Here is a 57,671-nt window from a genome sequence, read left to right on the forward strand (position 1 = left end):
GGCACTTTAGGACCTACAAAATCCCGCTCGACAGCAATTCAGTATTGCTCGGTCGGTGTTGTTCGGGGCCGACGCATGCTTCCTTTTGTCCCTTGTTTTCCCGCGGTTTCTGACGATAGCGCTCTACAACGAAATCGACGAAGCTGCGCAAAGCAATCGCCATGTATGGTTGGCCGGAATACAGTAGCCACACGGTACGTTCGTCGCCGCAGAGCGTCGCGTCGTCGAGCAGCGCACGCAAACTGCCGTTGGCCAGTTCGTTCCGCACGAACGAACGTGATAAGCGCGCGATGCCGAGTCCCGCCTGCACCGCCCGCTTGACGACCTGAGGACTTTGTATGTTCATGATCGGCTGCACGATGACGCGCTGTGTGCCGTGGGTGTCGCGAAACTCCCAGTAACGGCTGGGCGCATCCGACGCGACGAGCACGTCGTGCGAGACCAGTTCGCCCGGCGTGCACGGCGCAGGGCAACGCGCCAGATAGTCCGGACTGGCAACGATCACGTCGTGTGTTTGCGCGAGCGGCCGGCACACCAGCGATGAATCACGCAGACGACGTTCCGTACTGAAACAGACGTCGAACTCGCTGGCCGCTACGTCGCTCATATTGTCGAACACGGTCAGGTCGAAACTCATGCGGGGTTCCTGGGCGCGATAAGCGGCCAGCACATCCGGCAGATCCGTGGTGGCGTACAGCGACGACGCCGCGATCCGCAACGAACCAGCCGGCTGTCCCATTGCGGAGGCAATACATTCGTCCATGTCATCGAGCTGCCTGAGTAACTCGATGCAGCGCTTCCAATACAATTGGCCCGTCCCCGTCAACGATACACGCCGAGTAGTCCGGTTGACCAGCCGAACGCCCAGGTGTTCCTCGAGCGTCGCGACACTGCGCGTGACCACCGAATTGGAAATGCCCAATTGCTTGGCGGCTTCAGCAAAATTCAGGTACTCCGCGACTTTGGCGAAGATGCGTATCGACGCCAACTGGTTCATCGTGTTCTCCGGCGCACACCGGATGACGGGCTTTGGGCGCAATACGGCGGTGTGGAGGGGTGAGAAACCATAGGTGGGCACTCCATATGCTGAACGTCGAGCTCCACGCGAGGGCAGGAACCGCATCGCTACGTGCGCGCCTGACCGCTGGAGGTTAGTTCTCAGCATAGCCGCCACGTCGTTACCCAAAGCCGTCTGGCAGATTACAGGATTGTTATTTTCCGGGATTAGATTTATTTAAGGTAGTCTTAATTTTTAAGTCAGAATGGAATCCGGCTCACCTATTTTTTTGGGCTTCGTCGTCAGATACTTTTTTTGGCTTTTTGCGAGGTGAAGTCGGTATCGAAGTTCTCACATGGGTGTCGAACCGGTTCGTAGCTTTCACGATGATTAGAGCATGCGACCGTTACCTACGCTTAATTTAGACGAGCAATTGCTACCCGGCCCATTATCGCCTATCGCGATCTCGACGCCATGAAAGCGCGCGATCGCGGCGACGAGACACAGGCCGAGGCCGCGTCTCACCGTTGCCTGCGCTGCGTTCCCGACACTGCGATAGAATGGCCTCAATACCGCCGCGCGTTCACCGGGTTCGATGCCGGGCCCAGCTCTGACAGAGCGGCTTCGCGCTTCAGCGCACACTGAACACCTGCAGTCCCGCCATCGCCGCGTCGGGGCCCTTCGTATGAACGACATAGAGCCGTTGGAGCGATGGAATGTAGGCCGAGGTCTTCCCGCCGAGCGTGTCCAGATGCTGTTTGACCGCGTATTGCTCCGGCCCAACAGGGTCGACGACATCCAGACCGGTCGAACCGGTGATGTACAGGTGATGATGGGCCGAGTCGACAGTCATGTCATCCGACGTGTTGACGATGTCGAGCGACTGAATGATCGAGCCGTCGCTCGCATTTATCACGAACAGCTTGCCGGGGTCGCGCGAACCGATAAACAGGCGCCCGCTCTTCGGGTCGAAGGCCATGGCCGAATTTCGGCTCGGGCCCGGAACATGCCAGGTGGCCGTCAGTTTGTGCGTACGCAAATCGATCACGCCGACTTCGTTTTTGTCGCGCATGTTTACGAACAGGCGGTGCGTCGCCGGATCGATGACCATGGCTTTCAGTTGACCGGCGGGCACGTCGATCCGGCCCATCACGGAATACTTGGTAAGCGAAATCAGACTGATGTAGGAATGATCCTGATGTGACTGCGCACCGCCGTTGCCGATATAGAAGATGCCGTTTTTACGGTCCGCAGTACCGGAGTCGGGTTGGGGGGCGAGCGCGATGGTTTTCCTGACCTTGAAGCGCGTCGTGTCGACTACCTGGAGGGCCGCACCGCCCGCGTCGGCTATCAGCAGTTCCTTGCCTCCATTTGCCAGCAGAATCTTGTGCGGCGCTTTCGCAACCGTCCTGATACTCGCGATGTGCGCACCATCGGGCAGGCTGAACGCTTCGATGGACCCATATGTCTCGGCCGACACGTAAAGACGCGAGCGGGACAGATCGACTGCGAAATGATCGAAGTCGCCGCCGGTCACTTTCGGCAACGGAGTGACGGAAACGAGCGCGAGTGGAGCTGTGGCGGGTTGTGCTGCGAATGCAGTCGATGCCATGCAAAGGCCGGCGGCGACCAGCAGGCGGAAGCGAATCTTCATGAGCTTGCTCGCAAAAAAGAATCCGGAGAGTTGAAACATTGTTTGGTGACCGCGGTTGTGTGTCTCGTGAAGCTGCGGGATCACATTCGACTACAGATTGGACGTCACTTCTCCCCTACTCGTCTCTGATGACATATCCGACCCTCCGCACCGTTTCGATCGTATCCGCGCCGAGCTTCCTGCGAAGGTTCGAGATGTGAACCTGAATCGCATTGCTCTCTACTTCCTCTTTCCATCCATAGATGCAATCTTCGAGCGTCGACGACGACTGAGGTATGCCGCGATAGGCAATAAGCTGAAGCAGGATTGCCCACTCGCGTCCCGATATCGTGACCGGTACACCTGCGCATGTCACGGCTCGGGACGCCGTGTCGATAAGCAGTTCGCGGTGCCGGATCTGATCCGTACTGCGCCCCTGAGAACGACGTACCAACGCGCGACATCGAGCGACCAGTTCGCGCGAGTCGAAGGGCTTGTTCAGATGATCGTCGGCGCCGGCCTCGAGGGCGCGTACACAATCGACGGAGCTGTCACTTTCCTTGAAGGTGAAGACCGGCACCACACGATTGATGCGACGCAGCCAGACAAGAAGATCGAGACTCGACCCGCGAGGCAACATCATGTTCATGACGATCAGCGCATATCGCGCGGTGGTGAGTGCGAGTTGCGCCTCGCGATCGTACTTGACGCGGTCGACGGCATAGCCTTGGGCGCGCAGAATCGACGACAGTCGCCTCGCATCCCGCTCGACCGATTCGGCAAGAAGAATACGCATGGTCAGCTGGATAAAACGAGTGAATCGGGCGAGCGCAGCGAAGGTTGGCTAAAGGCGAGCGAAATGGGTCCTCCGAGTCCGCGAGTGGATCGACAATTCAAATGTCGCGTAGCGATTGTGCACCACCACACTTTATTCACGCGCTGACCGCCAGATTACATTTTTGTCATGTTTGTCGGCTGAAGCGTAGCGTTGCTAACTAACCAAGAGAATGCAGCGGATGTAGCGCGTGATCGAAGAGAACCGCCTGCGCACGGTCATCGCATCAGGCGTCTTGTCCAGCCGACGTTGAACTGCCTCCAGTACCGACTCATGCTCCCATCGACTTATCCGTCGTTGGCCGCTGGGAGTGCACTGTTACCTTATTTGGCGTTGCTAACAGGCGATGCTCCAGTATCGATGTAGCTGCATCCCGTGTTCCTCGCTGGTGTATCGGTAAATTGTCCGTTCTCCAGCTGGACATTGGTATTCGTCGTCCCGTGCAATACAGATGAAGACTGCCTTATCGAATCGGCCCTGGTATCTTGCGCCTGATGTTGCGGGCTTCGGCAGCATGACCGCAATCCCCGCATCCGCACACTCCTTGATCTGAGGCCCACTGTAGTAGCCACGATCGGCGACGCCCCGCAGTCTGGTCCTACCCATAGCATCGTGCGCAGCTTTAGCTATCGGACTGAGCTGTGCCCGGTCACTGCCAGAGGTTGTGAACCGCCCCCGGGATTGAACTGACCCCCAAGAGTTGGACACGACCTTGGAGGTTCCGTGAGGAAATTCGATGTAAGGTTTAAGGGGAAAGTGGTTCGCGAGTACCTCGCTGGCAAAGGGGGCTATAAGCTCCTTGCCAGGAAATTCGGTGTTGCGGAAAGCATGGTGAGGCGATGGGTCGCGGCATATCGTCACCATGGTAACGCCGGGCTTATCCGGCAGCGTTGTGCTTACACCCTTGAGTTCAAGCTTGAGGTGTTGCACCGGGGCGTGGTCGAGAACCTTTCCCGTCGAGAGCTGGCTGCCATTTACAAAGAGGTGGCGCCGTTGGTTCGGACAGTCAGATCGAGTTTATAAGTGGAAGCGCCGGGGTCATCAAGCTGCCGATTTGATCGCCGGCAGCGTCGCGAAGTATGCCTCATCCGGCGTCTGATCGGACAGACGTGAATGGGGCCGTTTCTGGTTGTAAAGGTTCAGGTAATCGCCGATGGAGCAGCGTGCATGGCTGACTGATTCATAGGCTTTCAGATACACCTCTTCATATTTCACGCTGCGCCACACGCGTTGGACGAATACGTTGTCGCGCCAGGCGCCTTTGCCATCCATGGACAGGCGGATGCCCCTGCCGAGCACGGCGTCGGTGAACGCTGTCGCGGTGAACTGGCTGCCCTGGTCGGTGTTGACGATCTCAGGTTGCCCGTATTTCGCGAACGCTTCTTCCAACGCCTCGACAGCGTGCATCGCCTCCATCGTAATCGCCACGCGGTGGGCCAGTACCTTTCGACTGACCCAGTCCACCACGGCGGTCAGATATACGAAGCCGCGCGCCATCGGGATATAGCTCGTATCCAGTGCCCAGACCTGGTTTGCCCGATTGATCGTCATGCCCCGCAACAGATAAGGCCAGATCTTGTGCTTCGCATGACGGCGGCTTGTGTTCGGCTTGCAGTACAGCGCCTCAATGCCCATGCGCTTCATCAGAGTGCCGACGTGTTTGCGTCCGACCCTGATAGCTTCACGCTTGAGCAGGCGAACCAACATTCGCGCACCGGCAAACGGGAACTCCGACGTGACAACCGCCCGACTGGCCGCGGCGATTCGACCAGGAGACCGTTGGCAAGACGGCTTGCACGCGGTCTCAGGCTCCGTTCACTGCATCCTTGAACGCCTTTCCCGCGGTGAACATTATGTCAAATTAGATTGCGCCCAGTACTCGCTCTTCCATTCTTCATGGTGGTCGTTGTCCTTGCCTTGGTTCAGGAATGATTGCCGTCTACCAGATCGAGGTCATCAATCCGCGCGAGCGCAACGGTCGCGTCTTCGATGAAATCGTAGGCAACATCAAAAGCATCCACGCAGACTGATTCGCAACCGGAGTACGGAAGTGGCTTCGGAATAATCGCAAATCGAACCGCTGCAGCTTCTGCCTTCGGCCGTATCCACAAGCTAGACTCCAGCCCCGGCTTTGGCGCGCTCTCCTTCCAGCGCGAGCATTGCGGCAGAGGCTATCGCATGAATTCAACTGGAATTCGCGCCCCAGCGTCTCTCATTCACGTAATAGCAATGCGGCCAGGCCACCCGAGAGCTCGGCATTGGGCTTTGCCGGCAGCTTCGCGAAACTGCCGGTCTGCGCGCGAGCCGTGGCGAGCCGGGTCAACGCCTGCGCCTGGCACACTCCGCTCGATACACCATCGACCACCGGCACCGGCAGCCGGTCCGCCACGCTGCGCGCCAATCCCGCTAGCGGCGCGCCGGCTAGAATCAGCACGTCAGCGCCATCTTCCTCCACCGCACGATGGCTCAGTTCGATCAGGTGCGCGCCATGATCTTCCTGAATGGTACCGGGATCGCGAAGCGGCTGGTCGAGATGACGGATGCCCGCCAGCCGGCCGAGCATGCCGTAACGGTCCACGCATTCGCGATACCAGGCCGTGATGCGCCGCGAAATCGCAATGATGCCGATCCGCTGACCGAGTTGGGCGGCGGTCATCAGCGCCGCTTCGGTCATGCCGACAACCGGCACGTCCAGCACTTCGCGCAACTCAAGCAGGCCGGGGTCGCCGAACGCCGCGACCAGCAGCGCGTCGTATTCGCCCTTGCGTTCGCCCGCGATGTTCGCCACCGCGTGCGCGCCCAGCAGCGCCTCGAAACGGGTTTCAATGTAGGCGACGCCGCTCGCCGCCGTCGCCATCTCGATCTGTGTATCGGCTAAAGCGACACGGCGCGCTTCGGCTTCAATTAGATCGGTGACGCTCGACGAGATGTTCGGGTTGACGATCAGTAGTTTCATCACGGTTCCGGTCAGGCGCAATCGCGCAATTGCTATGTTTAAAAGCGAAGGCGATGCGCGCTCATCCGAAGATGGCATTCAGATCGACCTCGGTGTCTTCAGGCAACGACAGATCAAGCGTCGCCTCGATGTGATCGAGATGTCCGACCGCTGCCGCGATCGCCGCCTCCAGTTCGCCCTTTTCCATCAGTCCGACGATTTCCGTGTGTTCATGGTTCGGGCAGGCCGGCACGTTCGGTGAATCGAACAGCAAGATGATGAGGCAGGTCAGCGAAGCGAGTTCGCGCATCAGTTTGGTGAGCGGCGGGCTTGCCACCATCTCGGCGATCAGTAGATGAAATTCACCGGAGAGGCGAATCACCGCGTGCTTGTCACCCTTCTCGCGCGCGGCGCGCTCCTTGGCGACGTGCGCATGGAGTCGCCGGAAATCTTCAGCGCTGCCACGTTCGACCAGGCTGCGGACTAGCGCCGGCTCCAGAATGCGCCGGGCCTGGAAGATATGACGCGCGTCCTGCACCGACGGACTAGCGATGAACGCCCCGCGATTCGGGATGGTGGTGACGATGCCTTCGTGCGTGAGCCGCGCCAGCACCTTGCGGATTCGCGTGCGGTTCACCTTGAACACGGCGGCGAGCTTTTCCTCGACGAGTTTGGTGCCCGGAATCAGCCGGTGCTCCATCACGGCGGTCAGGATGCGCTCATAGATCGTATCGGAGTTGTCTTCCGCGTCCAGGATCCGGGCGGCCGGCCGCGCCTTACGCGGGCGGAGGGATTCTTTGTGAATTAGCACGCCAGGTTTCCTCAACTGACCAAAGTGATTTTGTGACAGCACAATTCTATATTGTGACAAAAATAAATGGAATTGCGCGAACTTGCACCATCGGCGCACATCGGCACCGCTTGCATATCCCAAAAGGCACCCGAACGGTGCCGGGTGTGGGGCGTAGCAAAACACCGGCCCCGCCGGCCGACGGACGGTACGGATTGCGCCAATTGCCTCGCAGTACTCATAGCGCGGACACATACGGACTCGAGCCATGCACAAGAATACCGCTCAAAGCCGCGGGAGACGTCCTGACAGTCTATTGGCACGTCTGTTGCTTTGTTTGTCACAAACGTAGTTCATTTTGTGACAACAAGGGAGCTTCTCTGATGCGATTTATCCGCCCGTCTCTCGCCGCCCTGAAGCGCGCCGCCCGCGTGCTGCTCGCGCCCCTCGTGGTCGCCGCCGCGCTCACGCCGACGTTCGGCCACGCCAAGGATGCCGATCCGATCAATCTGGGCTACGCCAAGTGCGCGCACTGCACGCCATTGTCGCTGACACCGCAGTACGCCACCGGCGTCAAACTCACGACGACCTCGTTCAACACGGCCAACGACGTGCTGACCGCGTTGCTCTCGAAGAGCATCGACGTCGCGCAGGTCACCTATCTGCACTATGTCACGGCGCTCGACAAGGGCTTCAAGATGGTCGCCATCTCCGGCCAGATCAATGGCGGTTCGCAGGTGCTGATCGCCAACAACTTGCCGGTGCAGCCGGGCGACTGGGACGGCCTGAAGAAACTCATCATGCAATACAAGAAGGACGGCAAGCCGTTCCGCGTGGCGGCCTCGCGCGGCAACGCGCAGGACATTCACATGCGCGGCGCGTTCCTCACGCACGGCATCGACATCAACAAGGATGTGCAGTTCGTCAACATTCCGAACCCGTCGGACCACGTCCAGGCGTTGCGCCGTGGCGAAGTCGAGCTGATCACTTCGGTCGAGCCGTTCGCCACCCAGATCCGCGAGGTCAAGGCGGCCAAGTTCTTCGCGTTTCCGTATGACCAGGCGGCGGGCAAGCTGACCAACCTGATCGTCACGCGCCCGGATGTCATCGAGAGCAATCCGCAAGGCGTGCTGGAAACCGTGCGCTCGATCGTCAAGGTGGACGACATGATGGCCGCCAACAAGCCGCTGTTCGTCGATACGATCCAGAAAGTGACGGGCCTCGACAAGAACATCGCCGCCGGCGCGGTCGACAATCTCTATCCGGACTACAAGATGTATCGCGCCTCCGCTGTATCGATCGCAAAAATGATGCACGACCTGAAGTACGTGAATTCGGATGTCAGCGATGCCGTGCAGAAGAACCTCGACTACAGCTTCCTCGAGAAGGTAACCGGCAAACCCAAGACCGAACTCGGTTACTGATCCGGACCGCGCCATGTCAACCCTGTTTTCCTCGCGTTTCTACAAGCGGATCGAGCGCGGCATCGTGCCGGTGCTGCTGCTGGCCGGCTGGGAGGCGTTCTCCCGCTCGGGCATCCTGCCGGCCGCGCTGCTGCCGGCGCCGTCGCAGGTCGTGCTCGCCTGGGCCGACTGGATTTTCAGCACCGACGGCAACACACAGACCTACTCCGGCCACTGGCTCTTCGATATCGCGGCCAGTTCCGCGCGCGTGTTCGCGGGCTTTGGGATCGCCACGGTGCTGGGCGTCGCCGTTGGCATGGCGATCGGCTGGTCGCGCTCGATCGAATCGCTGGTCGAGCCGACACTGCAGACGTTGCGCCCCGTACCGCCCGTCTCGTGGATTCCGCTCGCGATCATCTGGTTCGGCATCGCCAACAAGCCGGCGATCTTTCTCGTCTTCATGGGGTCGTTCTTCCCGGTGCTGCTTAGCACGATTCACGGCGTGAAGACCTGCGACCGCAACCTGCTGCGCGCCGGCGCGATGACGGGCGGCACGTCGTCGATGTTGCTGCGTCACATCGTATTTCCTGCTGCATTGCCGAGCATCTTCTCGGGGCTGCGCATTGCGATTGGTTCCGCATGGATGCTGACGGTGACAGCCGAGATGGTCGCGGTGAAGAGCGGCGTGGGCTACGTACTGTGGGATTCATATTACTTCCTGCGCTACGACATCGTGATCGCGTCGATGGTGAGCATCGGTCTGCTCGGCTTCCTGAGCGACTACATGATCAAGCGCATCGCCGGGCGCATTCTGCGCTGGCAACGCGGTTCCACTCTGCAAGCAAGGGAAGGTTGACAGCATGGCCCTCATCACAATCGATAGCGTCTCGCGCACGTTCGAAGACACCAAGCGCAAACAGGTGGTCACCGCGCTCGAGAACGTGAGCCTCAAGGTCGAGCGCAACGACTTTCTTTGTCTGCTTGGCCCGAGCGGCTGCGGCAAGTCCACGCTGCTGAACATGATCGCTGGCTTCGACAATCCTTCGTCGGGCACGGTGAGCGTCGGTGGCTCGATCGTCAGCGCGCCGGGCGCGGACCGCGGCGTGGTGTTCCAGCAGGCCAACCTGATGCCGTGGCTGCCGGTGTGGGAGAACGTCGCGTTTCATCTGAAGATGCGCAACGTCGCCAAACCGGAACGCCGCGAGCGGGCGCAGCGCTTCATCGAGATGGTCGGTCTCAAGGGTTTCGAAAATCATTTCCCGAGCGAGCTCTCCGGCGGTATGAACCAGCGCGTGGGCATTGCGCGCGCGCTGCTGATGAACCCGGAAGTGATTCTGATGGACGAGCCGTTCGGCGCGCTCGACGAGCAGACCAAGATGGACATGCATGCCGAGCTGATCCGCATCTGGCGCGAGAGTCGCAGCACGATCGTGTTCGTCACGCACGGTATCGACGAATCGCTTGCGCTCGGCACGCATGTCGCGGTGATGTCGGCGCGTCCGGGCCGCATTCGCGAACTGTTGCCGATCGAACTCGACCGGCCGCGCGATCCGACCAGCACCGAATTCAACGACTACAAGCGCCATATCCTCTCGCTGCTGCGCCCGGAAGCGGTGACGGAGCTTGCCTGAGATGACCACGTTCATCACGGGCAGCAGCGGTTTCGTCGGTCTCGCGCTTGTCGAGCGCCTGCTCGCCGCCGGCGAGACGGTCATCGGCTTCGACCGTAGCGCGCCGCGCGCGCAAGCGTTGCAGGCATTTGCCGCGCTGCCGGGCCGTTTCGTTGCGCTGACCGGCGACGTGCGCGATGGCAACGCGTTGCGAGAGGCAATGCGCACGCATCGGCCGTCGCGGCTCGTCACGCTGGCCGCGATCACCGCGGATGCGCAGCGCGAACGGCAAATGCCGCAGACCATCTTCGAGGTTAACGTCGGCGGTGTGCTCGCCGCCATTGCCGCGGCCGCCGATGCGGGTGTCGAACGCATTCTGCATGGCAGTTCCGGCTCGGCGTACGGACTGAGCGGTCGCGCGCCGCACCAGCTCGTCGAAGACATCACGCCGCTACTGCCTGAAGGCCTCTACGGCATCTCCAAACGCGCCGCCGAAGAAGCTGCATTACGTCTTTCCGCGTTGCACGGCGTGCCGCTCGTGATCGGACGGCTCGGCACGTGCTTCGGCCCATGGGAAGCCGACTCGGGCGTGCGCGACACCTTGAGTGCGCCGCTGCAGGTGCTCTCGAAAGCGCGCCGGGGCGAAACCGCCGTGCTGCCACGCGCCGGCCGCCGCGACTGGCTCTACGTGCGCGATGCGGTCTCGGCACTGCTTGCCTTGCTCGAAGCGCCGCACCTGTCTCGCTCCGTCTACAACCTCGCCGCGGGTTTCGAGTGGAGCGTCGCCGACCTGTGCGAACGGCTCGCGCGGCGTTATCCCGCGTTCACGTGGCGCATTGCGCAGCATGACGAGGCGCCGAATATTGATTACTTCGCCGATTACGACCGCGCGTCGATGGACAACACGCGGCTGGTCGCCGATACCGGCTTTGCGCCACTGTTCGATCTGGCCGAAGCGGAAGCCGACTTCCATCACTGGATAACCGCGCTGGGCGCGTGAACGCCTGCCCCGCGATCGTACGAGTAACGTCATGACCCTACCCTCACCCTATTCGGCCGCAAGCCTGAACATGGCCGACAAGGTATGCATCGTCACTGGCGCCGCGTCGGGCATCGGCCGGGCGATTGCGCGCCAGCTCGCCGCCAACGGCGCGACGGTCGTGATCGCCGACGTCACGACGGACGTGATCGAAGGCGGCATGCCGACCGCAGCACTGATTGCGCGCGATGGCGGCCACGCACATTTTGCGCGCGATGGCGGCCACGCACATTTCGCCGCGACCGACGTCGCCGACACGGCACAGGTCGATGCGCTGGTGGCGCACGCGGTCGAGCGCTTCGGGCGGCTCGACGTGCTGGTCAACAATGCCTGTGTTCGTCATGCACGGTCGCTGCTGGAATTCGAAGATGCACACTGGCAACGTCTTCTCGACGTCAATCTGACAGGGGTATTCCGCTGCTGCCGCGCCGCCGTCCGGCAGATGATTCAGCAAGCGCCTGAAGGCGACGTGCGCGGGCGGATCGTCAATCTGTCGTCCCAGCACGGCATGATCGCTGCGCCAGGCGACCTCGGCTACGGCACGACCAAGGCCGCGATCGACTATATGGCGCGCCAGATCGCCACCGAATACGCGCCGCACGGCGTCGTCTGCAACGCGGTCGCGCCGGGCAAGATCCAGACCGGCGCCGGCGGCCGTGCGGTCGACCCCGCCGTGCTCGAACGCGCCAACCGGCGCACGCCCTGGCCGCGTCTCGGACACCCGGACGACATTGCGCGCGCGGTGCTGTTTCTGTGCAGCGACCTCTCGACTTTCACGACCGGCACCACGCTGATGGTGGACGGCGGCTGGATGGCGGCATGAGCATGCACGACGCGCCAGTCTCGAACGGCCCGCTCGATCTGCTGATCGCGGATGCGACGCTGATTTTCGCCGACGGCTCGGCCCGCGCGGCGCAACTCGGCATTCGCGGCGCGCACATCGCCTATATCGGCGACGCGCGGCCCGCGGCGACGCGCACGCTGTCGCTGCCGGGACGCGTTGTGACGCCGGGATTCGCCAACGCGCACTATCACGCGGGCCTGAACTTTGTGCGTGGCGTGGCGCCGGATTGCGGCTTCGCGCCGTCCTATACGCCGGGGTTGCCCCAAGCGTCGTGGCTTGACGCCGAAGAAGCCCTCGCGCTGTCGCGGCTCGGCGCGCTCGAAGCGTTGCGCGCCGGCTGCACGACGCTTGCGGACAGTTTCGTGCATGCCGAGGCGACCGTCGAAGGTATCGCGCAGACAGGCGTGCGGGTGTTCGCCAGCCAGCGGCTCGCGGACGTGGATTTCGCGTCGGTGCTGGCTGGCGAACGGCGCTTTGACCGCGCCCGCGGCGAGCGCCAGCTGGAACGTGCCGCCGCGTTCGTCGCGCGTTGGGCCGGTCAGGCGAACGGCCGCATCCAGGCGCACCTCACCGCGCATGCGCCGGACACCTGTTCAGTCGCGCTGCTCGAAGACATCGCCACGCTAGCCCGCCGTCACGATCTGCCGATCAGCACGCACCTCGCGCAAAGCACGGATGAAGTCGACTGGGTTCGTCAGCAGCATGGGCGCTCGCCGGTAGAATTGCTCGACGAAATCGGGCTGCTCGACGGCCGGCTGCTCGCAGGTCACTGCATTCACGTCGACGACGCCGACATCGCGCGTCTGGGCCGAAGCGGCGCGCACGTGGTGCACATTCCGCTCGGCAACGCGATATCCGGGCGTATCGCACCGACGCGCCGCCTGCTCGACGCCGGCGCGCCGCTGTGCCTCGCCACCGACACCATGCACGGCGACATGATCGAAGTGATGCGCTGGGCGCTCGCGATGGGCCGTCTGCAAGCCGGCGCGGTGGGCAACGACTGGCAACCGTCCGACGTCTTCGCGATGGCCACGCGCCATGGCGCCGCCGCGCTCGGCTGGGACGCGCGCCTCGGTACACTCGAGGTCGGCCGGCTCGCCGATCTGGCAATCATCGATTTTCGCCAACTGCATCTCACGCCGCGCATCGATCCGCTCGGCAATCTCGTGCACAACGCCACCGGCTCGGACGTGGAATGTGTGATCGTCGACGGCCGGCTCGTGATCGAGCAAGGCCGCGCGCTATGTGTCGACGAACACCAGATTCGCGCCGACGCTCAACGCGCCGTCGATGCCGTCTGGCGGCGCTGCCCGAATCCGCTTCGCCCTTATCCCTCCCTTTCCACTATCCGTTCATGAGCCGACGCATCCGTCTGGGCATTCTGACGCCCTCATCCAATACTTCTCTCGAACCGCTGACGCAGGCGCTGATAGCCGGGCTGCCTGAAGTCAGCGTACATTTCGCGCGTTTTTCCGTCACGCAGATCGCGCTCAGTCCCGACGCGCTCGGTCAGTTCCAGCGCGAACGCATTCTCGACGCCGCGCGCCTGCTCGCCGATGCGCATGTCGACATGATTGGCTGGAGCGGCACGTCCGCCGGCTGGCTCGGCTTCGATCAGGACGAAGCATTGTGCGCCGCGATCACGGAGACGACGGGAATTCCCGCCAGCACGTCCGTACTCGCGCTCAATCGCGCGCTGGAGGCGTTCGGCATTCGCCGGCTCGGCCTCGTCTCGCCGTATCTCGCGGACGTGCAGCAGAAGATTGTCGCAAACTACGCCGCGCTCGGCATCGATGCGAGCCGCGAAAGCCATCTGGATCTTCAGGAAAACTTCGCCTTTGCGCTGGTCGACGAAGCGACGCTCGACCGTCAAGTGGCCGACGTGGTGGCCGCCGGCGCGCAAGCGGTTACGACCTTCTGCACCAATCTTTATGCCGCGCATCGTGTTGCGCACTGGGAAGCGCAACACGGCGTGCCGGTGTTCGACACCGTCACCACCGTCGTATGGGACATGCTGCGCCGCTGCGGTGTCGATACACGCCGCATCGCCGGCTGGGGCCGGCTCGTTCAGGAAATTTGACATGCAACCCTTCGATACCGTCATTCGCAACGCCCGCGTGGTCACGGCCGCGGACATCTTCACCAGCGACATCGGCATTCTCGATGGCCGCATCGTCGCGCTCGGCCTGCATCTCGAAGCCGGCGCGCGCGAAATCGACGCGGCTGGACGGCACGTGACGCCCGGCGGCGTCGACGGCCACGTTCACTTCGATCAGCCCACCGGCGACGGCTCGATCATGGCCGACGACTTCCTCTCCGGCACCACGTCCGCAGCCTGCGGCGGCACCACGACCGTGATTCCGTTCGCGTGCCAGCAGAAAGGCCACACGCTGCGCGAAGCAATCGACGACTACCATCGCCGCGCGCACAGGAAGCCCGTGATCGACTACGCGTTCCACCTGATCGTCACCGACCCGACGCCGGAGATTCTGCGCGACGAGTTGCCGGCGTTGATCGCCGAAGGCTACACGTCGTTCAAGGTCTACATGACCTACGACGCGCTCAAGCTGAGTGATCGCGAAATGCTCGACACGCTCTCGGTCGCGCGCAGCGAGGGCGCGATGGTGATGATCCATGCGGAGAACGCAGACTGCATCGCGTGGCTGACCGAGCGGCTGCTCGCCGCCGGTCATACCGCGCCCCGCTATCACGCGACGTCACGGCCCATGCTGGTGGAGCGCGAGGCGACGCATCGGGCGATCGCGTTCGCCGAACTGGTGGACGTGCCGATCCTGATCGTGCACGTGTCGGGCCGCGAAGCGGTCGAGCAGATCCGCTGGGCGCAAAGCCACGGTCTCAAGGTGTACGGCGAAACCTGCCCGCAGTATCTCTTTCTGACCGCAGATTCGCTCGGCTGTGACGACAGCTTCGAAGGCGCGAAGTGCATCTGCAGCCCGCCGCCGCGCGACAAGGCCAACCAGCAGGTGATCTGGGACGGACTTGAAAACGGCGCGTTCGAAGTGTTCTCGTCCGATCACGCGCCGTTCCGCTACGACGGTCCGGACGGCAAGAAAGCGCATGGCGAAGCTGTCTCGTTCGACCAGATCGCCAACGGCATTCCCGGCGTGGAGACGCGCATGGCTTTGCTGTGGTCCGAAGGCGTGCGCACCGGCCGCATCACACCACAAAGCTTCGTTGCGCTGACCTCGACAAACGCGGCGAAGCTCTACGGTCTTTATCCGCGCAAGGGCAGCATCGCGATTGGCGCGGACGCCGACCTCGTCATCTGGGACGAGAGCCGCACGTTCCATGTGGAAAACGCGAAGCTGCATCACAACGTCGATTACACGCCGTACGAAGGCATGCATCTGAGCGCGTGGCCCGCGTTGACGATGTCGCGCGGCGACGTGGTGTGGGACGGCGAAAAGCCGTGCGGCGATGCCGGACGCGGCGAATTCGTGCCGTGCGCACGGCCCGATCCGGCCAAGCCGCGCCGCCGCAAGACCGAACTGCCGCTGTAGTCTCGTTGAGAGCGTGTGAGGGTTTCGGTGCAAATCGGATGCGCCGGCATTACGCTCGGATTTTGACGAGCGTGGACCCGCAAAGAGTCATCTGAAAAGACATCGACTGGTTGTTTAATGGCCGCCACTTCGACCGGGAGGTCATAGTCATTTACACGAGAGCGTGCAGAAGTTGGGGAGGCAGATTTCGTGAGGAATCCATGGCTTACGGCATGGTTGTACGGTCTGTTCTGTCGGTCGGCGGCTGCCTGCCTGCCCGCCGACGCTGGCCCAATGCCTTTGCCATAACACGTGCCGGCAATCTTGAACGCCGTGATGCGACGCGGCGAGAACTCCCCGTTCAAAACCGCAACCCTGACCTGCGCCATGCAGTGCGCCCCTCATCAGTCCAGCGCATCTGTCGCTTCTTGGCCATACGGTAGCTAACAACCTGGTTCACCGCGGACTCGGCGATGCTGCTGCTGATCGGCAGGCCCTTGCGATGCCGTGCGCTGTAGTTGACCAGTTGACCAACGTGCGCGCGTTGTTCCCCAGGTGACTGGAGGCAGTATTCAGATTCCACCACAGGGTTTTGAATTCGTATCCCTCCTTGGCCAGCAGTCGACTGTCCAGTGCCTTGATCCGCTCCAAAGCCTTGTTTCGCGTGGGTGATTTCGGTCTCCACCAATTCCCGTTCCATCGAGTCGATCATCTTGCTGCCGAACACGGACCGCTGCGCCGCCTGGAACTTCATCGCGATGTGAAACCAGTCGAGGATCCGGCCGCGAGCCAGCTGACTGCCCTCGACGGTCTTCGCAAATTCACCTGCGTCGTCGCTGATCACGGTCACGCGCTCATTGATCGCCACACCGTTCCGCCAGAGGAACTGATCGAGTCGCGCTGCAGCCGAAGTCACTTCCCTGTGCACATACGCATACAGTTTTGGAGGACCGTCGGTGAACGTCGCCCGTCCGGCGACGATGTTCACGTGGCGACCACGGTCTCTCCCGGCGTCGCAATTGCGCGGCCACGCCGAGTCGACGCCCACGGCGGCGACATGGCGACATGGCTGCATTCGGGAATCTGTTCGTCTGCAACAGACTGGGGCAGACGCGCGATGTCACGCTCTATTTCAGCGTCGAGCTGTTTTCCAAGGTCGAGAATCCGATCCCGGATGCCGCTTGACGAGGTGCCCTTGTCCAGCGGCAGCACTTCCTTGAGCATGACGGCCGCCTGGCGGTAGGGCAAATGAACCGCCCACTTCGCCTGGAGGTATTCCAGCTCCGGAGTGACTCGTCTGGTTAGCGTTCTGGACAAGGGATGCACCACACGCTGCGGCGTTTGCGCAGCCCCTTGACACGCACACGACCATAGCTGCGGACTCTTCACGGGCACTTTGCCGTAGACGGTGCACAGCACCGTCGAGCGACTGTCCTTGTGGCTCAAGGCCGCACCACAGTTCTGACAATGGGTCTGGCCTGAGAGCCATCGCTGTACTTGTTTCGAAATCAGTTCGGTCTGCACCTTTGCCAGCAGCGACCGCCCTTCCGCGAGAGTCAGACCCAGTTCAGCAAGACTACGGTCGGGGCGCACAACGACGGCCAGAACTCCATCGCACTCCTCGAACGTGTCAGTCTCACCATCGACCAACCTTGCTTCGATGATCAACCGCATGGCTTGCTCCCAGCGTTACGAGACCGATCAGCCTACCCCAGACGAAACCGGCGCCGCGACAGGAACCACAACCGGCGCTCCTTGGAAGCCTCCCCAACTTTTGCGCACACTCCGGCGGTCGCTGCTGCGATCTAGTGATCGATGCTTGATAGAGTCTGTTTCGTTATCGCCGCTATCCGGCATTGGTGTCGGTAGGAGACCAGATAGCACGTGAAGCCATGGCGCGGGTCAGCGGATTTCCTAGTGGGCCGCAGCGTATCAGGCCGCAATAAGCCCGGATATAAAGCTGCAGCCCATCCTGTCGCAGTCGTAACACACGAAAAACCGTCGCAAACGGGAGGCGTTCATATAAGGACAGATGGAGACTGGCCATGGTCCGCAACGCCCACGCGCAGAGCAGTTCTATGACCTTTTGATGTAAGCACTCCTACGGACTTCGTCCTAACTCGTCGGCTCCTCCTTACCGCGACGCAACCGGCGGGCGTGACGGAGTGAAGCTGGGCCAACTCAGGAAAAGATCGCTTCAATATCTGGCGACGCGTCTTTCACCTCCTCGAAGTTCAGTGTCGCTTCGATATGCTGCAGGTGTTCCAGCATGCACGCCGCAGCCTTTGCTTCGTCATGCGCTTCGATTGCATCGATTAGATCGCCGTGCTCGTGATGCGGGCACGCAGGGGCGTTGGGCTTGTCGTACAGCGTGATGACGAGGCACGTCAACGGCGCGAGTTCTCGCATCATACGCAAGAGGATTTCGTTGCCGATGATCTCCGCGATCAGCACATGAAACTCACCTGACAGCCGGATGATGGCGGGCCGGTCATTCTGCTTGCGCGCTTCGCTTTCCTGCCGCACATGCTTGCGTAACGCACGCACGTGCGCCGACGTCGCGGTGCGGCTCAGCAGTCTGGCCATTTCCGGCTCGATCATGCGCCGCGTGACAAATACATCTCGCGCCTGTCGGACGCTCGGGCTGGCGATGAAGGCTCCGCGATTCGGCACCAGTTCGACCAGCCCCTCATGGGCAAGCTTGTTGAGCACTTCGCGAATCTTGGTCCGGCTTACACCCGAGACTTCCGCGAGCCGCTCCTCAATCAATTTTGTACCGGGTGCAAGGCGATGCTCCAGCACCGCCTTCTGGATGCGGCCGTAGATTTCCTCGTTCGTAAACGGCGCCTTGGGTGCGGCAGTTTTACTGGCAGGCATGGAGGAGGCTCGGCTCAAAGGGTTTCTCGCAACGCGGAATGGATTGATGATAGAGCAATCACGAGCATTTTTGTACACAAAAATTCTATAAAGATCACGTATCCAAGCCATGCTTTAGCGGAGGAAACGATAACTTTTTTATGAATACAAATTTCATCCACGCTCATCGAGCCTGGCAAGCCGAAGACGTTTTTTGGGAGGCACGTTTTTTTGCCGTGTAGCGACCCTCGTTTGGTGCCAATGAATCGATCATGGTGCGCCAGCGCACCATCTTCATGCGAGTGTGCTTATCGTAATTTCCGCATGAATCATTGACGTTCATTACAGAGAAGGTGCTCAGGAAGCCGCCGTTTGCGCTATCGAAAGCGCATCCAACATTGCATACAATTTCATTTTTATTGCGTACAAAAGTGTCGATTTATGTTGGCATAAAGTTTGCGTCAGGAGAATCCAGCAAGCATCTTTTTCCGGCACGTTCCGCGCCGCTTTATACGCTGTCTTACCTTGCATGTTCTGTGACTTTCTCTGGAGAGAGCCTGATGTCCGAACGATTTTCGCGTCGCCAATTCCTCCAACGTGCCGGCGCGGGTGTAGCCCTGGTGTCGATTGGCCTGCCCCGTTTTGCGATGGCCGCCGGGCTCACGCTTGACGACATCAGGAAGGCAGGCACGCTGCGCATCGGCTGCGAAGCGACCTATCCGCCGCTGACCTATCGCGACGCGACCGGCACGATGATCGGCTACGACGTGGATCTCGCCAACGCGTTTTGCCGTAATCTCGGCGTCAAGGCGCAGTTCATCGACACGGTCTGGTCTGGCGTGATTCCGTCGCTCTATACGAAGAAGTTCGATCTGGTCATGAGCAGCCTGAGCTATACGGCCGAGCGCGAAAAGCACGTGGACTTCTCCGTACCTTATGTCGAAGCCTCGCAGGCGCTGCTGATTCGTGCGATGGATCAGAAGAGCGTCACCAGCCTCAACGGCATGAACGGCAAGGTGCTCGGACTCAAGCTCGGCTCACCGGGTCAGACGCTCGAACCGAAGCTCGATGCCCAGTTGAAAGCAGCGGGCGGCGAGGGTTTCAAGGAAGTGAAAACTTTCGACGACCATCCGGCCGCCTATATCGCGCTGGCAGAAGGCAAAGTGGACGGCGTGCTCAACACATTGCCGACGCTTGCGCTCGTCCTGAAGAATGCGCCAGGCAAATACGCCATCGTCAAGGGCATCGGCGCGGATAACTGGGCGGGCATCGCAGCACGTACGGATGACACCGCGCTGATCGGCTTTATCGACCAGCAACTGCACAAGTTCAAAGCAGACGGCACGTTGCATAAGCTACAGCAGAAGTGGTTTGGTTTCGACATGAACTTGCCGGATGCAATTCCGGCGCTGTCCTGAGAGCGCGGCGTCCATGGACTGGAGCATTATCGTCATGGCGTTGCCGATCCTCGCGGTCGGCCTGCTCGCCACGCTGAAGGTTTGCCTCGCGGCCATCGCGATTGGTATCGTGCTCGGCTTCGTGCTGGGTTTCGGCGCGCTCAGCCGCTTCAAGGCGGTTCGCATTGCCGTGCTGGCGTACGTCGATTTCGTGCGCGGCACACCGTTGCTGGTGCAGATCTTTCTCGTCTATTTCGCGCTGCCCGTCATCGGCATCAACTTCAATGAGTATTGGGCCGGCGTCATCGCGCTCAGCCTGAATGCAGGCGGTTTCATCTGCGAGATCGTGCGCGCCAGCATGCAGTCCGTCGATCGCGGCCAGACTGAAGCCGCGCAATCCATCGGCATGCGTCATGGCCAGATCGTTCTGCACGTGCTCTTTCCACAAGCGTGGCGGCGCATCCTGCCGCCGCTCACCAACGAACTGATCTCGCTGATCAAGGGTTCGGCGCTGCTGTCCGCAATCTCCGTGTATGAACTGACGCACGCCGGACAGGAAATCATCGCGACGTATTTTTCCCCGTTCGAAATTTTCATGCTGATCGCCCTGTACTACTACGCATTGATCTCGGCGTTGGCGTGGCTGTCGCGCTACCTCGAACGGCGGCTGCCGCAATACTGACTTCATGAACTCGAGCCCCAGCATGTCTTCCATCGTCACCGCCTCCGACCTGCCCGCGGCGACCTCCATGGACGCCGCCGCGCGCACCCATGAAAGCGGCGCTGCAACGCTTCTGTCGATTGAAGGGTTGCACAAGCGTTTCGGCGACAAGGTCATCCTGCCCTCCGTCTCGCTGGACATCGCACGCGGCGAGACGGTGGTGCTGATCGGCCCGTCGGGTTCAGGCAAGACCACGCTACTGCGCTGCATCAACTTTCTGGAGAAACCGGACGGTGGCACGATTCGGCTCGGCGGCCAGCGTATCGGGCTGTCGGAGCACGAGCGCGCGCTGCCCGAAGCCGAACTGGCGCGGCAACGCAGCCGCTTCGGTTTCGTGTTTCAGCGCTTCAACCTGTTCGCGCATCTGAGCGCGCTGGATAACGTCGCGGCCGGCCCACAGCGTGTATTGGGCCTCTCGCGCGATGCGGCCCGCGCTCGCGCACGCATTGCGTTGGAAAAAGTCCACCTCGCGCAGCACATCAGCAAGCGGCCCTCGCAACTCTCGGGCGGCCAGCAGCAACGCGTGGCGATTGCCCGCGCGCTCGCGATGGAGCCGCAGATGATCCTGTTCGACGAGCCGACCTCGGCGCTCGACCCGGAACTCGTCAACGAAGTGCTCGACGTGATGCGCGATCTCGCCGCAGCCCGGATGACGATGATGGTCGTGACACACGAAATGAGCTTCGCGCGCAACGTCGCGCATCGGGTCGTCTTCATGGATGCCGGCGCGATCGTCGAACAAGGCACGCCCGGCGACGTGTTCGGCCGTCCGCGCGAAGAGCGCACCCGGCGTTTCCTGCAGCACCTGCACATCTGAACTGAACCGGACCACCTGACTGATGACTGCCCCCCCTATCGAGCTTGACCTTGACCTGTTGCTGCTAGGCGCCACCGTCGTGACGATGGACCCGGCTCAACCACTGCTGGACGACGCGGCCATCGGCATACGCGGCAACCGTCTCACCTTCGTCGGCCGCGCACAGGATCTGCCGGTGGGCACACGCGTGCAGACGACGCGCCGGCTTGACGGACGCGTCATCGTGCCGGGCTATGTAAACGTGCATACCCACGCCATTCTGACGATGGTGCGCGGCGTCGCCGAAGATCTGGGCTTCGCGCCGGCCTACACGCCCGGAATTCCGCACGGCCATGACGTGCGCCCGGACGAAGCCATCGCGCTGGCGCGTCTCGGCGCACTCGAAGCGATGCTGTTCGGCTCCACGCTGATCAACGACACCTACGTCCATGCCGACCTGACGATGGACGCCATGGCCGATCTCGGCCTGCGTGTGTACTCATGCGGCCGCCTGCACGACGTCGATTTTTCCGGCGTCGCGGACGGGCGCTGGGAGTACCACGCCGCGACCGGCGAGCGCACGCTCAACGACGCGCTGGCGCTCGCTGACCGCTGGCATCGCAAGCACAACGGGCGCACCGGCGTCCAACTCGCCGTTCATGCGCCCGACACCTGCTCCGACGATTTTCTGCGTCTGATTGCCGACGCAGCACGCACGCATGATCTGGGCGTGACGACTCATCTCGCGCAAAGCCGTACCGAAGTTAGCGTGGTGAAGCAGCGTTCGGGCAAGAGCCCCGCGCAGTTGCTTGACGAGGTCGGACTACTCAACGAAAGGCTCGTGGCGGCGCACTGTCTGTATCTGGACGATGATGACATCGCCCGTGTCGGACGGGCTGGCATCACGGTGGCGCACATCCCCAAGGGCAACGCGACGGGTGGCACGATGGCGCCCACGCCGCGTTTGCGCAACGCCGGCGCACGCATTGCATTGGGCACCGACAACATGCACGCCGATATGACCGAGGTTATGCGCTGGGCGCTGGCGATTGCGCGCATCCAGTTGGGCGAAGTCGCTGCGGACTGGCAGCCCGCTGACGCGCTCGCCATGGCGACGCGCAACGGCGCGCAGGCCATGGGCCTCGGCGACGAACTCGGTTGCCTCAAGACGGGCTGGCTCGCAGACCTCGCCGTGTTCGATTTCCGGCGCGCGCATCTGACGCCGCATCCCAATCCATTGGGCACGCTCGTGCACACCGGCCTTGGGCGCGATGTCGAAATGGTCATCGTGGACGGAGAGATTGTGGTGGACGGCGGCGCCCCCACCCGCTGCGACGTCGACGCGGTCATCGCCGCTGGAAAGCACGCCGCCACGCAACTATGGAAAAGGGCTCGCGCATGAGCACCCCGCATAGTATCGATTCGCAGTCGACGCACGACACAGCGGGCGCCGGGAACGTCGCCCCGGCAGTGTCGCAAGCACGCGCCACGCAAACCGGTGCCGCCGTGCGGATGCGCGACATCCGGCATCGTTTCGGCGCCGTGCCGGTGATTGAAGAAGTCTCGCTCGATATTGCCGCAGGGGAGCTGGTTGCGTTGCTGGGCCCATCGGGCTGCGGCAAAAGTACCCTACTACGCATTCTCGCCGGTCTGCAGGTGCAGTCCGAGGGCGAAGTGCATATTGGCGGGCAATGCGTGGACGGCCTGGCGCCTCGCCAACGCGGCGTGGGCATCGTCTTCCAGAACTACGCGCTGTTTCCACACATGACGGTCGCCGCCAACGTCGCCTACGGTCTGGAAGCCAACGGCGTCGCGCGTCGTAATGCCGCTCGCAAGGCGCTGCAGATGCTCGAAATGGTGCGCATGGAAGCATTCGCGAAGCGCTATCCGCGCGAGTTGTCGGGCGGTCAGCAACAACGCGTGGCACTGGCCCGCACGCTCGCCGTCGAGCCGCGCATCCTGCTGCTCGACGAGCCTTTCGCTGCGCTCGACAAAAACCTGCGGCTCGATATGCAGATCGAAATCCGCCGTCTGCAGCGCGAACTGAGCATCACGACCGTGATGGTAACGCACGACCAGGAAGAGGCGATGAGCATGGCCGACCGGGTCGCGGTGCTCAATCACGGGCGGCTCGAACAATACGACTCGGCGGTCGCGATCTACGATCAGCCCGCAACCCCCTTCGTCGCCACCTTCGTCGGCACGGCGAATCTGCTGCCGGTCACCTTGCGCGTACACGGCAACCAGTGCCTGGCAAACTTCGACGGCGGCGCCGAGGTGGCCGTTGCCCAGCCCGGCCCGTGGCGCGACGCCGGCGCGGCGCTGCTCGCGGTTCGCCCCGAGCAGTGGGCGTGGCAGTTGCCGCGGCCCGGCGCCGGCGCGCGTCAGCTGCTGGCTACCGTGCAACTGGCGATGCCGATCGGTCCCACGCTGGTGGTCGATCTGCAGACCGATGCCGGACAGACCGTGAAGATTTCCGTGCCGCGCGCCGAAGGTGCCGACTTGCGCCCGGGCTTGCGCGTCGCGCTCGATTTCAAGCCGGGTGCGCGAGTACGCACGTTCAAGGCGGCGCAACACAGTACCGCAGGTGTCTAGCACGCGGTCCAGATCGCTCTGGCCCAACCTGCCGCCCGCTTCGTTATCGCCAGTTCATTCTGTTTAACTATCCATCCAGAGGTCCTATGTCGCTGATCGATCACCAACGTCGCAAGCTCCTGCACCTGATGGGGGCGGCCGGGGCCTTCGGCCTGTCGCTCGGCAGCCCGCTTGCCATGGCCGCAGCTGAATCCGTCGCCGCTACGACGTTTCCGGGCGCCTGGGAAGAGTCACAACGCAAGATCCTCTTGCCTGCGTTCCGCAAGGCCACCAACATGAGCGCGGTGCTCACCGCCTCGCAGGCAGTCGACACGCTGACCAAGCTGGTGGCCGCGCGTAACAACCCGCCGTTCGACGTAGTCATGATGGACGAAGGGCCTTACCTGCAGGGCATCGCGCAAGGCGTGTTCGAACCCATTCCGGCAGCCCGCGTGCCGAACCTCGCGAATCTGCCTGCGCACTTCGTGGATCCGAAGGGTCTGGGCGCTTACGTCTCCGCGCAGGTCTATGGCATTGCTTACAACACTGAGCGCGTGAAGACCACGCCGAAATCCTGGAACGATCTGCTCAAACCGGAATTCAAGGGCCGCGTCGGCCTGGTGAGTCTCGACTCCACCCTGGGCACGGTATGGATGGTGGCGCTCGCCAAAATGCTGGGCGGCGACGAAGATCACATGGAACCGGCGTTCGACTACATCAAGCGTCTGATGCCGAACGTCGCCGCGGTTGCCGCCAATCCGGGCGCACTCGGCACACTGTTCCAGCAAGGTCAGGTGGATATTGCCTGCCATTACATCAACAACGTGGAATCGCTCAAGGCAAAAGGCGTACCGGTGGCGCTCGCGCGCCCCGAGAGCAACTGGGGCATGGTGCGCAGCACGATGAATATCGTGAAGAACACCCGGGCGGCGGATCTCGCCGCCGCGTATATCAACACCGCGTTGAGCGTCGAAGTGCAGCAGCAGATGACGAGCGCGCCCTACTACGTGGCACCGACCAACACGAAGGTGCCGTTCGGTGCGGCGCTCGCCGCTGTCGCTCGTAACGCCAATGACTTGACGTCGTTCGTGCAGGTCGACTGGGCACGTATCAATCCGCGCCGGGCGGAATACATTGACCGCTTCAACCGTCTGGTCAAGGTCTGACGCATGACGAACGCGAACCACCGGATTCCCCACGACTGGCTGCTCGTACTGCCGCTGGGCCTGTTCTTCATCGCGTTTGTGGGCGTGCCGCTCTTGCTGGTCACGCTGATCAGCCTGCACAACGACACGAACATGACGCATGTCGGCATTCGCCAATACCTGGTGTTCTTTGGCGACAGCTATAACCGCGGCATCCTCTGGCAAACGCTCTGGCTAGGCGTGGCGACCACACTGGTGACGATCGTGCTCGGCTATCCGGTTGCGCATCTGTACGTGGTGAGCCCGCCGCGCTGGCGGCGTGTGCTGATCGTGCTGATCCTGCTGCCGCTTCTGACCAGTTCGGTGGTGCGCACGTTTGCGTGGGTCGTGATTCTCGGCAATGAAGGGCTGGTCAACGCGCTTCTGATAGCGCTCGGACACACGGGCCAGCCGGTCAAGCTCCTGTACACGCCGCTGGCGGTGATTCTCTCGCTTGCGCAGATCGAATTGCCATTGATGGTGTTGCCGCTCGCCACCACGCTCGCTTCACTCGATACGCGCTTGCCCGAGGCGTCGCATGCGCTGGGCGCCAGCAGCTGGCGCACGTGGTGGAAGATCACCGTGCCGCTTGCGATGCCGGGTTTGCTCAGCGGAACCTTGCTGGTGTTTACCGGCGCGGTCAGCGCGTTCGTGGTTCAAACCCTAGTGGGCGGCGGCCAGTTGATGTACATGCCGTTCTACATCTACGAACAGGCCATCCAGACTCAGAACTATCCGTTTGCCGCGACGCTTGCCGTGATTCTGCTGGTGAGCGTGCTGCTCGTGGTGACCCTGCTCAATTATTTCGGCCGCAAGACCAGAGGGTTTGTCCATGGCTAGATCCACGCTTGCCACACCGGCCATCATGCCGGCGCGTCGCACCCAACCGGGTCGCCTGTCTTTCAATGCGGTGATGGGCCTGATGGGCGGTATCGGTCTACTGATGCTGATCGGGCCCACGTTGATCGTGCTGGTGACGTCGCTCACGTCGGGCTACTCGCTGAAGTTTCCGCCGCCGGGGCTGTCATTGCGCTGGTATCAGGCGCTGATCTTCGATTCGCCGGAGATCATCGACGACCTGCTGTTGAGTCTGAAGCTCGCTGCCGCCGCGACCGCCTGCGCGACCGTGCTGGCGGTCGCCGCCGCGGTGACGCTCGCGCGCCGCCGCAGCTTCGCCGCGCGACTGCTCGATTCGTTTTTCATGGCGCCGCTGACCATTCCGTCGCTCGCGCTGGGATTGGGTATCCTGATCCTGTTCAACCTCGAAAGCGCGGGGCTCTCGTTCTACAGTCTGCTCGCCGGACATATCGTGCTGTGCGCACCGTACGTGCTGTACACAACCTCGGCCAGTTATGCACAGCTCGATCCTGCGCTGCTGGACAGTTCAACATGCCTCGGCGCGGGCGGCTGGTTCACCTTCCGCCGCGTGGTATTGCCGGCGCTGGTGCCGGGCATTGCGTCGGGGGCGTTCATTGCGTTTATGAATTCGTTCGATAACGTTGCGCTGTCGCTGTTCCTGTCCGATGCGCGTTCCGAAGTGTTGCCCATCCACCTGTGGCATATCATCGAGGACAGCCTCGACGTGCGGGCGGCCGCGGCCTCGGGCGTGCTGATTATCGCCACCTTGATTTCCATGCTGCTGATGGAACGGCTTGCCGGCTTGTCGCGGCAGTTTCGCTAGCCGCCACAGTCCACACCGTCCTTCGATGAGGCAAAAAACGTGCGCAAGATACTCTCCAATGTCAGGGCATTACACGGCACCGAACAGCGTTATGAGCCGAGGCGCGTCGACGTCGTGATCGAAGGCGAGCGCATCGCCGCCATCGTGCCAGGCGGCAGCGCGACCGACGGCGAATGCATAGCGCTCGACGACTGCCTGCTGGTGCCGGGGCTCATCAACGGCCATCAACATTCACACGAGCATTTTCACAAGGGACGGCTCGAAAACCTGCCGCTCGAGTTGTGGATGCACTACGTGCGCGCGCCTCGCCCCGTGAAGCTGACGCCGCGCCAGATCTATCTGCGAACCTTGATTGGCGCACTCGAATCGCTGCGCAGCGGCGCAACCACGCTCGTCGACGACGTGAGCCTCGGTCAGGCCATTGACCCCGCCGCCGTCGACGCTATCTTCCAGGCCTACGGGGACGCGGGAATCCGCGCGCTCGTCGGGTTCTCGATGATGGATCGCGCGATCGTCGATAACTTCCCGCAGGTCGACAGCATTTTCCCGCCCGCGCTGCTTGCGCAACTGCGTGCGCAGCCACGGCCCTCTCCCGATGCGTTCTTCGCGCTGCTCGAAAGCGAGTTGGCGGATCACCATCCCCAGCATGACCGGGTGAGCATACTCATCGCCCCTTCCGCACCGCAGCGCTGCACGCCAGAATTTCTCGCGCGTTGCCGCGAATTCGCCGACACGCATGACCTGCCAGTCATCACCCACGTTCAGGAAACCCGCTTGCAGGTGGTAACGGCGCAAGCCTTCTACGGCAAGTCCATGGTGATGCGCCTTGCCGAACTGGGATTTCTGCGGCCAGGCACGTCGCTGATCCACGCGGTCTGGTTGTCGGATGCGGAGATCGCGTGTCTGGCTCAATCGGGTGCGAGCGTGCAGCACAATCCATGGAGCAATCTGATGCTCGGCTCGGGCATTCAACCTGTGCGAGCGCTGCTCGATGCTGGCGTCAACGTGAGTCTCGGCTCCGACGGCTGCGCGTCGACGGTCACCGTCAATATGCTCAACGTACTCGGCAGCGCCGCAGCTGTGTCGAAGATCCGCGGCGACGATTATTCGCGCTGGTTGTCCGCAACTGAAGCGCTGCATGCAGGGACGATTGGCGGTGCGACGGCGCTCGGACTAGGCAGCGAGCTAGGTGCAATCGAGCCGGGATATAGAGCCGACCTGGTCGCTTACCGGACTGACGCGATCAGCTTCACGCCGTTAGCCGATCCGGTACGGCAACTGGTGTATGCCGAGCGCGGCGCCGCGATCGATAGTGTGTTTGTCGCGGGCGAAACAGTCATGCGGAACGGCCGACTCACGTGCGTCGATGAAGGCGCGCTGCTGCGGGAGATCAACGCCGCTTATCAGGCACTCGGCGCGGAGTTCGACCTCGCGGATGAATCCGTCGCGCCGCTGCGCGCGGAGATGGAGAAGGTCTACGCGCGCGCCCAGGCACTGCAGGCCAACTGGCAACCTCATCCAGCGAAGCTGCCCGGTTGACGGTGCGCTTGCGGTTGGCGGAGTGCCTGTTCATGGATCGCGGCGCGATTCTCGAGGCAGCCGATCCGCAAAAGGGATCCCACTTTCACCGCATAACTGCGCGCCCCATGTGACCGGCTCGTAGCGCGCACCCTTGCCGCTGCGCGTTGGGGGAAAATGCTCGCCTTCGACACACGTCACTTGGAAGCCGGAGCCGCCGTCGCCTTCTTTCACCACCTCGTAGATCCCAGACGTCTGAACCTTCTCGCCGGGTTTGTGCTGTTCGGCCATGTCACGCTCCTTCGGTTGATCTGTCTTGCGACATGCAAGCACTGTTCCTGCCCCGCTATTAGCAGCGTAGGTCAGCGAAGCGCGCCGCGAATGCTCACGCGAGGCCCGCACCCCGAGTCGGCGTCGTTCCAAGCTATGAACACCACTATGATTCGAAAATGTCATTCGAGGCATGGAATTTCTGTAACAGCTTGAATGGCGGGTGTGGCCGAGGAGCCATCGACAGGCACGTGTCCTTGAATGGCCGCGATCTTGAAGCTGCCATTAAAGTCATGGCGGATCGAAGGGCCGATGTGGGTTTTGCCTAGCCTTCCGTCACCGTCAGCACGGGCGGATCGGTCACGATCGACTTGAGTTCGCTTACCGTATACGAGAGCGCGCGAAGATCGGGGAGCGGACGGTTCAGTACCGCGTCATTGCGCAGCGCGGTTTCAAGCGACTCGGCCATGTCAAGCAGCCGCGCGTCGCCGCGAAACGGACCGACGAGTTGCAGGCCGAATGGCATGCCCGCGTGATCGGTACCACAAGGTAGCGACAGGGCCGGGTTCGTGAGCAGCGTGACGACATAGGTGAGCGCGACCCAGCGGTAATAATTGTCGAGCGGGCGGCCATTGACCTCGGCGAGATGCCACTGGGACCAGGGAAACGGTGAGATCGACGAGGTAGGCGAGACTATCAGGTCGTAGTCGTCGAACTTCGCCTGGAAGCGACGGAAAATCTTCGTCTGCTCCGCATGCGCCCACACTGCGTCGCGAAGCGACATCGCCTGCGCCATTTCGTAGTTGGCGCGCGTGTTCGGGCCGAGCAGAGATGGGTCGCGCTCGTAGGTCTCCCTGAAACTGGCGAGGAAGTTCTGCGCGCGGATCACGTCGAAAGTGCGGTCGGCCTCGCCCATGTCGAGATCCACCGGCTCGCACAGCTTGACGTAGCCTGCGATCGCCGCCATCTTCGCGCGGAGGGTCGCGCGCGTCGCATTGTCGACAGCGCACACGCCGAAGTCTTCCGTATAGCCGATACGCAGTTCGCTGACGTCGAGCGGCGCGCCATGCCCGAACGCTGCCCCGGTGATGGGATACCCGAGCGGATCGGTGTGATGCAAGCCGGCCTGGGCGGCCAGTTGCAGCCGGGTGTCCGCGACGGTGCGCCCCATCGGACCACTCACGTCAATCGGCGTCCAACCGAGCACCTTGCGGTCGATCGGCACGAGTCCCGGCGAGGGCCGGAACCCGACCACGCCGCAAAGCGCCGCGGGAATACGCAGCGAGCCGCCCGTATCCGTGCCCGTGCAGAGCGGTAGCATGCTGGTGGCGAGCGCGGCGGCCGAGCCGCCCGAAGAGCCGCCAGCGTTCAACAACGGATTGAACGGATTGCCGGTAGCGCCCCAGACCACATTGCGCGTGTTGGCTCCCGCGCCCATCTCGGGTGTGTTGGTCTTGGCGGTCACGATAGCGCCCGCGGCGCGCAGGCGAGCCACGAAGGCGTTATCGCGCGCCGGCACGTTGGCGCGAAAAAGCGGCGAACCGTAGGTGGTTAAAAGGCCTGCCGTTTCCTCCAGATCCTTGACACCGAGCGGCAACCCGTGCAACGGGCCGAGCGGCTCGCCGCGCGCAACGGCCGACTCCGCGCGCCGCGCTTCCTCGCGCGCGCGCTCGAAGCAGGTCGCCGCCACGGCGTTGACGGCCGGGTTGATCGCCTCGATCTGAGCGATGCAGGCGTCGAGCAGTTCGACCGGGGAAAGCTCGCGGCGCCCGATGAGTTCACGGGCTGTCACCGCCGACAGGGAAACCAGCGAATTGTCCATATCTTGTGTGTTCCTGGAATAAGCGTTGGCTTGGCTGGGCGTCCCGTTCACGGCGACAGGAACGGCCTACGCGATGCGACCAACCGGTTGGCCCTACCTGCGCCCACAAGCGAGCGCACGCCAGGCGCCCCGCCTGGGTCGCTTCAGCCGTGGGCGACCTCCGTCGGCGCCCACTGGGCGACACAGGCGACGATCGCGTTGCGCGTGTTTTCGAGGTGTATCCGGCTCTGCTCGCGCACGGACAGCGCATCGCCCGCCCGGAAGGCGTCCAACAACTGCGCGTGCTCGCGGTTATTACTCTCCATGAGGTCTTGCTTGATGTGCATCGCCAGCGACACATAGGGACGAGCGACACCCGAGAGGTTTTCGACGATCTCGAACAGGCGTGTTTTCTCCTGACTCCCTATCAGGTGCCGGTGGAATTCCACGTTGAGCAAAGCCCATTTTTCGGACGACGGGGTCGCGCTCATGGTTGCGTGACACACAGTGGCCGCCGCGAGATCGGCGGGCGCGAGTTGCCGGCAGGCCCGCTCCGCGAGCATGGGCTCGAGCAGCATGCGCAGTTCATAAATCTCGCTCACGTCTTCCGCAGTGAGGCCGCGTATGACGACGCCCCGGTTCGGGTCGATCGACACCAACCCCTCGGCACGCAGATCGCGAAACGCCTCGCGCACGGGTGTCGTGCTGACTTCCAGGCGCTTGGCCACCTCTTCCTGTCTGAGTCGGGTATTCGGCGGATACACTCCCTTCAGGATCTCCGCCCTCAATGTTCCGAGGACGTATTCCTGGATGGTTCGATAGGGCCTGCTCAACGTATCCTCCTTTTGCCGCGTCGCCGTGTTAGTGCATGCCGCGCACTATAACCGACACTGGCGCGCTCGCGGCCCCTCAGGCGGATGCCACTTCGGGATACCCGGCCGATACGGACGAGGCTGGCCATTGCGCCTGCAGCTGGCTTTCGACCCAGGCCGCGATCTGCAGCGTGCGCAGATCCGCCCCGAACTCGCCGACCACCTGGAACGCAAGCGGCAAACCATTTGCGGTGCGGCCCGACGGCACAGTCACGGCTGGGCTGCCTGTAAGGCTCCATGGTGCGCAGAAGATCCCGTCGCCTGTGTCCGAGAGCCCTGCGGGCGCCTCGCCGGGCGCCGACAGGGTCACGAGCGCGTCGCATCCGGCGAGCAGCGGCTTCGATTCGCGACGCAACCGCGCCTGCAGCGCAATGGCAGCCTCGTACTCAGCGGCAGGCGTTGCCGCGCCCGCCGCGATCAGCGTATGCATGTGCTCACTGACGAGCTCAGGATGCCTGGCGGCGGTGGGGCCGATCGTGCGCTGCGCCTCGACGCACGCAATGACCTGCACCGCGTCGACCATAGCCTGCATATCCGCGCCGTATTCAAGCTCGACGAGCGTGGCGCCGGCGGCGCGCAGACGCTCGAGCGAGGTTTCGAAGTTCTCCTTCTGCGCCGGCTGCACCCGGTCCCAGAAGGGCGTGTGTAACACGCCCAGCTGGGCTGGAGGATTGGCTGGAAACCATGCAGCCCATGTATCGAGGCTCGCCAACACCTCCGGCCGGTGCTCGACGAAGAGTGCATGCGCGAGCGCCACACCCTCCACCGTCTGCGCGAAAAAGCCGACGTGATCGAGCGAGCCGGACAGCGGATGCACACCGTCGCGGGACACCTTGCCGAAACTGGGCTTGTAGCCGACGACTCCGCAATAAGCGGCCGGCCGGATGACCGAGCCGACGGTCTGCGTACCGAGTGCAAGCGGCACTATGCCGGCGGCCACGGCGGCCGCTGAGCCGCTCGACGACCCGCCCGGCGTGTGCAGTCGGTTCCACGGATTGACCGTGGGTCCTGGCTCACGCCAGGCGAACTCGGTCGTCACCGTCTTCCCGAAGATCACCCCGCCCGCCTGTCGGATGGACTCGACGATACGCGCGTCCGCCGAAGGCTGGTGTCCGCGATAGACCGGCGACCCGTAGGCGGTCGGCATGTCGCGTGTATCGATCAGATCCTTGATACCGACCGGCAGGCCGGCGAGCGGTCCGTTGACTGCGGCATCCACGTCATAGGTGTCGGCTCGCGATGTGAACGCGCGGAGCCAGGGCTCGAGCTCGTTAGCACGCGCCTTTGCGGCCGAGAGCCGCGCGCGGGCAGCTTGGGCGTCGCCGCGGCTGGCAAGGAGGGTATTCAGCAACGATTGTTTTTGCATTCTGGTGATAGCTTTACTGTTGATTGCGCGAATTGCGCGAGGAATCCGGATCGATTCGAGCGGGCGCCGGCTTTGCGCGAGCGCCCTCTCCCGTCCCCCGTGCCTATTTGCGCGCTGCTGCCGCCGCAAACGAATTGTCCACCGCGCCAGCATATGTCACGCTGCCCGGCTTGATGTTGCCGAGGGACTCCTGCAGGGCCAGCGCGTTACGGAACGCCGGCTCGGAAATCTCGGGCGTCGCTGCGTAGATCTCCTGATCGATCAGGCGCTGTACAGCGCTGTCGACCACCTTCGGGTCAAGCGTCGGAAACTCGGTCCGCGCAACAGCCTTCGCCGTATCGGGCGAGTGCTGGATCAGCGCCTCGGCCTCGCCGATCGATTTCACAAACGCAGCGACCATCTGCGGCTTGGCTTTGATCGTGGAAGCGAGCGTGTCCATGCTGGAGAACGCATAGCCGCCCGGATAGGCCCTGGGGAACCCGTAGACGATCCGGTAGCCCTGTGACAGCCCGGTATCGACCTGCGGCTCGTAAAGCGCCGCCGCTTCGTCGCGCCCCGCGCTGACCGGTGCGAGCTCCGTGCCGATCTGCACGGTGTCGAGCTTCACGTTAGCGAGCTTTCGCTCGCTGACGAGGCGCTGCAGAAGATAGGTACTTGTCGTCGGCGGCAGCGCAGTGGCCACGCTCTTGCCGGCGAGATCGGACACCTCCTTAACCGACGAGCCCGGCGGCGCGATGATCCAGACGGGCACGCCTGCAACCACGTTCGCCACATTGACGAGCGACGCGCCCTTGAGGTTGGCAAGCATCGCCGTCATCGGGTCCTGCAGCGAAAAGTCCGCGTGACCGCCGATCACCGCAGCCACTCCGGCTGCGCCGCCGCCGGCCGTCACTTTCTGCACCGTGAGACCGTTCTTTGCAAACAAACCTTTGTCGAGCGCTACGTAAAGCGGCAGATACTGAATCGACTGAAAAGCCTGATAGACGACTACCGGCTCGGCAGCAACCGCCATGCGGGCCCCGGAAGCGGCGAGCGCCGCCACAAGGCAAGTGCCCAGAAACTTCACCGTTTTCTTTTCCATGTAATCACCTTTGCTTCCGTAAATTGAACAATCCAGCTCAGAATCGATGCCATCAACGTGAGAACGATAATGCCCAGCCAAACAGTATTGAGGTCAAACAAAGAGCCAGCGACGAACACTTCGTGACCCACTCCCGCCTGCGAAGCGATGTATTCGCCCACTACCGCGCCGATCAGCGCGAAGCCGATGTTCACGCGCAGTGTCGAGAAGATCCACGGCAGTGCGCTAGGCACGATCAGTTTGCTGAAGATCATGCCCGGCTTCGCCTTGAACGAGCGGAACAGATTCAGCAGGTCCTGATCCACCTCGCGCGCCGCGGCGCACGCGGAAATCATCGCAACCGCGAACGTGGAGATGCCGGCCAGCCAGATCTTCGAGGCCATGTCCGAGCCGAACCAGATGACAATCAGCGGACCGAGCGCAATCTTCGGAATGCTGTTCAGAATGACCGACAGACCTTCGGCCACGCCTGAGACCCTCGGCACGAACCAGAGCAGCAGCCCGAGGCCGATACCGAGTCCGCTGCCGACCACGAGGCCCATCAGCGTTTCGAAAAGCGTCGCCAGCGTGTCTGGGACGAGTGTGCCCTGCGGCGAAAGGCCCAACACCGCAGCCCGGTAGATTCCCTCGGGCGAGCCGAAAAGGCGGCCGTTGACCCAGCCAAGCGTAACCGCCAATTGCCAGCCAGCCACAATCACGACGACGATCGCGACGACAATGCCGGTCGTGCCAAGCGTTTTGGAACGGCCGCTTGCTGCGCGCTTGCTCGTGACCGTTGGTGAGATCGCGACGTCGCTCATGCCGAGGCTCCCGCGTGCTGGATTGAGTACCCGCGCAATCCGTTCCAAATGCGCGAGTGGTAGGCACGGAACTCGGGCGCTTCGCGCGCCGATACCGCCGTACGGGGCCCCGAGGTGGAGAGTCGAACGTCGATGTTGTCTTCGATGCACGCCGGGCGTCCGCCAAGGAGAATGACGCGGTCGCTCATCGCGATTGCCTCCTCGATGTCGTGCGTCACGAGAATTACGCTGGTGCCGTTTTGCTTGCGCAATTCCATGACGTCGTCCTCCAGCGTCAGGCGGGTTTCGTAGTCGAGCGCCGAAAACGGCTCATCGAGGAGCACGAGCGTCGGATCGACGAGCAGCGTGCGGGTGAGCGCTACGCGCTGGCGCATGCCGCCCGAAAGCGCGTGCGGATGCGCGTCGGCGAAGGAATCGAGGCCGTAACGCGCCAGCATTTGTCTCGCGCGCTCGATGTCCTCGCGCCGAACCTTGCGGTAAAGCTCGATGCCCAGCACCGCGTTTTCCAGCACCGTGCGCCATGGCAGCAGCAAGTCCTTTTGCAGCATGTAGGCGATGCGCCCCTCGCCGCCATCGGCGCGTCGGCCGACTTCCACGCGCCCGGATTGCGGCGTGAGCAGCCCCGAAATGAGATTGAAGAGCGTGCTCTTGCCGGCCCCGCTGCGCCCGACGATCGACACGATTTCGCCACTACCGACGCTGAAATCCAGCCTATCGAAAATGGGCACGCTGTCACCGTCGGCGGTCTGGAACGCATGACTCAGCTCGCAAACCCGCAAGCGCTCACTGCGCTTGGCCGCAGGCGCTGAGACCTCCGCCCGGTGCGGCGAAGAAAAATTGGGTGAACTCATGGACAGACATCCTTGGAAGAAACGCAATTGCAAGCGTGATGCAGCAAGACCACCCTCCTTCCTGCCCTCGCCGCTGCGGTCCTCAAAGACCGGTGCGGCGCCGACACGGAAAACTGTGCATCAGGAATAATGCATAATGCACACTTCAAAAAAAGACGCCAACGAATCAAAAAAGCAGGACGCCTTGCCGGTCGCAAGTGCGCATTGACTCAAATTATTTGTTACCGAGTCGAGGGACGTTGCCTCATGTAATTTGCTCGACTGTCAGACGGCTGGCAGAAGCGACTTATGACGAGACGACTCAGCATGACGACACGACGGGACGCGATTTCGCATCTGCTCGCGTAACGGAACATCGCCCAACGCCGTCATACTCAATCCCGCTGTAAGTGACCCAAATGCCACTTGACCCCTCCACCTTGCGCGCTGCCAGCTTACGATGACGGCCGCGACCACCCAGCAGCATGCTGATATTCGCGATGTTCTATGCGATCCTAACGCCCGTCCACATGAATTGGTTTTTTAGCGCACCTGTATAGAAAGTGTCGGCTTTGTCCTCTCCGAAGTTGCACCGTGTGAAACCCATGCCTCGAGCCAAACCCAAACGATTGCCCGGCAACTTCACGTTGGCGCTCGTCGCCACCGTGATCGCCGCCAGCTTGCTGCCCTGCCGCGGGCACACCGCCGTCTCCGTCAACCTGATCGCAAACATTGCAATTGGCCTGCTGTTCTTCCTGCATGGCGCCAAGCTGCCGCGCGGAGCAATCGTGGACGGTGCGAGGCATTGGCGTCTGCACCTTGTCGTCCTGCTCAGCACGTTTGTGCTGTTTCCGCTGCTCGGTCTCGCGCTGAGGCCGGTACTGGCGCCGCTCGTCACGCCGGCACTGTACATGGGCGTCCTGTTCCTGTGCACGCTGCCTTCCACCGTGCAATCTTCGATCGCCTTCACGTCGATCGCCAAAGGCAACGTGCCGGCTGCCGTGTGCAGCGCGTCGGCCTCCAGCCTAATTGGGATTTTCATCACGCCGCTGCTCGTGAGCGTCACGTTTACGAAGCAGAACGCGGGCTCGAGCGCGTCGCTGAATGGCATCTGGGATATCGTGCTGCAGATCCTCATGCCGTTCATCGCAGGCCAGTTGCTGCGGCCTTGGATCGCCACTTCGCTCGAACGCGGCATGCCGGTGCTGCGGTATGTCGATCAGGGCTCGATCCTGCTGATCGTCTACACGGCTTTTAGCGAGGCCGTGACCGAGGGCTTGTGGCACCGGACACCCGTGGCGGCACTCGGCGGCCTGGTTGTGGTCGACGCCGTGCTGCTGATGGTGGCGCTGCTGGTCACGGGCTTTACCGCCAAGCGGCTCGGATTCAACAAGGCAGACCAGGTTGCGATTGTGTTCTGCGGATCGAAAAAAGGCCTGGCTTCCGGCATATCGATGGCGAAGGTGCTCTTCTCGGGCCCCACGGTCGGGGCCGTCGTGCTGCCGCTGATGCTGTTCCACCAGATCCAGTTGATGGTCTGCGCCGTCCTCGCCCAGCGCTGGCATACACGCTACACGTGTGGTGAAGCCATGCCACAGGCCGCGAGCAAACCTGCCGCTGTTGATGTTCGCTAATTTTGCCAGCGGCAAAACAGCATAAGCCTATTGGAATAAGAGGGAGGGTGCGTGAACCGGTACCGCGTTGACGACGGCTGCGCTTACCGGCTTTTTCGCAAGCCGATGCTTGTAACAATGGCTCCTTGCTGACCGTTCGTTCATGCCAGCCAGAAGTCCTTGCGATATGGGCTAACGTCATACAGCGATGCGAGAAACCTGCCGTAGCCGTCATTAAGATCGTCACGCGCCGAAACTCAAGACAAGGTCCAGAAATGACTGTCAGCTACTGATAGCCATGCAAGATGAGCCGTTGACCCACGAGCAATCACTGGATGCACCGCGACTCTGTCGACGATGTGTGCAATGAATCAGGCGCCTCGTATGTGATCCCGCGAACGATTTCCTCGCCGCACGCACAAGCCGGTCTCGTCCGGAATGGAGTTGGGCGCGACCCTGAAAATCGCCCGAACGGTCGCTTCCCAGGTTATGGATAGTTCGAGAAGCGCGATTCAGGCGATGCGGCCGGCGCGACCGGCCGAGAAGATCCACACCATCCCGTGGTCCACGGTCGCGACGCGAACGCCGTCTGTACGACGGACTTGAATGCATTGCCTGCACTTCGTGTTGAATTGATGGAGTGCGAAATTCGCACTCACACCGGAATCTTGTGTTCGTAGTCGATGCCAATCAAACACACCAGGAGACCCACCCCCATCGCGACGAAGCACATCAACGCGAGGAAATATGAGCCGGTGTATTGAACGATTGCGCCGACCACGATCGGAATCGCCATGCCGCCGAGGTTTCCGCCGAAATTTAGCAAGCCGCCGAGCGCGCCGACCTTGTTGCGCGTAGCGAGCATCGCGGGAATCGACCAGTACAGCCCGCCCCAGCGCAGGAAGAACAAGGTCGCCGACAGCAGGATGACAACCATCCTTGGATTCGTCGCATAGGCCACGCAAAACACCGAGATCGTGGCCACCACCCCGGCAATGCCGAACATGACGCGCATCACCAGGTTGAGCGCTGCACCGCTCGCAAGCCATTTATCGGCGATAAAGCCGCCCACCACTTCGCCGACGAAGCCGCACATAAATATCAGGAAGCTCGCATTGCCCATTTGCTGCAGGTCGAAACCATGGACCTTGTGCAGATAGGTCGGCATCCAGGTAAGGAACCCATAGTAAAGTGTCGTGCAGCACATAAAGCCGAAAAACATCAGCCACACCGACCGGAACCTGAAGAAATCAATCGATCGGCCTGACAGCTCCTTGGCCTCCTTGGCATGCTCCAGCGCCTGAGCTCGCTCAATATGGAGCGCTTCGGCCTCGTTGACGCCCGCATGCTCGCGCGGCTGATTCCTGATATACCGCCATGCAACCATGCCGCACAGGATCGTGCCGATACCAGCGATCGCGAACGCGGAGCGCCACGAGTGCATGACCAGAATCAGCCATGCGATCAGTACCGAACCAAATGCCGCACCGAGCGGCGAGCCGCCGTCCATCAGCGAAGCGCCGCGTACACGCTCGTGTTGCGTAAGCCATGCGGCGTTGAGCGCGCCGCCCGCCGAGGCAACGGGGGCCTCGGCAACGCCGAGACCGATCCGCGTCATCAGCAGACCCGACGAGCTGGTCGCAATGGCCGCCAGCGCCTGAAAGCCGCCCCAGAACAGCGTACAAAGCGCAAGGACGGCACGCGGCTTGAAGCGATCGACGAGTTGGCCGCCCGGGATCTGCATCAACGTGTACGACCAGAAGAACGAACTGAGAATGAAGCCCTGCATCACGGGTGACAGCGAGAATTCCTTCGTGAGCAGCGGCATCGCGACCGATAGGGAGGCACGGTCGATATAGTTCACCGTCACGAGCAGCAGCATGACCAGAAAGATGTTCCAGCGCACTGACGTCTTCGGCTCGGCGTACGCTGCTGCCGAATCTATTGGTCTGATCATTCCGACTCCTCGCTATCGCATGGTATCCATCTAATGAACCGAATGTAGAAGGCCAATATTAATAAGCGATAATCGAAAGTGAGCTCACCGTCTGATAGAAATTCCCGATCATGGGCCATTCCCTGCAGCAAATCGAAACGTTCTACTGGACCGCCCGGCGAGGCGGCTTTCATGCAGCGGCGCACCAGCATTTGACGTATCCGACGATCTACGCCCGCATTCAGGAACTCTGGCGCAGGCGGAAAGGATTCTGAAACTCGCCGACGAGTTCGGCCGCGGCATCTGGTCGCCAATCCCGGTGGCCGGTATTAGTCTGGCCGGCCCGATCCACTGCCCGATACAGATAAACCCATTTGCCGCGAATCTCCAGATAGGTTTCGTCAACACGCCATGACCGCCCTGCGGGCGTCCCAAAATGGTTCCACCTTTTGACGAACTCCGGCGTGAAACGCTTCACCCAACGCAGGATCGTGGTGTGTGCCAGCGCCAACCCCGCTCCGCTATCATCTCGACCAGATCACGCAAACTAAGCTTGTAGCGAAGGTACCAGCGCACACACAGAATGATGATCTCACGATCACAATGCCGCCCATCGAACAACCCACCCGTCGTCTTCAGCTTGCTCATCACCAGCCATCAGTTCGTTTGTTTCGACAACTCTAACCGATTTCGCCTTCCTATTTGCACCATGTATGGACGACTCCCAGTTGTCAAGCAGTCTGACTCTCTGGCATTGGGTCGAGGTTGCGGCCATGTATCCGGGCTCGATTCGCAGCGCTCGCTGCAGGCCCACGATGAATATCCGCGAGTGGGTACCCCATCAGAGCCACGGGCTTGATTGCCCTTGGTGCAAAGCGGGTTTGGCCCACCACAGTCCGACCGTTCTGTCATCGAATTGAAGTCTGCTCAAGCAACCTCTGGAAGGTAGGTGTTGCTCTTACGCTTAGAACCTGGGCCTGTTAAACCGTCACGTCAGTTCGCACGGGAACATGGCTAACCTGGTAGACCTGCTTGCGTATTAGCAAGGCCCACGCCGGTCGGGCGTTCTTTGCTGCAAGCGCGACGGCAGCGATGTTTTTGTGCCGACGTCGACATAGTTTCATGACCCACGAATCGTTCATTTCAGGCTTATTGGCTGCCATACGAATAACAGCGCGAGCGCCGTGAATCAGAAGTGTTCGTAGTGCTGTGTCACCACGCTGATATGACTCCCGTTCCACTCCATGATCCTGGAATAGAGCCTTTGCAAGGTCCAGTCCGACAGCGGCTATCTTCATGATGAACGCTCCTTTGCCGTGGAAGTCACGACTTCTCCACTTTGGCATATGCCGAGCCCCGAAGGGCGGGAGTCGTCCATCACATCAGAGCCAAAATTAGATGGTGCATTTAACGACGCTAGCTGCTGATCGACGCGCCCGCACCCTCGCGAGCGCATCGACTTTCAGGTAGCAAATGAACTCGATCAGAATCGCACGCGTATGCCCGCAGTGACGGCCACCTGCTCATTCGAGCTCGACATCGATAGCCCATTGATCACCGCATGGATGCCACTGTCGCCAGTGTCGCTGACATGCTGGTACACACCTTGAAGATAAACGTCAGTGCGTTTGGACAGCGCATAGTCCGTCTGCAGCGTGAACTGGTTCCACTTCGGCGCTACGCCGTCGATGCGACTATCGGTAAAGGTATAAGCCGCGGAAACCGAGACCGCCGGAGTCAAGTTGTAGCGTCCATTCAGTTCATAGTTGCTAAAGCGCGCACTATTATTGACAAAGGAAAGTCCATTCGACGTGCCGGACGCTGAGGCTCCGATTCCGGTCAGATTACCAATGATCGATTGCGTGAACACGAGACCCACCGTTGCGTTAGCAAACGTGTAGTTAGCTCCCGCGCCCCATGTGCGCTGCACACCAGATGTAAAGGTCACATCGTTAGTCACCGCTCCGCCCGAGTTCAGGTCCGTCCCGCTGTTGTTCAGCTGTAAATAGCCAGCAGCAAAGTTGAGAGCACCATAGTTGTACGACGCGCCCATGCTGTACGCACGGTTTGTCGCGAAGTTGCCCGCGCTATTTGAGAAACCATACAGGCCGCCGAATTTGAGCCCGCCATAGTTCACGCTTGCGTACTTGATCGAATTGTTGATGCGGAAAGAATTGTCGAGGTTGTCGTTATCAAACGGATGAGCAGCTTGTGTTCCCCCGTATCCCGTACCCGTGAGCGAAAGAGGTGCAAGGTAGTCGACCACTGAATCGTACTGACGGCCCAGCGTGACAGCGCCATATTGCTCGCTTGACAGACCAACGAACGCCTGTCGTCCAAATTCGAGGCCATTCTGACCCAGTTTTCCATTGGCGATATTGAAGCCGTTTTCAAGCACGAAGACCGCTTTAAGACCTCCGCCCAGGTCTTCGCTTCCGCGCAGACCGAATCGACTGCCATTGACCGATCCACTCGTCTCCTGAAAGTTGCTGCTACCGCCCTGGTTATTCGTGTACGTCAGGCCGGCATCGATAAGGCCGTAGAGTGTCACGCTGCTTTGCGCGTGAGCAGTGGCTGCGAGGGCAAATGCGCTCGATGCTCCGAGCATCATAAGAGTTCTTTTCATCGTAATCTCCTTCAGAGAAAATTTACCGCGCATGAAAAATGTCATTTCGGCGCGGCCTATACGCAGCAAGGCAACGGGCTGATGGCACTGCACCCGTTGGTCAGCGATTAGAACCGAATGAAGAACGCGCGCTGTGGGGTGTTGACAACGCCTGCGCTTACCGGCTGTTTCGCAAGCCGATGCGTGTAACAATGGCTCCCCGCTGGCTGTTCGTTCATGCCAGCCAGAAATCCTTGCGGTACGGGCTGACGTCATGCATCGATGCGAGAAACCTCGCGCAGCCGTCAATGAGATCGTCACGCGCCGAAACTCAAGATAAGGTCCAGGAAGGACTGTCAGCTACTGATAGCCATGCAAGATGAGCCGTTGACCCGAGAGCAATCAATGGATGCACCGCGACTCTGTTGATGACGTCTGCAATGTATCTGGCGCCTCGTATGTGATGCGGGAACGATTTCCTCGCCGCACACACAGGCCGGTCTCGTCCGGAATTGAGTTGGGCGCGATCTTAAAAGTCGCTCGAACGGTCATTTCGCAGATTATGGATAGTTCGAGAAGCGCGATTCAGGCAATGCGGCCGGCGCGACCGAATAGCCCGGAATACTTGCACGGAATTGTTGCTGCAATGCATTATCAATGTGGCTCAAACCATTAAGTTGCAGTTGCATCAGGACGCGCGTGCCTGTAGCGGGTGTCGTTGTCGAACTGATGTTCGTGTACTTTTGAAAGGCAAGGCTAATGCCCCAACAGTCAGCCGGGTATTGCAGGCCAATCAACCCGGCGAGTACCCGATGACTGACAATGTCGTAGTCGATCTGGCCGACACCAGATAGGCGCCGCGTCAATGGCCACTCCCCCGAGAGCAGAACCTGATTCTCCGTCTCGTTGTCGAGTGTCGCGTTGGCTCTCGCGTACAGGTACGCCGCGTTGAGGATCTTCCCATCGGCGCGCTTCCACCCAATGCCTATCGTCGCTTGCGTGAACTCATCGCTGGACTGGTTGTATTCGATCCCTTGCTGAACCGACACAGTGCCGATGTTCAACGAGTCGCCAACGATAAGATTCGACGGGCCAACCGTCGGCGGCGAATCGCCTGCCATAGTCACCTGCGTGTTCCGGAAGTAGTATTCCTGCGCGAGTACAAAGCGCGCCAACTCATTGCCGTTCGCGGCATCGACGAAGCGCGTGGTGAGTCCCGCCGTGATGCGGTTCATATCCGATACGCGGTCGCCGCCGACAAAGCGATTGCTTGTGAAAACCTCAGCGAGGCCGAAGTCGAGCGGCGCGGTGTCGAAGATGGCCGCGTAATTCTGGTTTCGGTACGGCGTGTAAACGTAATAGAGTCGAGGTTCCAGCGTCTGCATCAGACCGACACCGAAGAGATTCACATTACGCTCGAACGTCATACCGGAATCGAAAGATAGCGTCGGCACGTTGAAGCTAAAGGTCTTCGGTTGGCCCGACGGCGCATCCGCGCCGATCGAACTCAGGTCGTACGAAGCAACATGCCACTGCAGTTTGGGTATCGCATACCAGCTGGGCCGCCCGAACTCATAGCTGACATAGGGGTCGAACAGAAGCCGCTCGCCTTGCGTCGAATTTGCAACCGGGATTGTGAAACGCGTTGCGTTCCATGTCGCGCCGAAGTCGAAGCCCTCGACATCGTAGCGCGCGTACTTGACGTTCACTTCAGGCTCCCGGTTATACGGCGGAGTCGTATCGGAGAACGACTGCCAGTACTGCACGCGCGTCAGCACGGACCAAGGTCCCTGGTTGAAAGCAACACCCGCTTCCTGCTGGAACAGGCTTTGGCCGCCGACCACCAACGAGCTCGAATTCGCGAGGTCCGTCGTCACGTTCGCATCTGAAACGCGATGGTAGTTCACGTAAGCAGAGAAACCTACACCCAGTGTCTGTTGATGCTGAAAGGAAATCGAGTAACGGTCGGTGTTCGTCAATGCATCGTGCGGAAGATAGGCTAATGACAGCGACCCAGAATACGACGGCGTCAGATAACGATACTCAGTCGTCAGCATCACGCCGCGTTTCGACATCAAGCGTGGTGTGAGTGTCAGGTCATAGTTCGGCGCGAGATTGAAGTAGACGGGCACCGCGATATCGTAGCCGTTCGTCGAGCTAAGCGAGAAAGTAGGCGGCAGAATGCCGCTTCGACGCGTCCCGTCGAGGGGAAACGACAACCACGGCGACGCGAAGATCGGTACGCCGAGGAAAAACAGAACGCCGTTATGCGCAACGCCGCTGTTTTGTGCATTGTCGAGCTCGAGCCGCGACGCACGCACATACCACGTTGGATGGTCGACACACTGGCACGTCGTATACGTGCCGTCGTAAAGCGTTTCTTGCTGATCGTCGTGCAGTTCAACGAGGGAACCGCTGCCGTTGCCGTCGCTCAGAATGAAATAGTATCGCGGCGTCGTCATCATGCCTTCGTTCGCATCGACACGGAGATGCGCGTAGGGTCCGACAAACCGATTACCGTCGCGAGTCAGCACCACGTTGCCGAACGTATCCGCGACGTCCTGGTCGACGTCGTAATGGATCGCGTCAGCCTGTACGATAGAAGTGGCACGACGCAACTCAGCACTGCCCTTCAGTGACAGATCCGCATCGTATGTACCCGTGACTTCGCTACCGAGACCGAAAGTCGCGGCCGACATGCCTGGCGCGAGCGGATGCTCGTAAAGCTGCGGCGCGAGCGACAGGCTCCATGGGTCGTTCGTCTGTTCCGGCTGCGCGGCTACGCTGCTGGATTGCGCATACACATGACTCATGCATACAGGCAGCAGGAACAGGACATCGAGCGACCATCTGAGTATCCACGAGCGCACCCGACGCACGACTGGAACACAATGGACCAGCGACACGGCGCAGCAAAGGGGCCTGAGCGCGGAAACGACTGCCCTTCCGGATATGGAGCGCACAGCCACCCGCGTTACTAGAAGGACGTTCCGATCTGAAACTGGAACTTCTGATACTGGTCGCCGGCATGCCGGACAATCGGAAGCGCATAGTCGAGCTTGAGCGGGCCAATCGGCGAGATCCACTCGAGACCTACCCCATAGCTGTAGCGCAAGCCATTCGCGCCCACACTGCTGCCCTCGTTGCCCCAGACATTGCCGCCGTCAACGAACGCAAATACGCGCAACGTACGGTCATATCCCGTGCCGGGCAGCGGGAACGTCGTTTCGATATTGCCGACGAGCATCCTCGATCCGCCGATCGGATCGCCGGTCGTCACGTCGCGAGGCCCGAGCGAGCCCGGTTCGAAGCCTCTGACTGAACCGATCCCGCCCGCATAGTAGTTCTTGAAGATCGGGTACGGTTTGCCGTCCAGTCCGTTTCCATAGCCACCCTGAAAATTGAGGCCAAGGACAAACCCACGTGCAAACGAGTAATAGTATTGGGCCTGAATGTCCCCCTTGTAGTATGTCGTCGTGGCTATCGGCGTACCGTACTCGGCGTTGGCCTGCATATAGTAGCCGCGGCTTGGCACGAGCGCGCTATCCCGGTTGTCGCGCGACCAGCCGACGCTCACCGGCACATTGTTCGACACGCGACCAAACTGGTTAACGTAGTCGATGTAGCTTTGCGGCGTGGTTGAATCGACGTCGAGCCGGTTTTGCTCCAACCCGAGGCCGAAATAAACCATGTCGGATTCGGAGAAAGGAATGCCGAATTTAGTGTCCGCACCAAACGTAATAACGCGAAAACTCGTGTCCGTGGTCGACGAGTAGTACAGCGGATAAGAGGTCCGGTAGTAGGCGTCGGTGATGCGTTTGATGCCGTCGATCGTAAAGTAAGGATCGGTCTGGGAAACGGAGAGCGCTCGCGCGGTCGAGGACGTGTTCACATTCAGCGCCAGGCTGGTGCCGGAACCAAACACATTGTCCTGAGACACACCCGCCGAAATGATCGGTCCTTCACCCGAACCGTAGCCCAATCCCAGCGTCAAACTGCCCGTTGGCTTTTCAGTGACTTTTACAATGATGTCGGCCTGGTCCGGTGTCCCTTCAACCGGCACGGTCGTCACTTCGACGTCGGTGAAATAGCCAAGCCGGTTGATCCTGTCTTTCGAAAGAACAAGACGGGACGAGTCGAACCAGGCATCCTCCATCTGACGCATCTCACGCCGCACGACTTCATCGCGTGTACGCGTGTTGCCTTCAATGGTGACATTGCGAATATACACGCGACGACTCGGATCGATCTTCAGTGTCAGGTCGACCCGGTGATGCTCCTGATCGCTTTGCGGCACGGCATTGACCGTCGCGAACGCGTAACCATAATCCCCCAGCTTCTGCACGATGGCTTTCGTTGTCGCCTGAAGTTTTTGTGCCGAAAAGAGGTCACCTGCCTTGATTGTGACAAGCTTCTCCAGTTCCGCTTTTCGGTCCAGAAGATTGCCGTCGAGCCGGATGCTGGAAACGGTGTATGGCTGACCCTCATGCACGGAGACAGTGAGGTACATCTCCTTCCTGTCGGGCGTGAGCTGAACCTGTGTCGACTCGATGCTGAATTCGAGGTACCCACGGTCAAGATAGAAATTGCGGATATTGTCGAAGTCGCCGGCCAGTTTTTCCTTCGTATAGAGGTCGTTCTTCGTGTACCAAGAGAACCAGTTCGGTGCCGACTCCTGCATCTCATCGTTCAACGTGCGATCGTCAAACACCTGATTGCCGACGAAGTTGATCTGGCGAATTTTTGCGCTCGGGCCTTCGACAACCGAGAACAATAAGCCAACGCGATTCCGGTCGATTGGCGAAATCGTCGTCGTCACGTCGGCCGCGTAGTAGCCGCGTGTCAGGTATTGACGTTTTAGTTCCTGCTCGGCCTTATCGATCAACGCCTTGTCGTAATACGCGCCAGCGGACAGCCTGACGCTCTTGAGCGCCTTGGTCAGATTGTCTTTATCGAATTCATGTACGCCGGCAAAATCAATCGTAACGATAGCTGGCCGCTCCGCCACTTGCACGACGACCACGTCTCCGTCAGCGGAAACCTTCACGTCCGCAAAGAATCCCGTTGCGTAGAGTTGACGGACAATATCCGAAGCCGATTCATCTGTGAATCTGTCGCCACGCTTGATGGATATATAGGAGTAGACCGTACTCGTTTCGATGTGCTGCAGTCCCTCGACACGAATATCGCGGACGACGAATGGCGTGGCCGCATGCGAAAGAGGCATGATCAGCGCATTCAACATGATGGGAGTCCAACTCTTCAACGCGAGCCTAAAGATCCGCCTCACGATCGTCATCAGCCCCTCTCCCGAATCACGTCGCTCTGTGCAACGCTGCCGCCTCGCTCCCACGATGCGAGCCCGGACACGGGATTTTCGGCGTAGCCCACCGTTTGACGAACCTCTGCGTAGCCAGTAAATGCGGGCGGATGCGTCATCGCGCGAGGTGCGTACGGGCCTTGAGGTAGCAATCCATCCGTATGCCATTCGAGGCCTGACCAATCGCCTGGGTCGCACAGGGCGACATGCAGGCACACATTCTCGGATCCGCGCTCTTCGTTGCCACTCTGCCCTTTATCAACGGAGATATATGAAGCTGCTTGAAGCAATGCAGCGTAGAAACCGGGAAAGACGACTCTCACCATGATGTGCTCCTGCTGCTCGACGGAAGATGAGGTCAAGATATACGGCGCGGACACTCTACGAGTTACCGGTTGTTTACCCCGTCTTACTCACCCGCTTGGGACTCCTGATCAGACGAAGTTCGTGGCCTCAAACCACGTGTCAATCATTGCACGCTGGTCCGGCATGTCATTTGACACCGAAAGGATCCGAAAGATAGCAACGGGGTTTGGCGGCTCGATCGTACAAGCAGAGTACACGCCCATAGCGAGTAACTGAAAGTCGCAATGGCAATACCATTAGTTGATCATGGAGCCGGCGACGACACTGGGCGGTTTTACCGTTAACGCCTTACAAAGCCGTTCGACACTCTCCGTCGGCAACGAATAGGCCATCCATCCCACTCCCCGGTGCCGCAGGAGAAGGACGGGCCCCAGTAGCGGCGAATATTCGACATACCAGCATGGGTCCATCTCGAGAGGATAGTTTGATGATTTGACTGGTTCCCGAGGCTGCGGTGGATCAAGAAGGCCGCGCAAGGCAATCAACTGTTGAATCAGCTCGTCCACGGCGGATGTTTGTAGCAGACAGGATCTATCTGCAATGGTGAAACGGAGCACCGGTACATCTGCATAGTCGAAAAGGTCCAATGTCATCGATTCGAACACGGTATTTCCCTTATTTAATGAATCTACTCGGTGTTGCGCGAGGGTATTCGACCTGACACGGACAGTGTCTGCAGATGCGGTTCGTCACATCGCACTAGTGCGGCATGGCGCTATTTGTTTGTCCGCTCATGTTCATTACCACCGCCATACAGCTTTCAAACGAACAAATACCACTGTGCCTATGAGCGGACGATGGGCATGCCACACACAGGCAGTCTAGTTCATGGACAGAATGAATCTAATTCCACTTCGTTTCTTTGCGTTACGCAACGGGCCCTGCCTAAGCAGAAATGAGCGGCGATATGACACCCGTGATGCCCCTCCCTTTGGAAGCGGTTGGGGTGCAATAGCTGATCCGGTCGAGAATCTTCCTGTATAAAGGAGGCCTTATCGAGGACAGGACCGAATTCCATACAGCTACTGCGGCGATTCGTGACGCTCGCGCGTCTTGATGACGGCAGGTGGTCCGAATGCGAAATCGCCGGGAAAAGTATCCATCCCGCAGTGCCCAGTACAGGCATATCTTCCGGAACGCTGATTTCCCATAGCGTAGACCGACGCGAAAGCGTCACCGTCTCGGCAAGCGAAGCGGCGGCGGCGCCGCCCGCGACGAGCGCGTTGACAGCCGAAGTTCCCTTGGGCGTGAGCGTGGCCCCGGCACGAAGCGAAGGCGTCGAAGCGCGCTTCCGCCGCGCTACAGTAAACCCCCGCTCGATGTAAAGCCGCATGCGCCGTGACCATTTTTTGGTGCCGTACCGTGCCCCACGGTTTGCTCATCGATAAGGCGTCTCGAGAAGCCGCTCGCTTAACATATACGGCGCCTCATACCCGCAGCTCCGCAAGCTGTATCAAGGGGCAACGAATGCGCGGGGCAAACGACAAACCTCTCTATCCGGTAGAGAGCGCTGTGGTACCCGAAAGCAATGCATTGGCGGCAATAGCGGAATGACGCGCTGAAGTGCCGGCAGGAACGCGACGCGCAAGGTGCATTGCCGAGGGAATGGAGAGTGGCGCCGCGTTGTTGTGCGGCGTATCGCAGCCCTTAGGCCCGCGATGGTTTCGCGAGGCCGGCGGCATGTCGGCAATCGACTTGCGCCACGATCGGGTTGCTATCTAACGTAGTCCGAACGTGACCAGTCATCGATGGGCACCGCAGGAGACGCTTATGACAATGCGATGTGCGAGTCATTCTTCGGCACGCTCGAAGCCGAGTTGCTCATGCGCGAACACTTCGATACCCTTGATGAGGCCGGGCGGCGCATCTTCTCCTTCCTGGAGGGCTGGTACAACGTACGCCGCCTGAAAAGCAACATCGGTACCGGGCGCCGCTCGAATTCGAAAGCCGGCATGCGCAGGAGCAAACGCCATCGCAGTGCGGGTTGCCCACCGCGGGGCAGCGTCACGGTCGTGACAGTCCCGCCGCCCGGCCGTGACAACCCGAGATCCAACACTCCATGGAGGATCAACCGCACACTAAACCCAACTGCAAATCTGTCCATCCAACCGGGTCAACGTCAGGCCACGATATGAGCCGCCCAGGAGAACGCTATTTTGGAAACGGCGGAACAGGCACTCAGCGATGCGCCGCCTGTGATGACGACTCGCAAACAAAATCGTCGGGTTCTTCTGCCGTTCGGTCCGAACCTCGTCTTGCTATCGCGTCGAGCAGTAGTTGAGTTTCAGGCTAACCGGGTCGTGCTGTACGGACGGAACGGCGGATGCCGCGCCATGGCTATGTTAGGCAACTCGTGGTAGACCATCAGGTGCCATTGCCGCCGCACAGGCACTGCTCGGGCACGCGTCGGTGCAAACGACCGCCGGCTACGCGAGAACCGACTTGTCGCAGTTGCGTACCTTTTGTGGACCGGACGTTCACCGACGGTTGATCAAGGCCCTGTTGAGCGCGACGCGCGGCTTATGCCTGCCTATCGGTCTGCGGCTCGGAATGGATACGTGCCGGCTAAATTGCCACTGCTTTGCGCGGAGATGGACAAGAAAATTACACTCACCTCCGGTAACGGCCCGCCCCCAGTGTTATCGAGCCGATTCTGGCCATCCTGGTCGAGCGGCCGGCGGAAACTCAAACCGCCGGCCGTGGCATTCGCGCGGAGGCCGCTCAAGGCGTGGATCGTAACGCTATCGGTCGGGGGACTGACGAACGCGTGACCCGATAAGACGTTGTAATGTACTGCGGCGCGGGCGATATTGACCCGCGCGCAATTCATCAATAGATTCGATGGGGCCGTCGAATCGGTTTGACGACATTCTGGATCGGGGATATCGTTTTATGAGCGTCGTCCGCAGGTGTGGGGCAATTGCGCTGATCGTGGGCGCGGCGAACTGCGTGTTCGCGCAGCAGGCGTCGTCGCCGGTGGCCACCTTGCGAAATCGGCTGCAAAATATCCACAGCGCGCATTCGATCGACAACGAGCTGGATCGTCTCACCGCGACACTGCAGCTGTCGCAGCAGCAGTGCAGCGAGGTCAAAGTGCTGCTGCAGCAGCACCACGACACGATCCAGGCGCTGCTCGACGGCAATCCGAATGCACCGGACGAATTTCTTCGCGAGCGGATCCATTCGATCAGTGACGATACGCACCGCCAGATCAACGCCTTGCTTACCGACCAGCAGCTCGTGAAGGTGCAGCAGATGCAGGCAGGGATGAGACAGGAAGGCCGCAGCCGCTACATCGACTCGCTGCGAAATCATTGACGCGCAGCGCAGGGGCGATGGCCAGCGTTTTCCCCGGCTCGCAGTGGCACGTTGCCATGATCGAGAAAGGCAAACAGGACGCATACGTGACCGACGATCTTAGGCATGGAGCTTCACGTCGGTGTGGATAGCCAGACGGGTCTGGCACACAGCGCGGTAGTGACGGCTGCGAATGTGCATGACAAGCATCCGCTGCCGGCGCTGCTGCACGGCGACGAGCGGCGTGTCTACGGTGACAGCGCCTATGCGAGCCGGAAGGAACTCATCGCCCGCAAGACCACCCACGCAAGGGACTTTACACAACCAGCGTGTGCGCAATCGCAGTGGTGAAGTCGATGAATCCATGAGCTCGAAAAACCGCAACAAGTCGAAGATTTGGGCCCGGGTTGAACACGTCTTTGCGAGAGTCAAGCGGCTGTGGGGCTTCGGCAAGGTGCGCTATCGCGGCCTTGCGAAGAACGCCATGCGCGCCTTCACTGGACTCGCGCTGCCCAACATCTGTATGAGCCGCACGCGGCTGACGGCACAGCTGCGTCCATAAGCAGCCGAAGTGGGGCGACACGCGCTTGCCAGTCCCTTCAGGCCGGCAAATCGAACTAGTCGCGTTGGTGATTTCCCGTTCCGATTTCAGCCTCAAGCCCGTCGGCGAAAACGGTGGCTTCTTCAACCTAGCCCTGAATCATGACATTCGACACTCACGCCTTGCACGCAAATCACGGTCAACTGCGCCGCATTGCCGGCTCAGCGCTTGCGATCCTGCTGACGTGGCCTTAACGGCTAGGCGTCGAACCGCGCGAAGAAAAGACCACCTCGCTGACGGCCTCCCGGACTTGCGGCGACGATGCTCGCTATGATGGCCCAGATGGTTGATCACGCCCGTCGCAATCGTTTTCCGGGACACGCGTCGATGGTGGGTGCTCGCGGGCACCCCGGCAATCCGTGCGCTCTCGGCCATCGTCTGCGTGGTGCGGGCCCGCCATGCCATGGATCGCGCACCGTTTGGTCTTCGAAGCCACGCTGGCAGGCTGGCAGGCTTCGACAAGGATCGCAGAATATTTCGCAGACGTCGGGCCGGCTGACGCATGAGCGTCACGCTGATGCCGCCGGCAGGGACCTGAATGCGCCAGAACTCAGGCCGCTGCGTAAGGAACTGCTGATGGTGGGCGCGAATCTCGGGCGGAACTCGTTCGGACCGCCACCGGGCTACGTCACGCGATCACGCATCCCAACTGGTTCAGGTTCATCGTGCCGGGCGTTGCCGCCCTGCGTTGGCGCCACGAAACCGGCCTCAGCGCAACGCTCGACGCGTCCCCCCAGGCATTACCCGCTGCCAGGTTCGCTCATGTCACTGGTGCTGGCCGAGCCCCTGCGCGCGCATATTGTAGCGGCCGCGAAGCTGGCGCTCAAATGGGGAAGCTTCGCCCTCGCCGCTTGGGAGACTTTTTAGCCATCCTTCACACGCCTCCACACAATTTCCTTAATTTCACCATCATTGCTGCGCCCTTCCTCCCTATCATCGACTCATCATCGAGGCATCGGCTCCGCGGCGCGCGCGACGTCCGAGCATTCTCGATGCAAGCGCCGCAAACAGCGCGTCCGTCGATTTCAGTTGAGGGGAAACAGGTTCATGACTATCAGTCTTCTTGTCGTTGAGCCGGACCAGACGGTCCGGGATCAATTGCGCGCTCAGCTGCAAATGAGCCAGATCGGGATGTCGGTGCTGTATAGCGCGGCGCAATTGATGAACCGCCTGGAGCTCGAATGTCCGTCAGCGATTCTCATACGCGCCGAAGCACCGATGCAGGGCGAACGCGACGCGCTGCGGCGCTTGCGACAAGCCGGCTACGACATGCCCGTTTTCGTGCTGAGCAAATCTGACGAAGTGGTCGATAAAATCGTTCTGTTCGAACTGGGCGCAGACGATTACATCGTCGACCCGGTCGATCTTCATGAACTGACCGCCCGGATCAAGCGTGCCGTCCAACGCGGCAACCGAACGCTGTGCGACGCCCCCGAGATGCGCGAGAAAATGTCGTTCGGCGACTACGAAATAGACTTCGCGACACGGCGTCTGATCAGGAACGGCGCTGAAATCGCGCTGCGCTCCAGCGAGTTCGCGTTACTCAAGCTTTTCGCGAGCAACCCGATGCGCCTGCTGACGCGCCCGATGGTCAATAGTCAGCTGGGAAGATCCGAGAACCAGAACAACAGCCTCGACGTTGCGGTCTGCCGCCTGCGTACTCTGATCGAGGACAACCCGTCGAGCCCGAAGTTTATCCAGACATTGCGCGGACGCGGCTACATGTTCGTGCCGTCGCCGAAGCAGGACAAAGAACGGCCGGTAAACATCCGCGACCGCGACAGCCGGGGTTGTGCCGCGTCCTCACTCTATCTCCTGCAAAGAGCTGGCCTCGCATGAAATCGAAAACGCGGCGGCGCTCACGCACGCCGTAGACGCACGCGTTGCTGAGGCAAACCCGGATCGTCCGTCAACGTGTGACGCTGGCCGTTGCGATGCGTGCGCACCCGCTGCCGGATCTCGGCTTCGGTCGCGTCGCCCGGCACGGCCATGCACGAATATTCGTCGTTCGCGTTGATCCACTCGACAATCCTGCACGACTCGCCCCACAACGCCACGATCGGCGCCGAAATGCGGCAGCCACGCACCTTCATCACGTTCCTGCCGGCATCCGCCGGTGCGTTGACGCGTTTCGCGGGCGTTCTGCCAATTGCCGTGTCGGCGGCCGTCTTCCGGCCGGACTGGAAATCGCATGAAGCGGCGCCGCTCACGTTTGACGAGAGTTGCATGGAACGTCCCCACTAGTGAATGAAGTGCCCTTTGCCGCCTTTTTGCGGGGTTCATATCAGGGCCACACGATCGTAAGTATCAATCGCGCAGCCACGACGAAGAAAGAATGGAGAAGTTGTGGAGATTTCCCGGCACATGTAACGCCATACGCCAATCATCTAGAATTCGCCCATGCAAAGCGCCCCTCTTCACACCCAACCTGTCGGTCGGTTACACACGTCGTTGTCGCGCGCACGGCACGGCCCGATGAAGATGCGCTTCGGCATCACGTGGAAAATGTTTCTTGCAGTCTTGATCGCCTGCCTCGTCATCTCACTGACGATGGGCTACGCGGTACGCGTGAGCTTCGAGAACGGCTTTTTGCACTATGTTCGCGAGCGCGACGCAGGACGCATCAAGGCCGTGATGGCAAAAGTGACGAATGAATATGCCACGCACGGCAATTGGAATTTCCTGCACGATCATCCGGATGCATGGCGCGCGCTGCTGAACGCGGCGATCCATGATGCCTTACGCGAGGAAATCGAAGCCGCGCAAATCGGCAAGAGGCCGAGCTGGCAGACGTTTCCCGGCAGCGGCAGCGTGCAGCAACTGCTCGGGCCGCTGACTGGCCCATCGGAAGGTCCTCACTGGGGCATGCGGTTGCCACCCGCGCCGCCGGCGGACTCCGCCATCATGGGAGAGCGCGACCGCCCTCGCGCGAGCGACAGTGACAGCGCCTATGCAAGATCGCGGCTTCCGCGGCCGTACGACGGCATGAGCGGCAGCCTTCCGCCCAGCGGTCCGCCAGTCGCGCTGTTCGACTCCAATCACGAACTGGTGGCGAGCAGCGCACGCGAGCCCGCGCCGGACACCGGCATGAAGCCCGTCGTCTATAACGGAAAGATAGTCGGCTGGCTCGCCATCAACGGACCGGATACCCTTTCGGATGCCGCAGACATTGCCTTCCAGGCGCAGCAGATGCGCGCCACGTGGCAGATCGCGGGCGTTGCCGTCGTGCTCGCGGCGATCGTCGCGCTAATGCTCGCCCGCATCATTCTTGCGCCGGTCAAGCGCCTGATGAACGCGACCCATAGCCTTGCCGGCGGCGACTACAGCGCGCGGGTTTCGGCCGGCCGGCGCGATGAACTGGGCCGGCTCGCGTCGGACTTCAACTTATTGGCGGATTCGCTGCAACAAGCCGAACGCTCGCGACGCAACCTGATCGCGGACATTTCGCACGAGCTGCGCACGCCGCTTGCCGTGCTGCGCGGCGAGCTCGAAGCGATTGAAGACGGCGTGCATGAATTCGATCGCGACTCGCTCAAGTCCCTGCAAACCGAAGTCAATATGCTCAACAAGCTCATTCAGGACCTGTACGAGCTTTCCCTGAGCGACGTTGGCGCGCTCAGCTATTACAAGACGCCCACGCACGTTGCGGAGCTTGCCCGCGCATCGCTCGACGCCATGCGCGAATCGTTCAAGGCAAAACAGATCGCGGTCGAATTCAGCTGTATGCAGGCCATCGCCGACGCGACGTTTGCGGTCGATTCCGCGCGCTTCGTCCAGTTGCTGAAGAATCTGCTGCAAAACTCGCTGCGTTATACCGACCCCGGCGGCCATGTGCGCGTATCGCTCTCAGAGAGCGGCCAGGGCTGGCAACTCGAAGTGCAGGACTCGCTGCCCGGCGTGCCGGAGGCCGCGCTCGCCCATCTGTTCGATCGCTTTTACCGCGTGGACGAATCGCGCAGCCGTCAGAGCGGCGGCGCGGGTCTCGGCCTGTCACTGTGCCGCGCTATCGCGACGGCCCATGGCGGTACGATCCACGCCAGGCCTTCGCCGCTCGGCGGCGTCTGGATCACCGCGCACTTTCCGCCGGAAGGAGACTGATGTGATGACCGAAGCGCACAGTTCACACATCCTGATCGTTGAGGACGAACCCAAGCTCGCCGCGGTACTCGAAGACTATCTGCATCTGGACGGCTTCACGACTACGATCATCGCCGAAGGACAGGCCGTGATGCCGTTCATTCGCGTGACGCCGCCGTCGCTGATGCTGCTCGACCTCATGCTGCCGGGGCGCAACGGCATGGATATCTGCCGCGAGCTACGGCAATTTTCGCCGCTGCCGGTGATCATCCTGACCGCGCGCATCGACGAAATCGACCGGCTGCTGGGCCTCGAAATCGGCGCCGACGATTATGTCTGCAAGCCGTTCAGCCCACGCGAAGTGGTGGCCCGCGTGAAGGCGATCCTGCGGCGCGCGGCGCCCGCAGTTGCTTCCCGGCCTGGCGCGCAGCAAGTACCGCACGGGCTCGATGTCGACGAGCAGTTTCATCATGCACTGCTCGACGGCAAGGAACTCAAGCTCACGCCGCTCGAATTGCGTCTTCTGGTGCTGCTTATGAAATCGCCCGGACGCATCTTTCCCCGCGACTACCTGCTGAACAATCTGTACGAAGACCACCGCGTGGTCATCGACCGCACCGTCGACAGCCATATCAAGAACCTGCGCCGCAAACTGCAGACCGTGCGACCTGAGAGCGAGCCAATCGTCTCGGTGTACGGCGTCGGATACCGGCTGGAAATCTGAAGGGAGGCGCAACCAGCGCTCATCGCATCTCCAGTTCGACGCTCAACCGTTCGAACGAGTGCATCACGCGGCTCGCGCTCAAGGCCTGCTTCCAGGACCGCTCCTTCAACGCGCCGACGACGAACAGATTACGCGGCAGCACGATCGCGCCGCGTCCCCAGTTCGGCCGCCACGTACGCGCGAGGCCGCGACGCATGAATAGCGACAGCGTCGGCATGCCGACTTCAGACGCGAGATGCCCCAGACCCGAGTCGTTGCCGATGAAGCATCCAGATTCCGCAATCCACGCTGCCACGTCGACGAGTTTGTCGAACGAGAGCAGATACGGCGCGATGTCCTCGTCCATCAGCCGTGCCGGCTTTTCGTCCGGCGCAACCAGGAAGGTCGGCTCGAAGCCGCGGCGCGTGAGCTTTCCGGCAAGCGCGGCAAATTTCGCGCGTGGCCACAATTTCCGATCGTGGTTACCGGTCGGATGACACCGCGAGGCTCTGGTGCGAATAGATAGCTCGGAGCTGATGCCAGCAGATCACGAGACCCCATTGAGCAACGCCTTCACATCACGCTTTGCGCGAAGCGCGAAATCTACCGTCTGGCCGGCCCGATCAACCGTCCGATAAAGATAGACCCTCGCCGAAGCGTTTTTCCGCAAGTCCAAGCATCAGGGCCAGTCGCCGAAGACCATCACGCTCGATGGCCATGCGGCTACGCATCGCGCAGTGCGCGAGATGAAGGCCGGCGGCGTGCCGCCAGTCGATACAATGGTTCGCCCCTCGAAATATTCAATAACCTGATCGAGCAGGACCATCGCAATCTCAAGTCAAGAGCGAACGCGATGCTCGGTTTCAAACGTTTCAGGGAAGGCCGCAATCACCGTTGCGGTATTGAGTTGATGAACCGCATTCGCAAGGTCAATTTGGTCTGGACCGCTTGCGCCTCAAAGATACCACCACGCCCGCCGTCGAGAATGCGGTCGTCATCTACCACGGATCTTCAGGCACGTCTCGTCAACCGGCCACGACTGCCCCACAGGCATTGCGAGACGGCCCCAGCGCTTGACGAACTCGGACGTATAGTGCTGCACCCAACGTAGGATTGTCGTATGAGTAGGCGACAACCCTCGCTCAGCCGTCATCTCGACGGGACCGGGCAGCCTGAACTTGTAGCGCAGATACCAGCGCACACAAAGAATGGTCACGTCACGGTCAAAGTGACGGACGGCGAACAGCCCGTCCAGACTCTTGAGCTTGCTGATCGCGGGTCCTAAAAGCGGTCAGGCCCGCAGCCAATCGAGGTACGCAATGCGGCCTGCACCCTGAGCGGTCTGCTCCGGGTAGTTCCGGTGCGATCGGATATTTACTCTCCGCCCTCGCGAACCGGTAGCACGGTCTTGTACTGGACGCGCCGCAAGGTGATCGACGTGCTGACGTCGCGCACACCCTCGATGGTCGCGAGCCGTGTCATCACGAAACGCTCGATTCCCGCCATGTCGCTGGCCACCACCCGCACGATGTAATCGAACGCGCCCGTCATCAGATAGCACTCCATCACCTCCTCGCAACCCAGCAGGGCGCGCTCGAAAGCAGCCAGCTTTGCCGCGGATTTTTCAATTGCCACCGATACGTAGGCGGTGACTGGAAATCCCACCTTCTCCTGGTCCAGTAGTGACACATATTTTGTAATGACGCCCGCCTCTTCGAGCAGACGAATGCGCCGGTAGAGCGGCGAAAGCGAAATGCCCAGCGATTCAGCGAGGTCCGCAGCCTTGACATGAGCGTCCCGCTGTAGCGCCTGCAAGATGT

Annotated in this window: 47 protein-coding genes and 9 pseudogenes (1 of these 56 running past the window's edge); 27 read left to right on the plus strand and 29 right to left on the minus strand. The window is 61.1% G+C overall.

What is annotated here, in order from left to right; genetic code table 11:
* Nucleotides 1–13: 13 nt before the first annotated feature.
* The 4 genes and pseudogenes from P0D96_RS38245 to P0D96_RS48765 form a co-directional block, all read right to left on the minus strand.
* On the minus strand, nucleotides 14–997 hold the full coding sequence (locus P0D96_RS38245; RefSeq protein ID WP_408180530.1) for a LysR family transcriptional regulator: 984 nt from the start codon (nucleotides 995–997) through the stop codon (nucleotides 14–16).
* Nucleotides 998–1,628: 631 nt separating this feature from the next.
* Nucleotides 1,629–2,651 carry a YncE family protein gene (locus P0D96_RS38250; RefSeq protein ID WP_408318960.1) on the minus strand — a complete coding sequence of 341 codons (1,023 nt, stop codon included), beginning with the start codon at nucleotides 2,649–2,651 and terminating at the stop codon, nucleotides 1,629–1,631.
* A gap of 115 nt (nucleotides 2,652–2,766) precedes the next feature.
* A complete protein-coding gene (locus P0D96_RS38255; RefSeq protein ID WP_408318962.1) occupies nucleotides 2,767–3,426 on the minus strand; it encodes a winged helix-turn-helix domain-containing protein in 660 nt (219 codons plus the stop codon).
* Nucleotides 3,427–3,669: 243 nt separating this feature from the next.
* Nucleotides 3,670–4,131, minus strand: a pseudogene (locus P0D96_RS48765) (IS5/IS1182 family transposase); the annotation flags it as partial.
* A gap of 57 nt (nucleotides 4,132–4,188) precedes the next feature.
* On the opposite strand from P0D96_RS48765, the gene P0D96_RS38260 reads away from it, so the two are divergent.
* Nucleotides 4,189–4,488, plus strand: coding sequence for a helix-turn-helix domain-containing protein (locus P0D96_RS38260; protein ID WP_408180527.1), 300 nt, complete (start codon nucleotides 4,189–4,191; stop codon nucleotides 4,486–4,488).
* An 18-nt stretch (nucleotides 4,489–4,506) separates the two neighbouring features.
* Here P0D96_RS38260 and P0D96_RS38265 read toward each other — a convergent pair.
* Nucleotides 4,507–5,196 (minus strand): annotated as a pseudogene (locus P0D96_RS38265) (IS3 family transposase); the annotation flags it as partial.
* Nucleotides 5,197–5,393: 197 nt separating this feature from the next.
* Between P0D96_RS38265 and P0D96_RS38270 the strand changes: the two are divergent.
* Nucleotides 5,394–5,483: pseudogene (locus tag P0D96_RS38270) on the plus strand (chromosome partitioning protein ParB); the annotation flags it as partial.
* A 194-nt stretch (nucleotides 5,484–5,677) separates the two neighbouring features.
* Here P0D96_RS38270 and P0D96_RS38275 read toward each other — a convergent pair.
* Nucleotides 5,678–6,421: an aspartate/glutamate racemase family protein gene (locus tag P0D96_RS38275; protein WP_408318965.1), complete on the minus strand. Its 744-nt coding sequence runs from the start codon at nucleotides 6,419–6,421 to the stop codon at nucleotides 5,678–5,680.
* A gap of 61 nt (nucleotides 6,422–6,482) precedes the next feature.
* The gene (locus P0D96_RS38280) at nucleotides 6,483–7,445 is read right to left on the minus strand and encodes a GntR family transcriptional regulator (protein ID WP_408318966.1); all 963 of its coding nucleotides are present in this window, start codon (nucleotides 7,443–7,445) and stop codon (nucleotides 6,483–6,485) included.
* Nucleotides 7,446–7,573: 128 nt separating this feature from the next.
* Between P0D96_RS38280 and P0D96_RS38285 the strand changes: the two genes are divergently transcribed.
* The 8 genes from P0D96_RS38285 to hydA are packed head-to-tail and all read left to right on the plus strand — an operon-like array spanning nucleotide 7,574 to nucleotide 15,607.
* Nucleotides 7,574–8,614, plus strand: a complete 1,041-nt coding sequence (locus P0D96_RS38285; protein ID WP_408318968.1) for an ABC transporter substrate-binding protein — start codon at nucleotides 7,574–7,576, stop codon at nucleotides 8,612–8,614.
* Nucleotides 8,615–8,627: 13 nt separating this feature from the next.
* The gene (locus tag P0D96_RS38290; protein WP_408318970.1) at nucleotides 8,628–9,449 is read left to right on the plus strand and encodes an ABC transporter permease; all 822 of its coding nucleotides are present in this window, start codon (nucleotides 8,628–8,630) and stop codon (nucleotides 9,447–9,449) included.
* Between the two features lie 4 nt (nucleotides 9,450–9,453).
* Nucleotides 9,454–10,224, plus strand: coding sequence for an ABC transporter ATP-binding protein (locus P0D96_RS38295; RefSeq protein ID WP_408318972.1), 771 nt, complete (start codon nucleotides 9,454–9,456; stop codon nucleotides 10,222–10,224).
* A 1-nt stretch (nucleotide 10,225) separates the two neighbouring features.
* Complete coding sequence (locus tag P0D96_RS38300) at nucleotides 10,226–11,203, plus strand: NAD-dependent epimerase/dehydratase family protein (protein WP_408318974.1); 978 nt, start codon at nucleotides 10,226–10,228, stop codon at nucleotides 11,201–11,203.
* Nucleotides 11,204–11,234: 31 nt separating this feature from the next.
* Nucleotides 11,235–12,065, plus strand: a complete 831-nt coding sequence (locus P0D96_RS38305; RefSeq protein WP_408318976.1) for an SDR family NAD(P)-dependent oxidoreductase — start codon at nucleotides 11,235–11,237, stop codon at nucleotides 12,063–12,065.
* Nucleotides 12,062–13,444, plus strand: a complete 1,383-nt coding sequence (locus P0D96_RS38310) for an amidohydrolase family protein (protein ID WP_408318978.1) — start codon at nucleotides 12,062–12,064, stop codon at nucleotides 13,442–13,444. The genes P0D96_RS38305 and P0D96_RS38310 overlap by 4 nt, the downstream gene beginning before the upstream one ends.
* On the plus strand, nucleotides 13,441–14,166 hold the full coding sequence (locus P0D96_RS38315; protein WP_408318980.1) for a maleate cis-trans isomerase family protein: 726 nt from the start codon (nucleotides 13,441–13,443) through the stop codon (nucleotides 14,164–14,166). The genes P0D96_RS38310 and P0D96_RS38315 overlap by 4 nt, the downstream gene beginning before the upstream one ends.
* A 1-nt stretch (nucleotide 14,167) precedes the next feature.
* Nucleotides 14,168–15,607 (plus strand): dihydropyrimidinase, encoded by a 1,440-nt coding sequence (gene hydA / locus P0D96_RS38320; protein WP_408318981.1) that lies wholly within the window; start codon nucleotides 14,168–14,170, stop codon nucleotides 15,605–15,607.
* A gap of 340 nt (nucleotides 15,608–15,947) precedes the next feature.
* Here the strand turns inward: hydA and P0D96_RS38325 are convergent, their stop codons facing one another.
* The 3 genes from P0D96_RS38325 to P0D96_RS38335 form a co-directional block, all read right to left on the minus strand.
* On the minus strand, nucleotides 15,948–16,574 hold the full coding sequence (locus P0D96_RS38325; protein ID WP_408318983.1) for a hypothetical protein: 627 nt from the start codon (nucleotides 16,572–16,574) through the stop codon (nucleotides 15,948–15,950).
* Nucleotides 16,571–17,260, minus strand: coding sequence for a hypothetical protein (locus P0D96_RS38330; RefSeq protein ID WP_408318985.1), 690 nt, complete (start codon nucleotides 17,258–17,260; stop codon nucleotides 16,571–16,573). Before P0D96_RS38330 ends, P0D96_RS38325 begins: the two co-directional genes overlap by 4 nt.
* 507 nt (nucleotides 17,261–17,767) lie before the next feature.
* Complete coding sequence (locus tag P0D96_RS38335; RefSeq protein ID WP_408318987.1) at nucleotides 17,768–18,574, minus strand: GntR family transcriptional regulator; 807 nt, start codon at nucleotides 18,572–18,574, stop codon at nucleotides 17,768–17,770.
* Between the two features lie 428 nt (nucleotides 18,575–19,002).
* Between P0D96_RS38335 and P0D96_RS38340 the strand changes: the two genes are divergently transcribed.
* From P0D96_RS38340 to P0D96_RS38380, 9 genes are all read left to right on the plus strand, one after another.
* Nucleotides 19,003–19,860: a transporter substrate-binding domain-containing protein gene (locus P0D96_RS38340; protein WP_408318989.1), complete on the plus strand. Its 858-nt coding sequence runs from the start codon at nucleotides 19,003–19,005 to the stop codon at nucleotides 19,858–19,860.
* 13 nt (nucleotides 19,861–19,873) lie between these two features.
* A complete protein-coding gene (locus tag P0D96_RS38345; RefSeq protein WP_408182492.1) occupies nucleotides 19,874–20,521 on the plus strand; it encodes an amino acid ABC transporter permease in 648 nt (215 codons plus the stop codon).
* A 22-nt stretch (nucleotides 20,522–20,543) separates the two neighbouring features.
* Nucleotides 20,544–21,377 carry an amino acid ABC transporter ATP-binding protein gene (locus P0D96_RS38350; RefSeq protein ID WP_408318992.1) on the plus strand — a complete coding sequence of 278 codons (834 nt, stop codon included), beginning with the start codon at nucleotides 20,544–20,546 and terminating at the stop codon, nucleotides 21,375–21,377.
* 22 nt (nucleotides 21,378–21,399) lie between these two features.
* Nucleotides 21,400–22,758: an amidohydrolase family protein gene (locus P0D96_RS38355; RefSeq protein WP_408318994.1), complete on the plus strand. Its 1,359-nt coding sequence runs from the start codon at nucleotides 21,400–21,402 to the stop codon at nucleotides 22,756–22,758.
* Entirely contained in the window at nucleotides 22,755–23,951 is a 1,197-nt protein-coding gene (locus tag P0D96_RS38360; RefSeq protein ID WP_408318996.1) for an ABC transporter ATP-binding protein, read from the plus strand. Before P0D96_RS38355 ends, P0D96_RS38360 begins: the two co-directional genes overlap by 4 nt.
* 86 nt (nucleotides 23,952–24,037) lie before the next feature.
* Nucleotides 24,038–25,096, plus strand: coding sequence for an ABC transporter substrate-binding protein (locus P0D96_RS38365; protein ID WP_408318998.1), 1,059 nt, complete (start codon nucleotides 24,038–24,040; stop codon nucleotides 25,094–25,096).
* Between the two features lie 3 nt (nucleotides 25,097–25,099).
* Nucleotides 25,100–25,954 carry an ABC transporter permease gene (locus P0D96_RS38370; RefSeq protein WP_408319000.1) on the plus strand — a complete coding sequence of 285 codons (855 nt, stop codon included), beginning with the start codon at nucleotides 25,100–25,102 and terminating at the stop codon, nucleotides 25,952–25,954.
* Nucleotides 25,947–26,795, plus strand: coding sequence for an ABC transporter permease (locus tag P0D96_RS38375; protein ID WP_408319002.1), 849 nt, complete (start codon nucleotides 25,947–25,949; stop codon nucleotides 26,793–26,795). Before P0D96_RS38370 ends, P0D96_RS38375 begins: the two co-directional genes overlap by 8 nt.
* A 39-nt stretch (nucleotides 26,796–26,834) precedes the next feature.
* Complete coding sequence (locus P0D96_RS38380; RefSeq protein WP_408319004.1) at nucleotides 26,835–28,334, plus strand: amidohydrolase family protein; 1,500 nt, start codon at nucleotides 26,835–26,837, stop codon at nucleotides 28,332–28,334.
* Between the two features lie 30 nt (nucleotides 28,335–28,364).
* Here P0D96_RS38380 and P0D96_RS38385 read toward each other — a convergent pair whose 3' ends face one another.
* The 7 genes from P0D96_RS38385 to P0D96_RS38415 form a co-directional block, all read right to left on the minus strand.
* Nucleotides 28,365–28,604 (minus strand): hypothetical protein, encoded by a 240-nt coding sequence (locus tag P0D96_RS38385; protein ID WP_408182476.1) that lies wholly within the window; start codon nucleotides 28,602–28,604, stop codon nucleotides 28,365–28,367.
* A gap of 304 nt (nucleotides 28,605–28,908) precedes the next feature.
* A complete protein-coding gene (locus P0D96_RS38390) occupies nucleotides 28,909–30,405 on the minus strand; it encodes an amidase (protein ID WP_408319007.1) in 1,497 nt (498 codons plus the stop codon).
* Nucleotides 30,406–30,548: 143 nt separating this feature from the next.
* A complete protein-coding gene (locus P0D96_RS38395; protein ID WP_408319010.1) occupies nucleotides 30,549–31,217 on the minus strand; it encodes a GntR family transcriptional regulator in 669 nt (222 codons plus the stop codon).
* A 76-nt stretch (nucleotides 31,218–31,293) separates the two neighbouring features.
* Entirely contained in the window at nucleotides 31,294–32,622 is a 1,329-nt protein-coding gene (locus P0D96_RS38400; RefSeq protein ID WP_408319012.1) for an amidase, read from the minus strand.
* 103 nt (nucleotides 32,623–32,725) lie between these two features.
* Nucleotides 32,726–33,703, minus strand: a complete 978-nt coding sequence (locus P0D96_RS38405) for an ABC transporter substrate-binding protein (protein ID WP_408319014.1) — start codon at nucleotides 33,701–33,703, stop codon at nucleotides 32,726–32,728.
* A complete protein-coding gene (locus P0D96_RS38410) occupies nucleotides 33,685–34,503 on the minus strand; it encodes an ABC transporter permease (protein ID WP_408319016.1) in 819 nt (272 codons plus the stop codon). Before P0D96_RS38410 ends, P0D96_RS38405 begins: the two co-directional genes overlap by 19 nt.
* Nucleotides 34,500–35,231 carry an ABC transporter ATP-binding protein gene (locus P0D96_RS38415; protein ID WP_408319046.1) on the minus strand — a complete coding sequence of 244 codons (732 nt, stop codon included), beginning with the start codon at nucleotides 35,229–35,231 and terminating at the stop codon, nucleotides 34,500–34,502. Before P0D96_RS38415 ends, P0D96_RS38410 begins: the two co-directional genes overlap by 4 nt.
* A gap of 707 nt (nucleotides 35,232–35,938) precedes the next feature.
* Here P0D96_RS38415 and P0D96_RS38420 point away from each other — a divergent pair.
* Nucleotides 35,939–36,967, plus strand: a complete 1,029-nt coding sequence (locus P0D96_RS38420) for a bile acid:sodium symporter family protein (protein WP_408319018.1) — start codon at nucleotides 35,939–35,941, stop codon at nucleotides 36,965–36,967.
* 634 nt (nucleotides 36,968–37,601) lie between these two features.
* Here the strand turns inward: P0D96_RS38420 and P0D96_RS38425 are convergent.
* From P0D96_RS38425 to P0D96_RS38460, 8 genes and pseudogenes are all read right to left on the minus strand, one after another.
* Nucleotides 37,602–38,903 (minus strand): MFS transporter, encoded by a 1,302-nt coding sequence (locus P0D96_RS38425; RefSeq protein WP_408319020.1) that lies wholly within the window; start codon nucleotides 38,901–38,903, stop codon nucleotides 37,602–37,604.
* A 310-nt stretch (nucleotides 38,904–39,213) separates the two neighbouring features.
* Nucleotides 39,214–39,530 (minus strand): annotated as a pseudogene (locus P0D96_RS38430) (IS6 family transposase); the annotation flags it as partial.
* A gap of 332 nt (nucleotides 39,531–39,862) precedes the next feature.
* Nucleotides 39,863–40,105 (minus strand): annotated as a pseudogene (locus P0D96_RS38435) (IS110 family transposase); the annotation flags it as partial.
* Between the two features lie 260 nt (nucleotides 40,106–40,365).
* Nucleotides 40,366–41,508, minus strand: coding sequence for a porin (locus tag P0D96_RS38440; RefSeq protein WP_408319021.1), 1,143 nt, complete (start codon nucleotides 41,506–41,508; stop codon nucleotides 40,366–40,368).
* A gap of 539 nt (nucleotides 41,509–42,047) precedes the next feature.
* Nucleotides 42,048–44,300, minus strand: a complete 2,253-nt coding sequence (locus tag P0D96_RS38445) for an LPS-assembly protein LptD (protein WP_408319022.1) — start codon at nucleotides 44,298–44,300, stop codon at nucleotides 42,048–42,050.
* Between the two features lie 164 nt (nucleotides 44,301–44,464).
* Nucleotides 44,465–46,705 (minus strand): annotated as a pseudogene (gene bamA / locus P0D96_RS38450) (outer membrane protein assembly factor BamA); the annotation flags it as partial.
* An 80-nt stretch (nucleotides 46,706–46,785) separates the two neighbouring features.
* The gene (locus P0D96_RS38455) at nucleotides 46,786–47,133 is read right to left on the minus strand and encodes a hypothetical protein (RefSeq protein WP_408319023.1); all 348 of its coding nucleotides are present in this window, start codon (nucleotides 47,131–47,133) and stop codon (nucleotides 46,786–46,788) included.
* Nucleotides 47,134–47,409: 276 nt separating this feature from the next.
* Nucleotides 47,410–47,778 carry a hypothetical protein gene (locus tag P0D96_RS38460; protein ID WP_408319025.1) on the minus strand — a complete coding sequence of 123 codons (369 nt, stop codon included), beginning with the start codon at nucleotides 47,776–47,778 and terminating at the stop codon, nucleotides 47,410–47,412.
* A 1,143-nt stretch (nucleotides 47,779–48,921) separates the two neighbouring features.
* Between P0D96_RS38460 and P0D96_RS38465 the strand changes: the two genes are divergently transcribed.
* From P0D96_RS38465 to P0D96_RS38480, 4 genes and pseudogenes are all read left to right on the plus strand, one after another.
* Nucleotides 48,922–49,308: an integrase core domain-containing protein gene (locus P0D96_RS38465; RefSeq protein WP_408319027.1), complete on the plus strand. Its 387-nt coding sequence runs from the start codon at nucleotides 48,922–48,924 to the stop codon at nucleotides 49,306–49,308.
* 757 nt (nucleotides 49,309–50,065) lie between these two features.
* Nucleotides 50,066–50,491: a hypothetical protein gene (locus P0D96_RS38470; protein ID WP_408319029.1), complete on the plus strand. Its 426-nt coding sequence runs from the start codon at nucleotides 50,066–50,068 to the stop codon at nucleotides 50,489–50,491.
* A gap of 102 nt (nucleotides 50,492–50,593) precedes the next feature.
* Nucleotides 50,594–51,032, plus strand: a pseudogene (locus P0D96_RS38475) (transposase); the annotation flags it as partial.
* 1,086 nt (nucleotides 51,033–52,118) lie between these two features.
* The gene (locus P0D96_RS38480; RefSeq protein WP_408319048.1) at nucleotides 52,119–52,910 is read left to right on the plus strand and encodes a winged helix-turn-helix domain-containing protein; all 792 of its coding nucleotides are present in this window, start codon (nucleotides 52,119–52,121) and stop codon (nucleotides 52,908–52,910) included.
* 20 nt (nucleotides 52,911–52,930) lie between these two features.
* Here the strand turns inward: P0D96_RS38480 and P0D96_RS38485 are convergent, their stop codons facing one another.
* A complete protein-coding gene (locus P0D96_RS38485; RefSeq protein ID WP_408319031.1) occupies nucleotides 52,931–53,299 on the minus strand; it encodes a DUF2866 domain-containing protein in 369 nt (122 codons plus the stop codon).
* A gap of 247 nt (nucleotides 53,300–53,546) precedes the next feature.
* On the opposite strand from P0D96_RS38485, the gene P0D96_RS38490 reads away from it, so the two are divergent.
* Complete coding sequence (locus tag P0D96_RS38490) at nucleotides 53,547–55,169, plus strand: ATP-binding protein (protein ID WP_408319033.1); 1,623 nt, start codon at nucleotides 53,547–53,549, stop codon at nucleotides 55,167–55,169.
* A gap of 4 nt (nucleotides 55,170–55,173) precedes the next feature.
* Entirely contained in the window at nucleotides 55,174–55,872 is a 699-nt protein-coding gene (locus tag P0D96_RS38495; RefSeq protein WP_408319035.1) for a response regulator, read from the plus strand.
* 19 nt (nucleotides 55,873–55,891) lie between these two features.
* Here P0D96_RS38495 and P0D96_RS38500 read toward each other — a convergent pair whose 3' ends face one another.
* Complete coding sequence (locus P0D96_RS38500) at nucleotides 55,892–56,389, minus strand: glycosyltransferase family 9 protein (RefSeq protein WP_408319050.1); 498 nt, start codon at nucleotides 56,387–56,389, stop codon at nucleotides 55,892–55,894.
* Nucleotides 56,390–56,501: 112 nt separating this feature from the next.
* Here P0D96_RS38500 and P0D96_RS48770 point away from each other — a divergent pair.
* A pseudogene (locus P0D96_RS48770) lies at nucleotides 56,502–56,847 on the plus strand (DDE-type integrase/transposase/recombinase); the annotation flags it as partial.
* 1 nt (nucleotide 56,848) lies between these two features.
* Here P0D96_RS48770 and P0D96_RS38510 read toward each other — a convergent pair.
* Both P0D96_RS38510 and P0D96_RS38515 read right to left on the minus strand, forming a co-directional pair.
* Nucleotides 56,849–57,124: pseudogene (locus P0D96_RS38510) on the minus strand (IS6 family transposase); the annotation flags it as partial.
* A 101-nt stretch (nucleotides 57,125–57,225) separates the two neighbouring features.
* Nucleotides 57,226–57,671 carry the 3' portion of an Lrp/AsnC family transcriptional regulator gene (locus tag P0D96_RS38515; protein ID WP_408319039.1) on the minus strand. It continues 25 nt past the right edge of the window, so the window shows 446 of its 471 coding nt (coding positions 26–471); the start codon falls outside the window, past its right edge; it ends in the stop codon at nucleotides 57,226–57,228.

It is taken from the genome of Paraburkholderia sp. RL17-347-BIC-D (assembly GCF_046027915.1).
Classification (GTDB): domain Bacteria; phylum Pseudomonadota; class Gammaproteobacteria; order Burkholderiales; family Burkholderiaceae; genus Paraburkholderia.

What these genes read in the sequence shown, in the direction of transcription:
- P0D96_RS38245 (WP_408180530.1), bottom strand. Translation starts at nt 997, where the DNA reads ATGAACCAGTTGGCGTCGATACGCATCTTCGCCAAAGTCGCGGAGTAC.
- P0D96_RS38250 (WP_408318960.1), bottom strand. Translation starts at nt 2,651, where the DNA reads ATGAAGATTCGCTTCCGCCTGCTGGTCGCCGCCGGCCTTTGCATGGCA.
- P0D96_RS38255 (WP_408318962.1), bottom strand. Translation starts at nt 3,426, where the DNA reads ATGCGTATTCTTCTTGCCGAATCGGTCGAGCGGGATGCGAGGCGACTG.
- P0D96_RS38275 (WP_408318965.1), bottom strand. Translation starts at nt 6,421, where the DNA reads ATGAAACTACTGATCGTCAACCCGAACATCTCGTCGAGCGTCACCGAT.
- P0D96_RS38280 (WP_408318966.1), bottom strand. Translation starts at nt 7,445, where the DNA reads ATGTGTCCGCGCTATGAGTACTGCGAGGCAATTGGCGCAATCCGTACC.
- P0D96_RS38285 (WP_408318968.1), top strand. Translation starts at nt 7,574, where the DNA reads ATGCGATTTATCCGCCCGTCTCTCGCCGCCCTGAAGCGCGCCGCCCGC.
- P0D96_RS38290 (WP_408318970.1), top strand. Translation starts at nt 8,628, where the DNA reads ATGTCAACCCTGTTTTCCTCGCGTTTCTACAAGCGGATCGAGCGCGGC.
- P0D96_RS38295 (WP_408318972.1), top strand. Translation starts at nt 9,454, where the DNA reads ATGGCCCTCATCACAATCGATAGCGTCTCGCGCACGTTCGAAGACACC.
- P0D96_RS38300 (WP_408318974.1), top strand. Translation starts at nt 10,226, where the DNA reads ATGACCACGTTCATCACGGGCAGCAGCGGTTTCGTCGGTCTCGCGCTT.
- P0D96_RS38305 (WP_408318976.1), top strand. Translation starts at nt 11,235, where the DNA reads ATGACCCTACCCTCACCCTATTCGGCCGCAAGCCTGAACATGGCCGAC.
- P0D96_RS38310 (WP_408318978.1), top strand. Translation starts at nt 12,062, where the DNA reads ATGAGCATGCACGACGCGCCAGTCTCGAACGGCCCGCTCGATCTGCTG.
- P0D96_RS38315 (WP_408318980.1), top strand. Translation starts at nt 13,441, where the DNA reads ATGAGCCGACGCATCCGTCTGGGCATTCTGACGCCCTCATCCAATACT.
- hydA (WP_408318981.1), top strand. Translation starts at nt 14,168, where the DNA reads ATGCAACCCTTCGATACCGTCATTCGCAACGCCCGCGTGGTCACGGCC.
- P0D96_RS38330 (WP_408318985.1), bottom strand. Translation starts at nt 17,260, where the DNA reads ATGCGGTTGATCATCGAAGCAAGGTTGGTCGATGGTGAGACTGACACG.
- P0D96_RS38335 (WP_408318987.1), bottom strand. Translation starts at nt 18,574, where the DNA reads ATGGCTTGGATACGTGATCTTTATAGAATTTTTGTGTACAAAAATGCT.
- P0D96_RS38340 (WP_408318989.1), top strand. Translation starts at nt 19,003, where the DNA reads ATGTCCGAACGATTTTCGCGTCGCCAATTCCTCCAACGTGCCGGCGCG.
- P0D96_RS38345 (WP_408182492.1), top strand. Translation starts at nt 19,874, where the DNA reads ATGGACTGGAGCATTATCGTCATGGCGTTGCCGATCCTCGCGGTCGGC.
- P0D96_RS38350 (WP_408318992.1), top strand. Translation starts at nt 20,544, where the DNA reads ATGTCTTCCATCGTCACCGCCTCCGACCTGCCCGCGGCGACCTCCATG.
- P0D96_RS38355 (WP_408318994.1), top strand. Translation starts at nt 21,400, where the DNA reads ATGACTGCCCCCCCTATCGAGCTTGACCTTGACCTGTTGCTGCTAGGC.
- P0D96_RS38360 (WP_408318996.1), top strand. Translation starts at nt 22,755, where the DNA reads ATGAGCACCCCGCATAGTATCGATTCGCAGTCGACGCACGACACAGCG.
- P0D96_RS38365 (WP_408318998.1), top strand. Translation starts at nt 24,038, where the DNA reads ATGTCGCTGATCGATCACCAACGTCGCAAGCTCCTGCACCTGATGGGG.
- P0D96_RS38370 (WP_408319000.1), top strand. Translation starts at nt 25,100, where the DNA reads ATGACGAACGCGAACCACCGGATTCCCCACGACTGGCTGCTCGTACTG.
- P0D96_RS38375 (WP_408319002.1), top strand. Translation starts at nt 25,947, where the DNA reads ATGGCTAGATCCACGCTTGCCACACCGGCCATCATGCCGGCGCGTCGC.
- P0D96_RS38385 (WP_408182476.1), bottom strand. Translation starts at nt 28,604, where the DNA reads ATGGCCGAACAGCACAAACCCGGCGAGAAGGTTCAGACGTCTGGGATC.
- P0D96_RS38390 (WP_408319007.1), bottom strand. Translation starts at nt 30,405, where the DNA reads ATGGACAATTCGCTGGTTTCCCTGTCGGCGGTGACAGCCCGTGAACTC.
- P0D96_RS38400 (WP_408319012.1), bottom strand. Translation starts at nt 32,622, where the DNA reads ATGCAAAAACAATCGTTGCTGAATACCCTCCTTGCCAGCCGCGGCGAC.
- P0D96_RS38405 (WP_408319014.1), bottom strand. Translation starts at nt 33,703, where the DNA reads ATGGAAAAGAAAACGGTGAAGTTTCTGGGCACTTGCCTTGTGGCGGCG.
- P0D96_RS38410 (WP_408319016.1), bottom strand. Translation starts at nt 34,503, where the DNA reads ATGAGCGACGTCGCGATCTCACCAACGGTCACGAGCAAGCGCGCAGCA.
- P0D96_RS38420 (WP_408319018.1), top strand. Translation starts at nt 35,939, where the DNA reads ATGCCTCGAGCCAAACCCAAACGATTGCCCGGCAACTTCACGTTGGCG.
- P0D96_RS38425 (WP_408319020.1), bottom strand. Translation starts at nt 38,903, where the DNA reads ATGATCAGACCAATAGATTCGGCAGCAGCGTACGCCGAGCCGAAGACG.
- P0D96_RS38440 (WP_408319021.1), bottom strand. Translation starts at nt 41,508, where the DNA reads ATGAAAAGAACTCTTATGATGCTCGGAGCATCGAGCGCATTTGCCCTC.
- P0D96_RS38445 (WP_408319022.1), bottom strand. Translation starts at nt 44,300, where the DNA reads ATGAGTCATGTGTATGCGCAATCCAGCAGCGTAGCCGCGCAGCCGGAA.
- P0D96_RS38455 (WP_408319023.1), bottom strand. Translation starts at nt 47,133, where the DNA reads ATGGTGAGAGTCGTCTTTCCCGGTTTCTACGCTGCATTGCTTCAAGCA.
- P0D96_RS38465 (WP_408319027.1), top strand. Translation starts at nt 48,922, where the DNA reads ATGGGCACCGCAGGAGACGCTTATGACAATGCGATGTGCGAGTCATTC.
- P0D96_RS38470 (WP_408319029.1), top strand. Translation starts at nt 50,066, where the DNA reads ATGAGCGTCGTCCGCAGGTGTGGGGCAATTGCGCTGATCGTGGGCGCG.
- P0D96_RS38480 (WP_408319048.1), top strand. Translation starts at nt 52,119, where the DNA reads ATGACTATCAGTCTTCTTGTCGTTGAGCCGGACCAGACGGTCCGGGAT.
- P0D96_RS38485 (WP_408319031.1), bottom strand. Translation starts at nt 53,299, where the DNA reads ATGCAACTCTCGTCAAACGTGAGCGGCGCCGCTTCATGCGATTTCCAG.
- P0D96_RS38490 (WP_408319033.1), top strand. Translation starts at nt 53,547, where the DNA reads ATGAAGATGCGCTTCGGCATCACGTGGAAAATGTTTCTTGCAGTCTTG.
- P0D96_RS38495 (WP_408319035.1), top strand. Translation starts at nt 55,174, where the DNA reads ATGACCGAAGCGCACAGTTCACACATCCTGATCGTTGAGGACGAACCC.